The sequence below is a fragment of the Rhizobiales bacterium NRL2 genome (assembly GCA_001664005.1).
Classification (GTDB): Bacteria; Pseudomonadota; Alphaproteobacteria; order Minwuiales; family Minwuiaceae; genus Minwuia.
Genome location: CP016093.1, coordinates 4,391,901 through 4,449,571 on the forward strand (window position 1 = coordinate 4,391,901; position 57,671 = coordinate 4,449,571).

Annotated in this window: 51 protein-coding genes (2 of these 51 cut by a window edge); 22 read left to right on the forward strand and 29 right to left on the reverse strand. The window is 68.4% G+C overall.

Annotation, left to right across the window (positions count from 1 at the left end):
• The 17 genes from TEF_20550 to TEF_20630 form a co-directional block, all read right to left on the reverse strand.
• On the reverse strand, positions 1–11 hold the start of the coding sequence (locus tag TEF_20550) for a DUF2783 domain-containing protein (protein ID ANK82926.1). 184 nt of this gene lie to the left of the window's left edge; 11 of the gene's 195 nt are visible here — the first part of the coding sequence; it begins with the start codon at positions 9–11; the stop codon falls past the left edge of the window.
• Positions 8–1,618 carry a hypothetical protein gene (locus TEF_20555; protein ID ANK82927.1) on the reverse strand — a complete coding sequence of 537 codons (1,611 nt, stop codon included), beginning with the start codon at positions 1,616–1,618 and terminating at the stop codon, positions 8–10. Before TEF_20555 ends, TEF_20550 begins: the two co-directional genes overlap by 4 nt.
• A 13-nt stretch (positions 1,619–1,631) precedes the next feature.
• Positions 1,632–2,939 (reverse strand): phenylacetate-CoA ligase, encoded by a 1,308-nt coding sequence (locus TEF_20560; protein ID ANK82928.1) that lies wholly within the window; start codon positions 2,937–2,939, stop codon positions 1,632–1,634.
• 10 nt (positions 2,940–2,949) lie between these two features.
• Positions 2,950–3,402 carry a phenylacetic acid degradation protein PaaD gene (locus TEF_20565; GenBank protein ID ANK82929.1) on the reverse strand — a complete coding sequence of 151 codons (453 nt, stop codon included), beginning with the start codon at positions 3,400–3,402 and terminating at the stop codon, positions 2,950–2,952.
• 3 nt (positions 3,403–3,405) lie between these two features.
• Entirely contained in the window at positions 3,406–4,203 is a 798-nt protein-coding gene (locus tag TEF_20570) for a 2-(1,2-epoxy-1,2-dihydrophenyl)acetyl-CoA isomerase (GenBank protein ID ANK82930.1), read from the reverse strand.
• Between the two features lie 9 nt (positions 4,204–4,212).
• Positions 4,213–5,016: a hypothetical protein gene (locus TEF_20575; protein ID ANK82931.1), complete on the reverse strand. Its 804-nt coding sequence runs from the start codon at positions 5,014–5,016 to the stop codon at positions 4,213–4,215.
• An 83-nt stretch (positions 5,017–5,099) separates the two neighbouring features.
• Positions 5,100–6,152 carry a hypothetical protein gene (locus tag TEF_20580; GenBank protein ANK82932.1) on the reverse strand — a complete coding sequence of 351 codons (1,053 nt, stop codon included), beginning with the start codon at positions 6,150–6,152 and terminating at the stop codon, positions 5,100–5,102.
• A gap of 107 nt (positions 6,153–6,259) precedes the next feature.
• Complete coding sequence (locus tag TEF_20585) at positions 6,260–6,961, reverse strand: ABC transporter ATP-binding protein (protein ID ANK82933.1); 702 nt, start codon at positions 6,959–6,961, stop codon at positions 6,260–6,262.
• Positions 6,954–7,709, reverse strand: coding sequence for an ABC transporter ATP-binding protein (locus tag TEF_20590; protein ID ANK82934.1), 756 nt, complete (start codon positions 7,707–7,709; stop codon positions 6,954–6,956). Before TEF_20590 ends, TEF_20585 begins: the two co-directional genes overlap by 8 nt.
• On the reverse strand, positions 7,702–8,667 hold the full coding sequence (locus tag TEF_20595; protein ID ANK82935.1) for an ABC transporter permease: 966 nt from the start codon (positions 8,665–8,667) through the stop codon (positions 7,702–7,704). Before TEF_20595 ends, TEF_20590 begins: the two co-directional genes overlap by 8 nt.
• Complete coding sequence (locus TEF_20600) at positions 8,667–9,590, reverse strand: ABC transporter permease (GenBank protein ANK82936.1); 924 nt, start codon at positions 9,588–9,590, stop codon at positions 8,667–8,669. The genes TEF_20595 and TEF_20600 overlap by 1 nt, the downstream gene beginning before the upstream one ends.
• A gap of 78 nt (positions 9,591–9,668) precedes the next feature.
• The gene (locus TEF_20605; GenBank protein ANK82937.1) at positions 9,669–10,838 is read right to left on the reverse strand and encodes an ABC transporter substrate-binding protein; all 1,170 of its coding nucleotides are present in this window, start codon (positions 10,836–10,838) and stop codon (positions 9,669–9,671) included.
• Between the two features lie 184 nt (positions 10,839–11,022).
• Positions 11,023–11,418 carry a hypothetical protein gene (locus TEF_20610; GenBank protein ANK82938.1) on the reverse strand — a complete coding sequence of 132 codons (396 nt, stop codon included), beginning with the start codon at positions 11,416–11,418 and terminating at the stop codon, positions 11,023–11,025.
• Positions 11,418–13,073, reverse strand: coding sequence for a 2-aminobenzoate-CoA ligase (locus tag TEF_20615; protein ID ANK82939.1), 1,656 nt, complete (start codon positions 13,071–13,073; stop codon positions 11,418–11,420). The genes TEF_20610 and TEF_20615 overlap by 1 nt, the downstream gene beginning before the upstream one ends.
• A complete protein-coding gene (locus tag TEF_20620) occupies positions 13,063–14,517 on the reverse strand; it encodes a hypothetical protein (GenBank protein ANK82940.1) in 1,455 nt (484 codons plus the stop codon). The genes TEF_20615 and TEF_20620 overlap by 11 nt, the downstream gene beginning before the upstream one ends.
• Positions 14,514–14,984 (reverse strand): hypothetical protein, encoded by a 471-nt coding sequence (locus TEF_20625; protein ANK82941.1) that lies wholly within the window; start codon positions 14,982–14,984, stop codon positions 14,514–14,516. The genes TEF_20620 and TEF_20625 overlap by 4 nt, the downstream gene beginning before the upstream one ends.
• Positions 14,984–15,751 (reverse strand): 3-hydroxyacyl-CoA dehydrogenase, encoded by a 768-nt coding sequence (locus TEF_20630; GenBank protein ANK82942.1) that lies wholly within the window; start codon positions 15,749–15,751, stop codon positions 14,984–14,986. The genes TEF_20625 and TEF_20630 overlap by 1 nt, the downstream gene beginning before the upstream one ends.
• Positions 15,752–15,887: 136 nt before the next feature.
• Here TEF_20630 and TEF_20635 point away from each other — a divergent pair, with 136 nt between their 5' ends.
• The 3 genes from TEF_20635 to TEF_20645 are packed head-to-tail and all read left to right on the forward strand — an operon-like array spanning position 15,888 to position 19,723.
• Positions 15,888–17,480 (forward strand): hypothetical protein, encoded by a 1,593-nt coding sequence (locus TEF_20635; GenBank protein ID ANK82943.1) that lies wholly within the window; start codon positions 15,888–15,890, stop codon positions 17,478–17,480.
• 33 nt (positions 17,481–17,513) lie between these two features.
• Positions 17,514–18,929: an exodeoxyribonuclease VII large subunit gene (locus TEF_20640; GenBank protein ID ANK82944.1), complete on the forward strand. Its 1,416-nt coding sequence runs from the start codon at positions 17,514–17,516 to the stop codon at positions 18,927–18,929.
• Positions 18,929–19,723, forward strand: coding sequence for a peptidase (locus TEF_20645; protein ANK82945.1), 795 nt, complete (start codon positions 18,929–18,931; stop codon positions 19,721–19,723). The genes TEF_20640 and TEF_20645 overlap by 1 nt, the downstream gene beginning before the upstream one ends.
• Before the next feature lie 168 nt (positions 19,724–19,891).
• On the opposite strand, the gene TEF_20650 is transcribed toward TEF_20645, so the two are convergent.
• Positions 19,892–21,064, reverse strand: a complete 1,173-nt coding sequence (locus TEF_20650; protein ID ANK82946.1) for an aspartate aminotransferase — start codon at positions 21,062–21,064, stop codon at positions 19,892–19,894.
• 102 nt (positions 21,065–21,166) lie between these two features.
• Here TEF_20650 and TEF_20655 point away from each other — a divergent pair, with 102 nt between their 5' ends.
• The 3 genes from TEF_20655 to TEF_20665 all read left to right on the forward strand — a co-directional run bounded on the left by TEF_20655 (position 21,167) and on the right by TEF_20665 (position 25,525).
• Entirely contained in the window at positions 21,167–22,027 is an 861-nt protein-coding gene (locus tag TEF_20655; protein ANK82947.1) for a hypothetical protein, read from the forward strand.
• A gap of 120 nt (positions 22,028–22,147) precedes the next feature.
• Positions 22,148–23,335: a hypothetical protein gene (locus TEF_20660; protein ANK83635.1), complete on the forward strand. Its 1,188-nt coding sequence runs from the start codon at positions 22,148–22,150 to the stop codon at positions 23,333–23,335.
• Positions 23,336–23,425: 90 nt separating this feature from the next.
• Positions 23,426–25,525 carry a 3-hydroxyacyl-CoA dehydrogenase gene (locus TEF_20665; GenBank protein ID ANK82948.1) on the forward strand — a complete coding sequence of 700 codons (2,100 nt, stop codon included), beginning with the start codon at positions 23,426–23,428 and terminating at the stop codon, positions 25,523–25,525.
• A 202-nt stretch (positions 25,526–25,727) separates the two neighbouring features.
• On the opposite strand, the gene TEF_20670 is transcribed toward TEF_20665, so the two are convergent.
• Positions 25,728–28,370 (reverse strand): hypothetical protein, encoded by a 2,643-nt coding sequence (locus TEF_20670; GenBank protein ID ANK82949.1) that lies wholly within the window; start codon positions 28,368–28,370, stop codon positions 25,728–25,730.
• 499 nt (positions 28,371–28,869) lie between these two features.
• Here TEF_20670 and TEF_20675 point away from each other — a divergent pair, with 499 nt between their 5' ends.
• The 3 genes from TEF_20675 to TEF_20685 all read left to right on the forward strand — a co-directional run bounded on the left by TEF_20675 (position 28,870) and on the right by TEF_20685 (position 33,977).
• A complete protein-coding gene (locus TEF_20675) occupies positions 28,870–30,102 on the forward strand; it encodes a hypothetical protein (GenBank protein ANK82950.1) in 1,233 nt (410 codons plus the stop codon).
• 118 nt (positions 30,103–30,220) lie between these two features.
• Entirely contained in the window at positions 30,221–32,743 is a 2,523-nt protein-coding gene (locus TEF_20680; protein ID ANK82951.1) for a penicillin-binding protein, read from the forward strand.
• Between the two features lie 277 nt (positions 32,744–33,020).
• Positions 33,021–33,977: a peptide chain release factor 2 gene (locus TEF_20685; GenBank protein ID ANK82952.1), complete on the forward strand. Its 957-nt coding sequence runs from the start codon at positions 33,021–33,023 to the stop codon at positions 33,975–33,977.
• Between the two features lie 19 nt (positions 33,978–33,996).
• Here the strand turns inward: TEF_20685 and TEF_20690 are convergent, their stop codons facing one another.
• From TEF_20690 to TEF_20705, 4 genes are all read right to left on the reverse strand, one after another.
• Positions 33,997–35,550 carry a hypothetical protein gene (locus tag TEF_20690; GenBank protein ANK82953.1) on the reverse strand — a complete coding sequence of 518 codons (1,554 nt, stop codon included), beginning with the start codon at positions 35,548–35,550 and terminating at the stop codon, positions 33,997–33,999.
• A gap of 11 nt (positions 35,551–35,561) precedes the next feature.
• Positions 35,562–35,783, reverse strand: coding sequence for an acetyl-CoA carboxylase biotin carboxyl carrier protein subunit (locus TEF_20695; GenBank protein ID ANK82954.1), 222 nt, complete (start codon positions 35,781–35,783; stop codon positions 35,562–35,564).
• Between the two features lie 92 nt (positions 35,784–35,875).
• Positions 35,876–36,352, reverse strand: a complete 477-nt coding sequence (locus tag TEF_20700) for a hypothetical protein (protein ANK83636.1) — start codon at positions 36,350–36,352, stop codon at positions 35,876–35,878.
• A 91-nt stretch (positions 36,353–36,443) separates the two neighbouring features.
• Positions 36,444–37,292 carry a transcriptional regulator gene (locus TEF_20705; protein ANK82955.1) on the reverse strand — a complete coding sequence of 283 codons (849 nt, stop codon included), beginning with the start codon at positions 37,290–37,292 and terminating at the stop codon, positions 36,444–36,446.
• 115 nt (positions 37,293–37,407) lie between these two features.
• Between TEF_20705 and TEF_20710 the strand changes: the two genes are divergently transcribed.
• Together TEF_20710 and TEF_20715 are read left to right on the forward strand one after the other, a co-directional pair.
• Complete coding sequence (locus tag TEF_20710; protein ID ANK82956.1) at positions 37,408–38,313, forward strand: hypothetical protein; 906 nt, start codon at positions 37,408–37,410, stop codon at positions 38,311–38,313.
• The gene (locus TEF_20715) at positions 38,310–39,086 is read left to right on the forward strand and encodes a hypothetical protein (protein ID ANK82957.1); all 777 of its coding nucleotides are present in this window, start codon (positions 38,310–38,312) and stop codon (positions 39,084–39,086) included. Before TEF_20710 ends, TEF_20715 begins: the two co-directional genes overlap by 4 nt.
• On the opposite strand, the gene TEF_20720 is transcribed toward TEF_20715, so the two are convergent.
• A complete protein-coding gene (locus tag TEF_20720) occupies positions 39,076–39,390 on the reverse strand; it encodes an NIPSNAP family containing protein (protein ID ANK82958.1) in 315 nt (104 codons plus the stop codon). The genes TEF_20715 and TEF_20720 overlap by 11 nt on opposite strands.
• 63 nt (positions 39,391–39,453) lie before the next feature.
• Here TEF_20720 and TEF_20725 point away from each other — a divergent pair, with 63 nt between their 5' ends.
• The gene (locus tag TEF_20725; protein ANK82959.1) at positions 39,454–40,629 is read left to right on the forward strand and encodes an acyl-CoA dehydrogenase; all 1,176 of its coding nucleotides are present in this window, start codon (positions 39,454–39,456) and stop codon (positions 40,627–40,629) included.
• Between the two features lie 236 nt (positions 40,630–40,865).
• Here TEF_20725 and TEF_20730 read toward each other — a convergent pair whose 3' ends face one another.
• The 3 genes from TEF_20730 to TEF_20740 form a co-directional block, all read right to left on the reverse strand.
• Positions 40,866–41,249, reverse strand: coding sequence for a hypothetical protein (locus TEF_20730; protein ID ANK82960.1), 384 nt, complete (start codon positions 41,247–41,249; stop codon positions 40,866–40,868).
• The gene (locus TEF_20735) at positions 41,246–41,887 is read right to left on the reverse strand and encodes a hypothetical protein (protein ANK83637.1); all 642 of its coding nucleotides are present in this window, start codon (positions 41,885–41,887) and stop codon (positions 41,246–41,248) included. The genes TEF_20730 and TEF_20735 overlap by 4 nt, the downstream gene beginning before the upstream one ends.
• 82 nt (positions 41,888–41,969) lie before the next feature.
• Positions 41,970–43,331 carry a hypothetical protein gene (locus tag TEF_20740; protein ID ANK82961.1) on the reverse strand — a complete coding sequence of 454 codons (1,362 nt, stop codon included), beginning with the start codon at positions 43,329–43,331 and terminating at the stop codon, positions 41,970–41,972.
• 158 nt (positions 43,332–43,489) lie between these two features.
• On the opposite strand from TEF_20740, the gene TEF_20745 reads away from it, so the two are divergent.
• The 10 genes from TEF_20745 to TEF_20790 all read left to right on the forward strand — a co-directional run bounded on the left by TEF_20745 (position 43,490) and on the right by TEF_20790 (position 54,793).
• Positions 43,490–45,133, forward strand: a complete 1,644-nt coding sequence (locus TEF_20745; protein ID ANK82962.1) for a long-chain fatty acid--CoA ligase — start codon at positions 43,490–43,492, stop codon at positions 45,131–45,133.
• Positions 45,134–45,316: 183 nt separating this feature from the next.
• Positions 45,317–45,706: a hypothetical protein gene (locus TEF_20750; protein ID ANK83638.1), complete on the forward strand. Its 390-nt coding sequence runs from the start codon at positions 45,317–45,319 to the stop codon at positions 45,704–45,706.
• Positions 45,707–45,875: 169 nt separating this feature from the next.
• Entirely contained in the window at positions 45,876–46,931 is a 1,056-nt protein-coding gene (locus tag TEF_20755; protein ID ANK83639.1) for a hypothetical protein, read from the forward strand.
• Positions 46,931–47,725 (forward strand): enoyl-CoA hydratase, encoded by a 795-nt coding sequence (locus tag TEF_20760; protein ANK82963.1) that lies wholly within the window; start codon positions 46,931–46,933, stop codon positions 47,723–47,725. Before TEF_20755 ends, TEF_20760 begins: the two co-directional genes overlap by 1 nt.
• Positions 47,726–47,874: 149 nt before the next feature.
• On the forward strand, positions 47,875–48,822 hold the full coding sequence (locus TEF_20765; GenBank protein ANK82964.1) for a hydroxymethylglutaryl-CoA lyase: 948 nt from the start codon (positions 47,875–47,877) through the stop codon (positions 48,820–48,822).
• Positions 48,823–48,850: 28 nt separating this feature from the next.
• Positions 48,851–50,050 (forward strand): acyl-CoA dehydrogenase, encoded by a 1,200-nt coding sequence (locus TEF_20770; GenBank protein ANK82965.1) that lies wholly within the window; start codon positions 48,851–48,853, stop codon positions 50,048–50,050.
• Between the two features lie 26 nt (positions 50,051–50,076).
• The gene (locus tag TEF_20775; protein ID ANK82966.1) at positions 50,077–50,535 is read left to right on the forward strand and encodes an enoyl-CoA hydratase; all 459 of its coding nucleotides are present in this window, start codon (positions 50,077–50,079) and stop codon (positions 50,533–50,535) included.
• A 2-nt stretch (positions 50,536–50,537) separates the two neighbouring features.
• Entirely contained in the window at positions 50,538–51,320 is a 783-nt protein-coding gene (locus TEF_20780; protein ID ANK82967.1) for an enoyl-CoA hydratase, read from the forward strand.
• A 16-nt stretch (positions 51,321–51,336) separates the two neighbouring features.
• Positions 51,337–52,683 carry a hypothetical protein gene (locus TEF_20785; GenBank protein ANK82968.1) on the forward strand — a complete coding sequence of 449 codons (1,347 nt, stop codon included), beginning with the start codon at positions 51,337–51,339 and terminating at the stop codon, positions 52,681–52,683.
• 16 nt (positions 52,684–52,699) lie between these two features.
• Complete coding sequence (locus TEF_20790) at positions 52,700–54,793, forward strand: hypothetical protein (GenBank protein ID ANK82969.1); 2,094 nt, start codon at positions 52,700–52,702, stop codon at positions 54,791–54,793.
• 38 nt (positions 54,794–54,831) lie between these two features.
• Here the strand turns inward: TEF_20790 and TEF_20795 are convergent, their stop codons facing one another.
• On the reverse strand, positions 54,832–55,386 hold the full coding sequence (locus tag TEF_20795) for a hypothetical protein (GenBank protein ID ANK82970.1): 555 nt from the start codon (positions 55,384–55,386) through the stop codon (positions 54,832–54,834).
• Positions 55,387–55,503: 117 nt separating this feature from the next.
• On the reverse strand, positions 55,504–57,671 hold the 3' portion of the coding sequence (locus TEF_20800; GenBank protein ID ANK83641.1) for a hypothetical protein. It continues 142 nt past the right edge of the window; 2,168 of the gene's 2,310 nt are visible here — the last part of the coding sequence; its start codon lies off the right edge, out of view; it ends in the stop codon at positions 55,504–55,506.

Here is a 57,671-nt window from a genome sequence, read left to right on the forward strand (position 1 = left end):
AGTCTGCTCATGCCGCCTTCGCCTCCGGGTCGAGCACAGGTTCGAGGGCCGCGCGCACGTCCGCCGGCGATGCCCGGCGCCAGGTCGCCAGCACGTGCTGGTCGGGGCGGACGAGCACACAGCCGCCGGTTTCGGCCCCGAAGAGGGCCGCCAGCTCGCCATCGGCGTCCGCGAGGTCGCCGGGCACGCGCAGGACCTCGACCGGCGCCGGCATCCCGTCCAGCGCCGGCGCCTCGCCGAATGCCAGCAGCACGAAGCCGCCGCCCAGCAGATCGATCAGATGCGTGGCCCCGGGCCGGGCGGCCGCGCACACCGGCAGGGCGGGAACCGGATCGCCGGGGCGGATCGCCCCGTCCAGTTCCGCCCGGCCGTTCAGCGGGCTGTCGAGCAGCCGCTTCGGCAGCGAGAGGCGGCCGGAATTGACCAGGGTCCGGGCGAAGGGGAATGCGCCGGCGAGTTGCAGCACCGCGTCCCGGTAGACCTTCGAGGCGGGCGATTTCGGCGTGATGAAGTCCGTCGCCCGGGTGGAATTCAGGATGTTCTCGGCGGCCGCCGCGCGGCGCTCGGCGTCATAGCTGTCGAGCAGCGCCGGGCCCGCCGCGCCGGCGATCACCAGCGCCAGCTTCCAGCCGAGATTGTCGGCGTCCTGCACCCCGCCGTTCCCCCCGCGCGCGCCGAAGGGGCTGACCTGATGCGCGGCGTCGCCGATGAACAGCACCCGGCCGTGGCGGTAACGCTCCAGGCTGCGGCACTGGAAGGTGTAGATCGACTTCCACTCGATCTCGAAGGGCGTGTCGGGGCCGATCATGCGCTTGACGCGGGGAATGACGTTCTCGTCCTTCAGTTCCTCGTCGCGGTCGATGTCGGGACCGAGCTGGAAGTCCAGCCGCCAGACATTGTCGGCCTGCTTGTGCATCAGCGCCGAATCCTCCGGGCCCCAGGGCGGGTCGAAGTAGAAGCGGCGGATCGCCGGCCAGTCGCGCTCCATGACGATGTCGGCGATCAGGAAGTGGTCGGCGAAGACCTGGCCTTCGAAGTCCAGTCCCATCAGCTGCCGCACCGTCGAGCGCACGCCGTCGGCGGCGATGAGCCAGTCGCAGGGCTGGACGAAGGTTCCGTCGGGCGTCTCCACGGTCAGTTGCGCGCCGCCCCCGTCCTGTTCCAGCGCGGTGACGCGGTGACGCCAGCGCAGGTCGATCATCGGCTCGGCCGCGGCCCGGCGGACCATGAACTCCTCGCAGTAGTACTGCTGCAGATTGATGAAGGCGGGGAACCTGGCGGCCGGATGGTCCTGCAGGTTGAAGGTGTAGATGCGCTCCTCGCCGTAGAAGACATGGCCCTCGTTCCAGGTCACGCCCTTTTCCATCATCGGCGCCGCGACGCCGAGGCGGTCCCAGATCTCGAGCGTGCGCTTGGCCTGGCAGACCGAGCGGCTGCCGTAGGAGACGGTGTCGTCCTCGTCGAACAGGATCACCGGCACGCCCCGCTGCGCCAGGTCCAGCGCCATGGTCAGCCCCACCAGCCCGCCGCCGGCGATGGCCACGGGCCGACGCGGCGCCTCGCCGCCCAGTTCCGCCGGGCGGGCGTAGTCGAAGACGGGATTGGTGTAGGTGCGCATGGCGCCGATCCTACTACTTCGGACGGTTGTCCACTATGCGCTGCGCCTTGCCCATGGAGCGGTCGACGCCGCCGACGTCGCGCATGTCGATCTTCGCCGAGACGCCGCACATGGTCTTGATGCGGTGCTGCAGATCCTTCGCCGCCGCCTGGACGGCATCCGCGTCGCCGGCGGTCTCGTCGGCGGGCTCGATGCGGACCGTCAGCTCGTCCATGTGGCCCGGCCGCGCGATCACCAGCTGATAATGGGGGCTGAGGCGGCGGTCCTGCAGCAGCAGTTCCTCGATCTGGGTCGGGAACAGGTTGACGCCGCGGATGATCAGCATGTCGTCGGAGCGCCCGGTGATCTTCTCGATCCGCCGGTGCGTGCGCGCCGTGCCGGGCTTCAGCCGCGTCAGGTCGCGCGTGCGGTAGCGGACCATGGGCAGGGCTTCCTTGGTCAGCGTGGTGATGACCAGTTCGCCCAATTCGCCCTCGGGCAGGACCTCGCCGGTCTGCGGGTCGATGACCTCTGGGTAGAAGTGATCCTCCCAGATGTGCAGGCCGTCCTTGGTCTCGATGCATTCCTGGGCGACGCCGGGCCCGATGATCTCCGAAATGCCGAAGATGTCGATCGCCTGCATGTCCAGCGTGCCCTCGACCGCGCGGCGCATTTCGTCGGTCCAGGGCTCGGCGCCGAAGATGCCGATTTCCAGCGGCGACTTCCTGGGATCCAGGCCCTGGCGCTTCATCTCGTCGGCGATGGCCAGCATGTAGCTGGGCGTGACCATGATGATGCGCGCGCCGAAGTCGTGGATCAGCTGGACCTGCTTCTCGGTCTGGCCCCCGGACATGGGGACGACGGTGCAGCCCAGCCGCTCTGCACCGTAGTGGGCGCCGAGCCCGCCGGTGAACAGGCCGTAGCCATAGGCCACGTGAACGATGTCGCCGGGCCGGCCGCCGGCCGCGCGGATGGAGCGCGCCATCACGTTCGACCAGGTGTCGATGTCCTTTTCCGTGTAACCGACCACGGTCGGTTTCCCCGTGGTGCCGGAGGAGGCGTGGATGCGCACCACCTGCTCCCGGGGTACGGCGAACATGCCGAAGGGGTAGTTGTCGCGGAGGTCCGTCTTGGTGGTGAAAGGGAATTTCGCCAGGTCGGCGAGATCCTTCAGATCGTCGGGGTGGACGCCCGCAGCCTCGAAGGCGCGGCGGTAGTGGGGGACGTTCTGCCAGGCGCGCGAGAGCGACCAGCGCATCCGCTCCAGCTGGAGGGCGTGAAGCTCGTCGCGGCTCGCGGTCTCGATGGGCTCCAGTTCGCCGCGGGGATCGCTGCTCAAGATCGGCCTCCTCTCAGATCTCGCGGGTGACGGGCAGGTCTTCGACCAGCTTGCCCTTGATGGTCTGGGTCTGGCCGCGGAAGACGGCCACCGTCTCGCCCTTCGGGTTCTCGACCCGGACGTCGTAGATGCCCGAACGTCCGCGCACCGCCGTCTCGGTCGCCGTCGCGGTCAGCACGTCGCCGGCGAAGGTGGGCGCCATGAAGGTGATCTGGGTGGTGTGCGCCACGGTCCGCTGGTTGTAGGAGCTGGAGGCGTAGGCCATGGCCGTGTCGGCCAGGGTGAAGGTCAGGCCGCCATGGCCGATGTTGTGGCCGTTGACCAGGGTCTCCCGCACCGTCATGCGCAGCACCGAGCGGCCCGCGCCGATCTCCACGATGTGGATGCCCAGCGTCCGGGCGGCGTGATCGGTGGCATACATCCGCCGGGCCGCCTCCCGGGCGACCTGGTCGAGATCACGGCTCATGGCTCAGCCGCCGGTGAAGCGCGGCGGGCGCTTCTCCAGGAAGGCGGTCACGCCTTCGGCGAAATCCTTCGTGGAGCCGGCGATGCGCTGGCTGTCGCGTTCCAGGTCGAGCTGCCGGTCGAGGCCCTGTTCGAAGGATTCGTGCACCGCGCGGCGGATCAGGCCCAGCCCCCGGGTCGGCCCATTGGCCAGCTTGCGCAGCACTTCGCCGCCCTCGCTCATCAGCGCGTCGTCATCGACCGCACGCCAGATCATGCCCCAGTCGGCGGCCTCCTCGGCCGTGACCTTGTCGCCCAGCAGCGCCATGCCCAACGCCCGCGCCCGGCCGGCCGAGCGCGGCAGGTACCAGGTGCTGCCGGCGTCGGGGACCAGGCCGATATTGCAGAACGCCTGCAGGAAGACCGCCGATTTCGCGGCGATGACGATGTCGCAGGCGAGCGCGAGGCTCATCCCTGCGCCGGCGCAGGGACCGTTGACCAGCGCCACGATGGGCTTGGGACAGTCGCGCATGGCCTTGATCATCGGGTTGTAGGCGATCTCCAGCACGCGGCCCGCGTCCCGGTCGTCCTCGGCCGGCTTCGTCCCGCCGCCGGCCAGGTCGGCGCCCGCGCAGAAGCCGCGCCCGGCGCCGGTGATGGCGAGCGCCCGGACGGCGGCGTCGCCGCCGGCGGCCCGCACGGCGGCCAGGATTTCCAGCGGCATGGAAGGCGTGAACGCGTTCAGCCTGTCGGGCCGGTTCAGCGTGATCCAGCCCACGCCGTCCTTCACTTCGTAGAGAATGTGTTCGAAGTCGAGATCCATTCCGTGCCCCTAGCGGCCCCGATAGGCCGGTTGGCGTCCTTCCAGGAAGGCGCTTACGCCCTCGGCGAAATCCCCGGTGCCGCCTGCCCGGCGCTGCAGCCGGGCCTCCAGGGCAAGCTGCTCGTCCAGATCCGCGGTAGGCGAGCGGCGGAAGGCCTCCTTGATCAGGCCATAGGCCACCGTCGGCCCTTTGGCGAACCGCCCGGCCAGTTCGCCGGCCTTGTCAGCCAGCAGGTCATCGGGCACGCAGAGCCAGATCAGGCCGCCGGCGGCGGCGTCCGGGGCGGAAATGCGGTCCGCGGTCAGCGCCGCGCCTAGTCCCCTTGCCCGGCCTGCGGTATTCGGGAACAGCCACGAGCCGCCGATATCGGGCACGATGCCCAGGTTCGGACCGAAGGTGAGCTGGAAATAGGCCGAGCGCGCGGCCACGACGATATCGCAGGCCAGCGCGATCGAGGCCCCGCCCCCCGCCGCCGGGCCGTTCACCGCGGCGATCACCGGCTTGGAGATGGCGAACAGCGCCCGCATCATCGGATTGAACGAGGTTTCCATCGCCGTCGCGACACGCCCGCCGGGATCGTCGGCCCCGGCGATGCCGTCGAGCAGGGACATGTCCGCGCCGGCGTTGAAGGCCCGGCCCGCGCCGGTGAGCACGACCGCGCGCACCGCCGGATCGCGCTCCACGTCCAGAAAGGCGCCGTGCATGGCGTCGACGAGCGACCGATCGAGCGCGTTCAGCGCCTTCGGCCGGTTCATGGTCAGCCAGGCAACGCCGTCCCGGTCTTCGCGCAGCAGCGGGATGTCTTCAGTCATGCGCACCCTCCCCATCCCCTTATGATACAAAGGCGGAGCGGGATAAAGCCCCAAGAGGGGACGCCAGGGCAGGCTTCGGCCGGTTACTCGGCGGCGATGGCGGCGGCCGGGGCCTCCTCGCGGCAGACCCGGTTGCGGCCCTCGGACTTGGCGCGGTAGAGGGCGGCGTCCGCGCGGCCCACCAGCGCCGCTGGCGCTTCGCCCAGACGGTACTCGGCGACGCCGAAGGACATGGTCACGCGGGAGATCGTCTCACCCGTGCTCTTGCGCACGATGCGCTTGGCGGCAATCGTGTTGCGGATGTTGTCGGCTACCTTCTGCGCCCCGTCCACCGGCGTTTCGGGCAGAATCAGCGCGAATTCCTCGCCGCCATAGCGGCAGGGCACGTCGCGGCCCTTGAGGCTGCCGTGCAGCACGCCGCCGACGAGCTTCAGCACCTGGTCGCCGAGTTGATGGCCGTAGGTGTCGTTGAAGTTCTTGAAGTGGTCAATGTCGCACATCACCAGAGAGAGATGCGAGCCCTCTTCCGTCGCCCACTCGGTCTGGCGGCGCAGCGCCCGGTCGAATCCGGCCCGGTTGGTGATGCCGGTCAGCAGATCGGTCAGGGCCTCGCGCCGCGATTCCTCCAGCCGGTCCTGCAGGTTCCGGATCTCGTTCGCCGACTGCTTCAGATCCTGTTCCAGCTGGTCCGACTTCGCCCGCATGCGGCGGGTCACCATGATCATCTGGGAGACCAGGGTCTTCATGGTGCCGCTGCCGTCCAGATTGCCGAGATTGTCGGCCAGGCCGTCCAGGGCGTCGCCGAAGTCGTGGACGTCGTCGCCGGCGTCGTTGACCTGGCGGACGACCTCGCGGATCTGGTCCTGCATGGCGTCGCCGGTTTCGGTCACCAGGCGCACGCTGCGGTCGACGCCATAGTGGCTGGTGACCAGGTCTTCGGCCGCTCTGCGGAAGACTTCGGGCGTCTCGTCGCTGACGTCGCGCAGCTTCTTCGCGACCACGGGATCGCGTTCGGAGGCATAGTCGTAGAGGAGGCGGAAATAGTCCGGCGTGGCGTGGATGTCGTAGCTCTCGATCAGTTGCATCGCCGTTTCGGAATACCGCCGGGCGTCCTGCGGATTATCGAGTTCGTACATCATGGCGTCTTTCGGCCTTGCGGAATGCCGGCGCTTCCGCGCCCCCCGCCGACTATCCGGGCCAGCCATTGAAAATCCGTTAAGCCGATCTTAAGCCGGCCGGAGCGTCAGACGCCGATATAGCGCTGGACGATCCCGGGATCGGCCCGGAGTTCCGCCGATCCGCCGGACCAGGCGACGGCGCCCTTCTCGATGATGGTATGGCGGTCGGCCAGGCGCGTCAGAGCGGCGATGTTCTTGTCGATCACCAGGATGGCCTGCCCCTCGGCCTTGAGCCGGGCGAGAATGTCCCAGATCTCCGCGCGGATCAGCGGCGCCAGCCCCTCGGTGGCCTCGTCGAGCAGCAACAGCTTCGGATTGGTCATCAGCGCCCGCGCGATGGCCAGCATCTGCTGTTCGCCGCCCGAGAGCTGGTTGCCCATGTTGCGTTTGCGCTCGGCGAGACGGGGGAAGGCTTCGAGCACGTTCTCCAGGGTCCAGCGCCGCGGTCCCTCCGACCTGTTGCCAGCGGTGGCCACCAGATTCTCGCGCACCGACAGGTTGGGAAAGATCTGGCGTCCCTCCGGCACTAGGCCGAGACCCAGCTTGGCCACGGCGTAGGACGGCAGCCCGCGGATCTCGCGGCCCTCGAAACGGATCGAGCCGGCATGCGCCTTCGTCATGCCCATGATGGAGCGGATGGTCGTGGTCTTGCCCATGCCGTTGCGGCCCATCAGGGTCACGACCTCGCCCGCGCCGACCTTCAGCGCCATGCCGAAGAGCACCTGGCTGCGGCCATAGGCGGTTTCCAGCCCCTCGACCTCAAGCATCCTGGTCCTCCCCCAGATAGGCGGCGCGGACTTCCGGGTTGCTGCGGATCGCTTCCGGCGCGTCCGTGGCGATGGCGCGGCCGTAGACCAGCACGGTGATGCGATTCGCCAGGGCGAAGACGGCGTCCATGTCATGCTCGATGAGCAGTATGGTGACGTCGCCCTTCAGGCCGGCGAGAATCCCGACCATGCGCTGGCTGTCCTCCGGTCCCATGCCGGCCATGGGCTCGTCCAGCAGCAGCACCCTGGGCTCGGTGGCCAGCGCCATGGCGATCTCGAGCTGGCGCTGTTCGCCATGGGCGAGGCTGGCGGCGGGAATATCGGCGCGCGGGCCCAGACCCACCTTCTCCAGGACCGCGCGGGCGGGTTCCGTCAGCCGCTCGTCGCGCGCCGCCGGTTTCCAGAAGCGGAAGCTGTGGCCCGCATGGGCCTGCACCGCCAGGGCCACGTTCTCCAGCGCAGTGAAATCCGCCAGGATATTGGTGATCTGGAATGATCGCGCGAGGCCGATGGCGGAGCGGCGGTGCACCGGCAGGCTGGTGATGTCGCGGCCGTCGAAGAGGACGCGCCCGCCGTCGGGCCGGATCTCGCCGGTCAGCTGTCCGATCAGCGTGGTCTTGCCCGCCCCGTTCGGGCCGATGACCGCGTGCACCTCGCCGGCGCTGATGTCCATGGAGACATGGTCGGTCGCGGTCAGCCCGCCGAAGCGCTTGACCAGATTCTCGATCTTCAGCACAGGCTCAGCCATTGGGTCCCACCCGGCCCTTCAGCAGGCCCACGATGCCGCCGCGCGCGAACAGCACCACCAGGATCAGCAACGGCCCGAACCACAGCCGCCAGAGCTGGAAGAAGGCCGACAGCAGTTCCTCCACCAGCAGGAACGCCAGCGCCCCGTAGACCGGGCCGAACAGTGTCCCCATGCCGCCTAGGACGACCATGATGATGAGGTCGCCGGAGCGGGTCCAGTGCATCATGTCGGGGCTGACGAACTCGGTCAGGTTGGCCGTCAGAAAGCCAGACAGCCCGCAGATCATGCCCGAAAGGGCGAAGGCCGTGAGCCGGTAGCGGTAGGTCGGAAAGCCGATCGCCTTCATGCGGCGGTCGTTGGACTTCGCCCCCCGGATCACCAGGCCGAAGCGGGCGTTGATCAGGCGGTGCACCAGGAAGAGCGAACCGGCCATGGCGACCCAGGCCACGTAGTAGAGATCGCGGTCGTCGCCCAGCGTCGCGCCGCCGCCGAAGGTCGGCATCTCGTAGAGCGAGAGCCCGTCGTCACCGCCGTAGATGTCGAGGCCGACGAAGACGAAATAGACCATCTGCGCGAAGGCCAGCGTGATCATGATGAAGTAGACGCCGCGGGTGCGCAGACAGATGGCGCCGATCACCAGGGCCGCCAGACCCGAAATGCCGAGCGCGGCGACCAGCTGGATCCAGCCATTGTTCATCCACGCGTAACCGTCTTCGAAATAGTGGTGGAAGCCTATGCCCACCACATAGGCGCCGATGCCGACATAGGCGGCGTGGCCGAAGCTGACCATGCCGCCATAGCCCAGCACCAGATTGAGCCCGATGGCGCCGACGCCGACCACCAGCGTGCGCGCCACCAGGGTCACCCAGAAGGGCTCGTCCGCCATGTCGGCGATGCTCGGCAGGGCCAGCAGCACCGCCATCACGGCGAAGCCGACGATCCATTCGTAGCGGCTCATCAGCCGCTCCTCGGCGGGAACAGGCCCTCGGGCCGGAAGGCGAGAATCACCGCCATCAGCAGATAACTCATCATCGACGAGATCGACGGCGCGGCGGTGTCGGCGGCCAGCTGGCCGACGAACAGGCCCAGTATCTCGGGCAGGAAGGCGCGGCCGACGGTGTCGATCAGGCCGACGATCAGCGCCGCCACGAAGGCGCCGCGGATCGAGCCGATGCCGCCGATGACGATGACGACGAAGGCCAGGATCAGGATGTCGTTGCCCATGCCGATCTGCACCGTCAGGATCGGCCCGGCCATCAGTCCGGCCAGGCCCGCCATCATCGCGCCGAGACCGAAGATCAGGGTGAACAGCAGGCGGATGTTGACGCCGAGCGCGCCGACCATCTCGCGGTTCGAGGCGCCGGCCCGGATCAGCATGCCGATGCGGGTCCTGGCGACGAGGAAGTAGAGGAATGCGGCCACGGCGAGGCCGACGACGATGATCGCCACGCGGTAGGTCGGATAGACCACCCCGGGCAGGATCTCGAAGCTGGTGCGCAGGAACTCGGGCAGACGGATGTCCATGCCCGCCGGCCCCCAGACGAGCTGGACGAAGTCGTCGGCGAACAGGATCAGGCCGAAGGTGGCCAGCACCTGATCCAGGTGGTCGCGGTCATAGAGCGTGCGCAGGCAGAGCATTTCCACCGCCATGCCGACCAGCATGGTGGCCGGCAGGGTCAGGATCGCCGCCGCCACGAAGGAGCCCGTCAGCTGGGTCAGCGACGCCGCGATGAAGGCGCCGATCATGTACAGCGAGCCATGGGCCAGGTTGACCAGGTCCATGATTCCGAAGACCAGGGTCAGGCCGGCGGCCAGCAGGAACAGCAGCAGCCCGAGCTGTACGCCGTTCAGCACCTGCTCGACGAGTAGGATCCAGTTCATCGTCCGAATTCGCCTGTGAACACAGACGGCCCCGGGCAGGCGCCCGGAGCCGCGCGTGTCGTGTTCAGGACCGGAATGCTACATGCCGCACTCGGACGCGTAGGAGTCCTGGTGGTTCTCGAAGACGGTCTGCACCGTCTTCACGGTGTATTCGCCGGCCTCGTTCTTGTAGGCCTCCCGCAGGTAAAAGTTCTGGATCGGGAAGTGGTTGTTGCCGTAGCTGTAGCGGCCGCGGGTCGATTCGAAGTCCGCCTTCTTCATCGCCGCGCGCATGCCCGCCTTGTCGGAGAGGTCGCCGTTCACCGCCTCGACCGCCGAATTGATCAGCAGGATCGTGTCGTAGGACTGCGCGGCGTAGAAGGACGGGAAGCGGCCGGTCTTCGCCTTGTAGTCGGCGACGAACTTCTTGTTGGTGGCGTTGTCCAGATCCGGGCTCCAGCTCTGGGTGTTCAGGCTGCCGACCGCCAGGTCCTTGAGCAGAGGCAGGCTGATGGCGTCCACGGTGAACGCCGAGTAGAGCGGGATCTCGCTTTTCAGGCCGGCCTGTTCGTACTGCTTGAAGAACTGCACGCCCGCCTTGCCCGGATAGAAGACGAACACGGCCTCGGCGCCCGAGGCGCGTGCCTTGGCGAGCTCGGCGGAGAAGTCGAGCTGGCCCGGCCATTTGGTCATGTCCTTGCCGACGATCTCGCCCTTGTAGGTCCGCTCCACGCCCTCGACCATATTCTTGCCGGCGGCGTAGTTCGGCGCCATGATGTAGACTGACTTCACGCCCCGCTGGTTCAGCACCTCGCCCATGGCCATCGGCGTCTGGTCGTTCTGCCAGGACGTCGAGAAGAAATCCTCGTGGCAGAGCTTGCCGGCGATCTGGGACGGCCCGGCGTTCGACGAGATCAGGAACGGGCCGTTGCCGACAACCGACTTGTAAGACGCCAGCAGCACGTTCGACCAGATGTAGCCGGCGACGAAATCGACATTGTCGGAGTTGACCAGCTTCTCGGTCTTCTGCTTGCCGATCTCCGGCTTGAAGCCGTCATCCTCGTAGATGACGTTGATCTTCTTGCCGGCCATGGTGCCGCCGAGATGTTCGACGGCGAGATCGACCGCATCGGTCATGTCACGGCCGATGACCGCCGGCCCCACGGTCAGCGTGGTGACGAAGCCGATGTCGACCGACTGGTCGTCGGCCTGCACGGCCGATCCCAGCATGGCGAGCCCGGCCGCCATGGTCAGTGTCTTCTTCAGCATTTGCGAAGCCTCCCTGATTGCTTTCGCCTCAACCTGTCACGGGGGAGATTAGACCGGATCGCAAACGAATGCGACGCCGGCCTGCCCCTCTCGTCTCTTGCCGGACCCGCGCAGCGGACCCGGATAACTGCATTATGATGCATCCGATGCGCCCGGAATGCCAGCGGCTGCAGAATAATTCCGTCTAGTCCTCCTCCATTCTCGGATCGGCGGCGCTGGAGTGGTCCGTCGGCAGAGGTGTCGCCGTCATCACGGTGACCCCGTCCGGCGTCTCGAAGCGGTGCCAGCACCCGGCCGGCACGACGACGAACTGTCCGCCCGTCAGTTCATGGCGCTCCGCGCCCTCGGCCGTCAGGATCGTGATGGTGGTGACGCCATCCAGCACCTGCACCAGTTCGTCGCCATTGCGGTGGCGCTCCCAGGGCGTGGCTCCCGAGTAGCTGCCGGCGAATATCTCGCCGTTGTTGATCCGGCCCAGCCTGGCGAAGGCCGCGCCAGCTTCCGCCTCGTTGTCCGGCGCCCGGCCCCTGAAGAACGGCCTGTCCGCCAGCGCCGCCCTGATATCGACCTTCTCGACCATCAGCCTTCCTCTCCCTCGCGCAGCACGAAGCGCTGCACCTTGCCGGTCTGCGTCTTCGGCAGTTCGCCGACGAACGCGACCTGCCGCGGATACTTGTAGGGTGCGATCTCCGCCTTGACGTGATCCTGCAGCGCCTTCGCGGTCGCCGGCCCGTTCGCCACGCCCCGGCGCAGCACGACGAACGCTTTCACCACCTGCCCACGGTCCTCGTCGGGCGCGCCGACCACGGCGCACTCGGCGACATCCGGATGGGTCAGCAGCGCCCCCTCCACCTCCGGTCCGGCGATGTTGTAGCCCGAGGAAATGATCATGTCGTCGGAGCGCGCCGCGTAGCGGAACCAGCCGTCGGCCTCCATGGCGTAGCTGTCGCCGGTGAAGTTCCAGCCCTCCCGGGCGTAGTCCGCCTGCCGCTCCGGATTGTCCAGATAGCGCACGCCCGTCGGCCCGCGCACCGCCAGAAGGCCGACCTCGCCGGGCGCGCAGTCGCGGCCATCCTCGCCCACAACCCGCGCCTCGTAGCCCGGAATGGCGCGGCCCGTCAGCCCGGCGCGCATGTTCTCCGGCCGCTCGGCGATGAAGATGTGCAGCATCTCCGTCGAGCCGAGGCCGTCGATGATCCGCACCCCGGTGGCCTTGCGCCAGCCCTCCCAGACCGGGCCGGGCAGCGTCTCGCCGGCGCTGATGCACCTGGTCAGCGAGGAAAGGTCGTAGTCCGCAGCCAGGGCCGTCATGGCGCGGAAGGCCGTGGGTGCGGTGAACAGCGTCGTCACCCGGTAATCCTGGATCGCCTGCAGCGTGGTCTCCGGGGTGAACTGTTCGCTGAGCAGGGTCGCCGCGCCGACCGAGACGGGGAAGGTCACCAGGGCGCCCAGGCCGAAGGTGAAGGCGATCGGCGGACTGCCGGTGAAGACGTCGGTCTCGTCGGGCCGGAGCACATGACGGCAGAAGGTGTCGTTGATCGCCATGACGTCGCGGTGGAAGTGCATGCAGCCCTTGGGCTGGCCCGTGGTGCCGGAGGTGAAGGCGATCAGGCAGACGTCGTCGGCCGCGGTGTCCGCCGCAGCGAAGCTCTCCGGCTTCCCGGCCATGGCCCGCTCCAGCTCGTCCTCGGAGGCGAGATCCCCGGCGAAATGAACCACGCGCTGCAGATGATCGCTGGCCGCCACGGCCTTTGCCATGTCCTCCTCCAGCCGCCGGTCGCAGAGCGCCAGCGCCACCTCCGCCTTCCCGGCGATGTAGACCAGTTCCCTGGCGCGCAGCAGCGGCATGGTCGCCACCGCGATGGCGCCGGCCTTCATGACCGCGAACCAGATGGCCACGAACATCGGCGTGTTGGCGCCCCGGATCATCACCCGGTTGCCGGGCCGGACGCCGCAGTCGTCGACGAGAACGTGGGCGATGCGGTCCGTGCGCGCCTTCAGTTCGGCGTAGCTCCAGACATGGTCGCGGTAGAGATAGGCCGGCCGGTCGGGAAACCATTCTGCCGCGCGGTCGAGCAGCGCCGCGCCGCAATTGATCTGGCCCGGATAGGCGCGGAGTTCCGGCAGGCCGTCGAAGGAGATCGCCGGCCACTGGTCCTTCGGCGGCAGCCGGTCGCGCGCGAAGCTGTCGACATGGGCCGAGCGGCCCGTGGGCTGGAAGGGCTCAGCGGACATCGGCCGCCTCCCGGAACGGCAGCCCCTCCGGCAGGGGCATCTCCACGGTCACGGCCTCCGAAGGCGGCCCGGCATTGCCATGGGCGTCGAAGGCGCGGACGTAATAGGTGTAGGTCAGACCGCCCAGGACGGTGCGGTCGACATGCTTGGTGGACTTCACCGCCTCGGCGACCGTCGCCGGCCCGCCGTCCTCGGAGCGGTAGACGTCGTAGCCGATGACGTCGTCGACGGACTTCCAGGCGAGCCGCACCTGGCCGCCGTCGACCGCGGCGGTCAGCCCCGCGCCGTCTTCCGGCCATTGCGGCGCGGCGCCATCCGGATCGTCGGCCGGCGCCTGGCGCGCGCCCTTGGGCCAGAGGAAGCAGTGCACCTCCTTGAAGTTCTCGTCGAGCTGCTTGCAGACATTGCAGTAGATGCAGCGCACGATCCGGTCGGCGCGGTCCTGGCGCACCTTCTTCGGCCAGTCCGGATCGGCCAGCAGCTGACGCGCCATGCCGATGATGTCGGCCTTGCCTTCCTGAAGCAGGCGCTCGGCGTCCACGGGGTCGGCGATCTTGCCCACCGAAATGACCGGGGGATGATAGCCCTTGGCGTTGATGAAGCCCTTGATCTCGGCGGCAAGGTGGGCGTGCGGGAGGCCGGGATACCAGTTCCCCGGCATGCAGCGGTCGCCCGAATAGCCGGTATAGGGATAGAGCGGCTGGCCCTCGCGGTGGACCGCGTCCTCGAACTTGCCGCCGACCGACAGCGAGATGTAGTCGACGCCCGCCTGGGCCATGCGCAGCGCGATGCGCTTCGCCTCGTCGACCGTGTAGCCGTCCTTGATCGCTTCCTCGGCCAGAAAGCGGATGCCGACGGGGAAGTCGTCGCCGACGCGGCGGCGCACCTCCGCCATGACCCGCCCGAACATGGCCAGCCGGCCCTCCAGCGTGCGGCCCGAATAGGCGTCCTTGCGCCGGTTGCGGCGGCTGAGGAACGACGACAGCGTATAGGCGTGCGCCGAGTGCAGCTCGACCCCGTCATAGCCCGCTTCCCGGGCGCGCAGCGCGGCGAGGCCGAAGTCCTCGATGATGCTCTCGATGTCGCCGGCGCTCAGATCCTCGATCCGCTGCCGCCAGCCGGAGCGCGCCACCTTCATGAAGTGGATGATCTGCGGCACCACCTTCGAATCCGAGGCCTCGTGGACGGCGGCGGCCAGCCTGCGGTGGCCCTCGATGAAGTCATCATGGGAAATGCGCAGCAGCGGACCGGACTTGGAGCGATGGATCGCCATCGCCTCGACCACGATCAGGCCGACCTCGCCCTCGGCATAGCGGCGGTAGCGGTCGACGATGTCGTCATTGACATAGCCGTCCTCGCCCGACAGCCGCGTGACCATGGCCGGCACGGCGATCCGGTTGGGCAGGACCATGCCGTTGATGTCGAGGGGTTCGAGCAGTTTCACCGCGCGGTCTCCTGTTGCAGGCCGGTGCGCACCTTGCCCAGCAGGCCATAGAGCGCCTCCGCCTCGCCCGGCGTCAGGGCCGAAAGCATCGAATCGATCCAGCTTTCATGGGCCGGGGTCATGCGGTCGAAGGCCGTCTTGCCGGCCTCGGTCAGGCGGACGACCTGGGTGCGGCGGTCCTCCGGCAGGCGCGCCGTCTCCACCAGCCCCTCCTCGGCCAGGCGGTTGACCAGCCCGGTGACGTTTCCGGCCGAGACCATCAGCCGCCCCGAAAGCGCGCCCATGGTCAGGCCGTCGGCGGCGCGGTCGAGCTGGGCCAGCACGTCGAAGCGCGGCAGGGTGGTGTCGAATTCCTCGCGCAGGCGGCTGCGGATGGTCCGCTCGATCTGGCCCGTGCAGGCCAGCATGCGCAGCCAGAGCCGAAGCTCCAGCTTGGGATCGGGACGGAGCTTGCCGGCCGCGGACATCAGGCGCTCTCGCCGCCGTCGATGGCAATGACCTGACCGTTGACCGAGCGCGCGCCCGGCCCCGCCAGCCAGAGCGCCAGATCGGCGATCTCGTCGGTCTCGATCAGGCGCTTCTGCGGGTTGAACTTGACCAACTCCGCGCGGGCCTCCTCTTCGGAGCGGCCGGTCTTCTCGACGATGTTGGCGATGGTCTGCACCGTCATCGGCGTCTCGACGAAGCCCGGGCAGATGGCGTTGACGGTGATGTTCTTGCCCGCCAGTTCCAGCGCCAGCGCGCGGGTGAGCCCCACCGCGGCGTGCTTGGAGGCGACATAGCCGGCCACATAGGCATAGCCCTTCAGGCCGGCGGTCGAGGCGACGGTGATGATCCGCCCGCCGCCCACGTCCGCCATGGGCTTCGCGGCCGCGCGGCAGCAGAGGAAGACGCCGCGGGCGTTCGCCGCCATCATCCGGTCGAAGTGATCGACCGACATGCGCGACAGCGGCGCCGAACCCGACATGCCGGCATTGTTGACCAGCACGCCGACGGGGCCGGCCGCTTCCGCCGCCTGCTCGAACAGGCGGGCCACATCGTCCTCGACCGAGACATCCGCCGCGATTGCGTGGACCGCGCCGCCCATCTCGCCGGCCGCCTTCTCCAGCGCCTCGGCCTTGCGGCCGGTGATGGTGACCGGGTGGCCGGCCGCCAGGAACCGCTCCGCCACTGCCCGGCCGACGCCCTGCGCGCCGCCGGTCACCAGGACATGGGCCTTCCCGCTCTCGCTCATCTTTCCGCCGCCTCCCCGAAATTACTTTAAGCTTAAAATAATCCGGTCCGCCCCGACGCGCAAGCGCGGCGCAATATTGACCGACGGTCATTTATGCGTTGCAGTCCGGCGAAAGAGACAGAGGGAGGGGGACGCGGTGGCGTCATTCGACTACGTGATCGTCGGCGGCGGTTCCGCCGGCTGCGTGCTGGCCAGCCGGCTCTCCGAAGACCCGGACGTGACGGTCTGCCTGCTGGAGGCGGGGCCGGCGAAGCAGGACTGGTCGGTGCGCGTGCCCGCCGGGCTCATCAAGACGATGAAGGACCCGAACAGCAACTGGCTGCTCAGGACCGCGCCGCAGAAGAACCTGGACAACCGCGAACTGTTCTGGCCCCGCGGCAAGGTGATGGGCGGCTCCAGCGCCATCAACGGCATGGTCTATATCCGCGGCCACCGCGACGACTACGACCGCTGGGCCAGCGACGAAGGCTGCGCGGGCTGGGACTGGCAGACGGTGCTGCCCTATTTCCGCCGCTCCGAGCACAACGAGCGGCTGACCGACGACCTGCACGGCATCGGCGGGCCGCTCAATGTCGCCGACCCGCGCTCGCCCAATCCCATGTCGCGGATGTATGTCGAGAGCTGCGCCGCCCAGCAGATCGCCGAGAACGCGGACTTCAACGGCGACCGGCAGGAGGGCGCCGGCCTCTACCAGCTCACCCAGAAGGACGGCAGCCGCTGCAGCGCCTATCACGCCTATCTGGAGGGCGTGGAACGGCCCAATCTGGAGATCGTCGACCTGGCCCATGCCAACCGGGTGCTGATCGAGGAGGGCCGCGCCGTCGGCGTCGCCTACAACCGCGGCAACGAGGTCGTCGAGGTCAGGGCGAACCGGGAGGTGCTGCTGGCCGGCGGCGCGGCGCACAGTCCGCAATTGCTCATGCTGTCGGGCGTCGGGCCGGGCGAGGAACTGAAGGCCTTCGAGATTCCGGTGAAGGCCGACCGGCCGTCGGTGGGGCAGAACCTGCAGGACCATCTCGACGTCTCGGTGGTCGCCCGCACCACGACGGCGCTGGGCTTCGCCTTCACCATGAAGGGGCTGTGGATGGGCCTCCGGGCGCTGCGCGAATACCGCAGGGGCCGCACCGGCATGCTGACCAGCAACTTCGCCGAGGCCGGCGCCTTCGTGCGGTCGGCGCCGGAGAAGCAACTGCCAGACCTGCAGTATCACTTCCTGCCGGTGGTCAGCGACAGCCACGGCCAGAACCGCATCAAGGCGCACGGCGTCACCCTGCACTGCTGCGACCTGCGCCCGAAGAGCCGCGGGCGGGTCGGGCTGCAATCGCCGGACCCGCTGGCGCCGCCGCTGATCGATCCGAACTATCTGGACCACGAGGACGACCTGGCGGCGCAGAGGCGCGGCGTCGCGATCGGCCGGCGGATGCTGTCGGCCGCGCCGCTCGGCGAGCATGTGGGCAAGGAGATCTATCCCGGCCCCGGCGTCGAATCGGAGGCGGACATCGACGCCTTTATCCGCCGCAAGGCGGAGACGATCTATCATCCTGTCGGCACCTGCCGAATGGGCTCCGACCCGGAATCGGTGGTCGACCCGGAATGCCGCGTCCGCGGCGTCGAGGGACTGAGGGTGATCGACGCCTCGGTGATGCCCAGCCTGATCGGCGGCAACACCAACGCGCCGACCATCATGATCGCCGAGCGCATGTCGGACCTGATGCGCGGACGGGCCTGACAGCCGCCCCCCTTGTCGGTGTATGGTCGGGCCATGTCAGGCGCACCGAACGATTCCGGCTCCAACGTCCCCGCCTTCACGGTCAGCGAGCTGTCCCAGAAGCTGAAGCGGACGCTGGAGGACGCCTTCGGCCATGTCGTCCTGCGCGGCGAGATTTCAGGCTTCAAGCGCGCCGCCTCCGGTCATCTCTATTTCGGCCTGAAGGATGACAAGGCGGTCATCGACGGGATCGTCTGGCGCGGCCAGGCGGCGAAGCTGAACTTCCGCCCGGAGGACGGGCTGGAGGTGCTCTGCCGGGGCCGCGTCACCAGCTATCCCGCGCGGTCCAAGTACCAGATCGTCGTCGAGAGCATGGAGCCCGCCGGTGAGGGCGCGCTGATGGCGTTGCTGGAGCAGCGCCGGCGCAAGCTGCAGGCGGAGGGCCTGTTCGCGGCCGAGCGCAAGCGCCCCCTGCCCTGGCTGCCGGAGATCATCGGCGTGGTCACCAGCCCGACGGGCGCAGTGATCCGCGACATCCTGCATCGCCTGCAGGACCGCTTCCCGCGCCGTGTGATTGTCTGGCCGGTGCTGGTGCAGGGGGAAACGGCGGCCGAGCAGGTCGCCCGCGCCGTCGAGGGCTTCAACCGCTTCACCGCGCCGGACCGGCCGGATCTGCTGATCGTCGCCCGCGGCGGCGGCTCGATCGAAGATCTCTGGGCCTTCAACGAGGAAGTCGCCGTCCGCGCCGTCGCCGAAAGCGAAATCCCCGTGATCTCGGCGGTCGGGCACGAGACCGACACCACGCTGATCGACCATGCCGCCGACCGCCGCGCGCCGACGCCCACCGCCGCCGCGGAGATGGCCGTACCGGTTCGCGCCGAGATCGCCATGCAGGTCGGCGATCTGTCGCGCCGCAGCCTGGGCGCGCTCCGGCGGCTGCAGGCGGAACGGCGCAACGCGCTCACCGGTCTGGCGCGGGGGATCGTCGATCCGCGCCGGCTGCTGCAGCAGCATGGCCAGCGCCTCGACGACCTCGGCGATGCGCTGGGCCGCGCGCTCCGCATCGGCACCGCCCGGGGCCGCCAGCGCCTGACCGAGAGCGCCGGAGGCTTGCGCCCGCAACTGCTTCGCCAGCCTATCCGCGACGGCCGCGAAGGGCTGGGCCGCGCGGCGCTGGCGCTGGAGCGCGACTTCGGCCGACTGCAGCGCGACCGCCGCCAGCGCCTCGACGGGACGGCGCGGCTGCTGGAAGTCTTTTCCTACAAGGCAACGCTGCAGCGTGGTTTCGCCGTCATTCGCGACGATGCCGGCCAGCCGCTGACCCGCGCCGCGGCGGTGCAGGCGGGTGCCGCGCTCGAGATCGAGTTCGCCGACGGCCGCCGCAACGCGGTCGCCGCGGGCGACGGCAAACCCGCCGCGCGCCGGGCGAAGGAAGCGCCGAAGAAGCCCGAGCAAGGAGACCTGTTCTGATGCGTAGCGTTCTCGCGTTCTTCCTCCTCTGCCTTTCCCTGCCAGCCGCCGCCTACGAGATTTCCGGCAACGCCGTGCAGGGCGGGATGCTGACCGGTCGCACCGAACCGGGGACCGAAGTGCTGTTGAACGGGGAGCCGATCCGGGTCTCGCCCGACGGGCGGTTCGTGCTGGGCTTCGGCCGCGACCACGACGGGACCGCCGAACTCAGGGTCGGCGACAGCGTCGCGACGCTGGTGGTCGGCAAGCGCGACTACGACATCCAGCGCATCGACGGCCTGCCGGAGAAGATGGTGACACCCGACGCGGAGGCGCTGAAGCGCATCCGCCGCGAGGCTGCAGAAATCGCCGAGGTCCGCGCGATCGACACGTCCGAGACTTTCTTCACACAAGCCTGGCGCTGGCCGACGGTGGGTATCGTCTCCGGCGTCTTCGGCAGCCAGCGGGTTCTCAACGGGGAACCCCGCCGGCCGCATTTCGGCATCGATATCGCCGCCGACACGGGAACGGCGGTTCACGCGCCCACCGACGCCATCGTGCGCCTGGCCGCGCCCGACCTCTATTTCACCGGCGGCACGGTGATGCTGGACCACGGCCACGGCGTAACCAGCGTCTACTCCCACCTCTCTTCGATCGGCGTCGAGGTCGGTCAGCGCGTGGCGCAAGGCGAGAAGATCGCCGAGGTCGGCTCTACCGGCCGCTCCACGGGGCCGCATCTGGACTGGCGCGTGAACTGGTTTGCCGAACGCCTCGATCCGGCGCTCCTGGCCGGCCCGATGCCGGAGAAGCCGTAAGGCGCTCCACGGCCTGACCGGATCAACCGCCCAACCCACCGTCACCCCCGCCTTGTGCGGGGGTCCGGTGCGGCTTCGCCGCAGGTCCATGAACGACCGGATGCCCGCACAAGGCGGGCATGACCCTATGAGGCAATGGCCACGTCCGGATCGAACAAAAGTTCGTTGCTACAGGTTCGCCTTCAGCCAGCCGGCGATGCGGTCCATGGCTTCCTCGATGTTCTCGATCGAACTGGCGTAGGAGAACCTGAGATAGCCCTCGCCCAGCACGCCGAAGCTGGTGCCGGCGATGGCGGCGACGCCGGTTTCCTGCAGCAGGCGGTCCTGCAACGTGCCGGAATCCAGCCCCGTCGCGGTGATGTTGGGGAAGGCGTAGAACGCCCCCTTCGGCGTCACGCAGGAGACGCCGGGCAGTTCGTTCAGCCGTTCGACGATCCGCTTCCGGCGCCGGTCGAAGGCCGCGACCATCTCCGCCACCGCGTCCTGGGGACCCTGCAGCGCCTCGATGCCGGCATACTGGGTGGCGGCGTTGACGCAGGAATGGGTATTGACCGCCAGCTTCGCCGCCAGAGGGGCAAGCTGCTCCGGCCAGAGCCCCCAGCCCAGCCGCCAGCCGGTCATGGCATAGGTTTTCGACCAGCCGTCGAGCACGATCAGCCGGTCGCGGATCGACGGATAGTCCATCAGCGTGACATGATCGAGACCGTCATAGGTCATGCAGGAATAGATCTCGTCCGACATGACGGCGACGTCGGGATGCTTCTCCAGCCCCGCGACCAGCTTCTCGATCTCGGCGCGCGGAACGACGCCGCCCGTCGGATTGGCCGGCGAGTTCAGGATGATCAGCCGCGTGCGCTCGTTGATCTGGCCCAGCACCTCGTCGGCGGAGAAGGAAAATCCGGTCTTCTCATAGAGGCGGATCGGCACCGCCTTCGCCCCGGAAAACTGGATCATGGAGCGGTAGATCGGAAATCCCGGATCGGGATAGAGGATCTCGGTCCCCGGCTGGCCGAAGATCAGCATCGCGAAGGCCATGGTCACCTTGCCGCCCGGCACGCAGACGATCAGGTCCGGATCCACCTCGTGGCCGTAGCGGCGGTGGATGTCGCCGGCCACTGCCTCGCGCAGCGCCGGGATGCCGTTGGCGGGCGTGTAGCCGTGATGGCCGTCGGCCAGCGCCTTGCGTCCGGCCTCGACCACGTTCGCCGGGGTGGGGAAGTCGGGCTGGCCGATGCCGAGATTGATCACCGAGCGGCCCTGCGCGGCCAGGGCGTTGGCCCGGGCCAGCACCTCGAAGGCTGTCTCCGTGCCCAGATGGCTCATCCGTTCGGCCAGGATCATCTTTCCGTCCCCCCCAAGGCTCCCGCCTTCGGTTTAGTGCCTTCCCAACGCGGCTGCAATTGTGGTCATTGGCGGCAGACGTGAACACGGAGGCGGATCGGCATGAGGGAAATTGAGGACAGGATCGCGTTCGTCACCGGCGGCGCCAGCGGCATCGGCCTGGCGGTGGCGAAGGCGCTGGTGAACCGGGGTGCGCGGGTCATGCTGGCGGACATCGACGAAGACGCGCTGGCGCTGGCGAAGGCGGAGATCGGCCAGGCCGCGGAGGGCATCGTCTGCGACGTGGCCAGCGCCCGGAGCGTCGAAGAGGCCGCGCAGGCCACCATCGACGCCTTCGGCAAGGTCCACATGGTCTTCAACAATGCCGGCGTCGGCCTGGGCGGCAAGCCCGGCGAGGTCAGCCTGAAGGACTGGCGCTGGATCGTGGACATCAACCTGATGGGCGTGGTCCACGGCGTCGAGACCTTCCTTCCGCTGATCCGCGGGCACGGCGAGGGCGGCCACATCGTCAACACCGCTTCCATGGCCGGCCACTGGGCGAACCCGATGATGGGCCCCTATTGCGCCACCAAGTTCGCCGTCGTCGGCTATTCGGAATGCCTCCGCCAGGCGCTTGCGCCCGAAGGCATCGGCGTCTCGGTCCTCTGCCCCGGCTGGGTGAAGACGGCGATCACCGACAGCGGCAAGCGCCGCCCGTCCGGCCCGTCCGAGGGCGCGAGCGTCCTGTCGGAAGCCGAAGCGGTCGGCGGCAACGACGCCGCGACGGTCACCGACCTGATCGCCCACGGCATGCCGCCGGAAGTGTTGGCCGACTGGGTAACGCAGTGCATCGTCGAAGACCGGCTCTACATCTTCAGCCACGCGATGATGGAGCCGGCGATCGACATGCGCCACGAAGCGATCAAGGCCGACTACGCCGCCGCCATCACCAACGAGACGCTGACGAAGAACCAGACGAGTTGACGTGCTCCACCATCAGACGGCGTCCTCGAGCCTGACCCGAGGACCCAGCCAGAAGCAGCATCTGCTCCGGGGCCCCGGATCAAATCCGAGGGCGCCGTCATGTTATCGCGGGCCATGTCCATGACCGCCCCCGACCTGTCGCGCGCCGGCGGCGGGCCGACGGGCTGGTCGGTCCGGCTGTCGCTGTTCTACGGCTGTTTCTTCCTGACCGCCGGCGTGATGATGCCCTGGTTCCCGGTCTATCTCGACGCGCGCGGGCTGACCTCGGACCAGATCGGCCTGCTGCTCGCCGTCGGCTTCTGGATCAAGCCGCTGGCGAATCCGCTCGGCAGCCGTTGGGCGGACCTGAGCGGAGAGCGCCGACGCCCCGTTGTTCTGCTGGTCATCTGCGCCGGCGCGGCCTTCGCGCTCTATTCCCAGGCGGAGCATTTCGCCGTCTTCCTCGCCATCGCCCTGCTGATGCAGGCATTCAATTCGCCGGTGCTGCCGCTGGCCGACAACGTCACCATGACGGCGGCGGCCGAGCGCGGCATCGACTATGGCCGCGTACGGCTCTGGGGCTCGATCACCTTCATCGGCGCGGCCTATGGCGCGGGCTGGCTGCTGGAGGGCCGCGACGCGGACGTCATCCTCTGGCTGGTCGTCGGCGGCTTCGTGCTGACGGCGCTGGCTTCCGCGGGCCTGCCCGACATACGCTTTCCCCGGCCCGAACAGCGCCGGCGCAATCCCTTCGCCCTGCTCGGCCATCCGGTGTTCGCGATCTTCCTGCTGGCGACCGGCTTCAACTCGGCGGCGCACGCGGTCCTCTACGGCTTCGGCTCGCTGCACTGGAAGAGCATCGGCCTTTCGGAAGCCGAGATCGGCGTGCTCTGGGCCGTGGGCGTGGTCGCCGAGATCGTCCTCTTCGCCCTGTCGCGGCGGCTGATCGGCCGGATCGGACCGCTCGCGCTTCTGCTGATCGGCTGCGCCTCGGGCCTGGTGCGCTGGACGCTCACCGCGTGGGCCGAGACGTTCTGGCCGCTTCTCGGGCTGCAGGTGCTGCACGCCTTCACCTTCGGCGCGGCCCATCTGGGCGCCATGCACTTCATCCAGCGCGCCGCGCCCGACGGCATGTCGGCCACGGCCCAGGGGCTCTTCGCCGCCTTCGGCATGGGGCTGTTCATGGGCTTCGGCGCCATCGCCGCGGGCCAGCTCTACGGCGTCTTCGGCGGCCAGGCCTATCTGGCCATGACCGCGCTGTCGGCGGCCTCGACCGTCGCCGCGCTGATCCTGCTCCGGCGCTGGGACGGGCGGCGGCTTAGTCTTTGACGCCCTCCGCCGCCTCGTCTAATCCATGCGGCAAGGGCGGTCCCGCCAGGGGCTGCAGCCGCAAATCGGATCGAGAGGGAGGGAGCCGCCATGTCGTCACCGGTGGTGCTTGAAAAACACGGGTCGATCGGGGTCATCCTGGTGCAGAACCCGCCGGTCAACGCGCTGAGCCAGGCCGTGCGCCAGGGGCTCGCCGACCGGCTGGCCGAGGCCAACGCCGACGACGACATCAAGGGCGTGGTGCTGGCCGGCGACGGCCGCACCTTCATCGCCGGCGCGGACATCCGCGAATTCGGCAAGCCCATGCAGGCCCCGGACCTGAACAGCGTCATCCGCGCCTACGAGGAAAGCCCCAAGCCGGTCGTCGCCGCGATCCACGGCACGGCGCTGGGCGGCGGCCTGGAGACGGCCTTCGCCGCCCACTACCGCGTCGCCGTGCCGAAATCCTTCGTCGGCCTGCCCGAAGTCAAGCTGGGCCTGCTGCCGGGCGCGGGCGGCACGCAGCGCCTGCCGCGCGTCGCCGGCGTGAAGACCGCCCTCGACATGATCACCTCGGGCGACATGGTCCCCGCGCCGAAGGCCAGGGAAGCCGGCATCGTCGACGAGATCGTCGACGACCTGATCCCCGGTGCGGTCGCATTCGCCGAGAAGCTGGTCGCCGAAGGCGCGCCGCTCAAGGTGATCTCCGCCGACCGCGGCAAGCTGGACGAGGCCGACCCGGCCATCTTCGACGAATACCGCGCCCAGCTGGCAAAGAAGGCGCGCGACGTGCTGGCGCCGCAGAACTGCGTCGCCGCGGTCGAGGCCGCGGTGAAGGCCTCGAGTTTCGAAGACGGGCTGAAGCGCGAGCGGGAGCTGTTCGGCGAGCTGATGGAGAGCCCCCAGCGCGCGGCCCAGATCCACATCTTCTTCGGCGAGCGCGAGGTCGCGAAGATCCCGGACCTGCCCAGGGGCACCGAGGCGAAGAAGATCGGCAAGGTCGCCATCATCGGCTGCGGCACCATGGGCGGCGGCATTGCCATGAACTTCGCCAATGCCGGCATCCCCGTTACGCTGGTCGAGAACGAGCAGGCGGCGCTGGACCGTGGCTTCGGCATCATCCGGAAGAACTACGAGAACTCGGCGAAGCGCGGACGCTTCCCCCTGGAGGAAGTCGAGACGCGCATGGGCCGGCTAACGCCCACCACCAGCTATGACGACATCGCCGACGCCGACATCGTCATCGAGGCGGTCTTCGAGGAGATGGGCCTGAAGAAGGAGATCTTCGCGAAGCTGGACCAGGTGATGAAGCCCGGCGCAGTGCTGGCCACCAACACCTCGACGCTGGACATCGACGAGATCGCATCCGCCACGAAGCGGCCGGAGGATGTCATCGGCACCCATTTCTTCAGCCCGGCCAACGTCATGCGCCTGCTGGAGAATGTCCGCGGCGAGAAATCGAGCCCGGAGACCATCCAGACGGTCATGGACATGGGCAAGAAGATCGGCAAGGTCGCCGTGCTGGCCGGCAACTGCCACGGCTTCATCGGCAACCGCATGCTGCATCCCTATCGCCGCCAGGCCGAGTTCCTGGTCGAGGAAGGGGCGCAGCCCGAGGACATCGACCGCGTCATCTACGACTTCGGCTTCGCCATGGGGCCGTTCGCCATGGGCGACCTGGCCGGTCTCGACGTCGGCTACCGCGTGCGCCAGCACCAGCTCAAGACCTGGCCGCAGGGCAAGCGCTATTCCTCGCTCGGCGACAAGATCGTCGAGATGGGCCGCCACGGCCAGAAGACCGGCGCCGGCTGGTTCCTCTACGAAGAGGGCAACCGTACACCGAAGCCGGATCCGGTCATCAAGGAACTGATCGAGAAGCATGCGGCCGAAGCCGGGCTCAAGCGCCGCGAGGTCAGCGACGAGGAAATCCTGGAACGCTGCATCTACGCGCTGGTCAACGAGGGCGCGAAGATCCTGGAGGAAGGCATCGCCATCCGGCCGGTCGACATCGACATCACCTATGTCTACGGCTACGCGTTTCCGAAGCACCGGGGCGGGCCGATGCACTACGCCGACCATGTCGGCCTGGACAAGGTGCTGGCGCGGATCCGCCATTTCCACGAGATCTCCGGCGAGGACGAGTGGAAGCCGGCGAAGCTGATCGAGGATCTCGTCGCCCAGGGCAAGGGCTTCCGCGACTTCACGCGTTGAGCTGCCTCAACCGGCGTTACGGCCGATCACGGTTTTGCGCCGATTGATCCCCCTCCCGTCCCGCTGACGCGGGCCACCCTCCCCCTTCGGGAAGGGGGACGGCCGGGGTGGGGGATCGGCCTGCGCGCCGCGGACTGACTGCCCGGAAAGAAAAAGGCCCCGGCGACGACGCCGGGGCCTTTCTTCGTTCTGCTTCTGCCGTTCAGTTCCGCGGGCGCCGCCGCCACCAGCCGCGCTTGGGCGGTCCGGCGTCGGCCACTTCTTCGGCCGGCTCCGGCTCGTCCTCGTTGGCGGGTTGCGCCACTTCCACGGGCTGGGCGGCATCGACGCTTTCTTCGGTCTTCTCTTCCGCAGCCTGCGCCGGTTCCGGTTCGGCCTCGGTAACAGGCTCGGCGCCGGCTGTCTCGCCGGCTCCGGCCGGGGTCTCGTCCGCCGGCGCGGCGGGTTCCTGGTCCGCGTCCGCTTGGGCGTCGGTCTGAACGGCTTCGGGCTCGGACCCGGTGGCCGGACGCGGCGCCGGTTCGGCAGCCTCGGCGGCGGCCGGAACGTCCTCGTTCACCGACTCTTCTGCCGCCGACGGAGTTTCCTGCGTCACCGACTCCTCGGCAGTCGCGGCCGGCTCCGTCTCGCTGTCGCCGGCGACCGGTTCCTCACCGCCCGTGGGCTGGATTTCCTCGGCGTCCTCGTCATTCGGCACCGCGGCGGCCATCACGAAGGGCGAATCCTCGCCATCGCTCCGGCGGCCCCGCCGGCGGCGGCCGCCACGGCGGCCCCGGCGACGGCGCTTGCCATCCTCATCCTCGTCATCGTCGGAAGCGCCGCCTTCATCCGTTTCGGACTTCGGCTGCGGATCCTCGGCGCGGTCGCTCTCGCCGTCCTTGTCTCCGCTCTCGTCGGGCTGCTGCCCGCCGCCGCGGCGGCGCCGGCGGGAGGACCGGCGGCGGCGTCCGCCGCGCTCCTCTTCGCCATCCTGCGCGTCGTCCCTGTCGCGCTCCTCCGCCTCATCGGCCTCGTCAGCCTCTTCGGCCTCGTCCGCTTCTTCGGCCTCGTCGGGCTCGATCGGCTGACGCCAGCTTTCGTCCAGCGCTTCCGCGCCGGGCTCCTTGACGGTCAGCCGCTCGATGCGGAAGTCGGGCGCCAGCAGTTCCTCGTCGGCGGCGATCTCGACGCGGAAGCCATAGCGCTGCTCGATCTCCGCCAGCGCGTGGCGCTTGTTGTTGATCACGTAGATCGCGATCGCCGTCGGCATGTTCACCCGGATCTCGGCGGAGCGGTCGCGGATGCCCTCCTCCTCGATGGCCCGCAGGATGTGCAGCGAGGCCGAATCGATCGAGCGCACGCGCCCGCTGCCGCCGCAATGGGGGCAGGCCTCCATGTTGACGTCCTGCACGCCCGGGCGGAGCCGCTGGCGCGACATCTCGAGCAGGCCGAAATGACTGATGCGGCCGACCTGGATGCGCGCCCGGTCGACCTTCAGGCATTCCTTGAGCTTGCGCTCGACCGAGCGGTTGTTGCGCTGGTCTTCCATGTCGATGAAGTCGATGACGATCAGCCCGGCCAGATCGCGCAGACGGAGCTGACGGGCGACTTCCTCGGCCGCCTCCAGGTTCGTCTTGTAGGCGGTCTCCTCGACGGAGCGGCCGCGCGTGGACTTGCCGGAGTTGACGTCGACGGCCACCAGCGCCTCGGCGGAATCGATCACGATGTAGCCGCCCGAGGGCAGGGTGACTTCCTTGGAGTACATGGTGTCGAGCTGCGGCTCGACCTGGTAGCGGTGCAGCAGCGGGATACGATCGCGATAGGGCTGCACCCGCTTGGCGTGCGACGGCATGATACGCTTCATGAAGTCCTTGGCGACGCGGTAGCCCTCTTCGCCCGCCACCAGCACTTCCTCGATCTCCTTGGAATAGAAGTCGCGGATGGCGCGCGTGATCAGCGAGGCTTCCTCGTAGACCAGCGCCGGCGCCGTCGACTGCAGCGTCAGATCCCGGATATCGTCCCACAGCTTGAGCAGAAACTCGAAGTCGCGCCGGATCTCGGATTTCGTGCGCGCGGCGCCGGCGGTGCGCACGATGACGCCCGTACCCTCCGGCACCTCCAGCTCGCCGACGACGCTCTTCAGCTTGCGCCGGTCCTGGGCGTTGGTGATCTTGCGGCTGATGCCGCCGCCGCGGGCGGTGTTGGGCATCAGGACGCAGTAGCGACCCGCCAGCGAGAGATAGGTGGTAAGCGCGGCGCCCTTGTTGCCGCGTTCCTCCTTGACGACCTGCACCAGGATGATCTGGCGGCGCTTGATCACCTCCTGGATCTTGTAGGGGCGGGAGGAGGAAATGCGCCTGGGCGAGACTTCCTCGTCGACCTCGTCGCCGCCGACGCTCTCGACCGGACCCTCGGCGTCATCGTCGCCATTGCCGTTCTCGGATGCAGGGGCGCGTCCGCCACGGCGGCGGCCCCGGCCGCGGCCACGGCCGCGGCGCTTCGGCTGATCGCCGCCGTCATCCTCGTCGTCGTCGGTTTCGGCGATCTCCGCCTCTTCCTGCTCGGCGACGCGGGCGACCTCCTTGCGCTGCTCGGCCAGCAGGGCTTCGCGGTCGGCGATCGGAATCTGGTAGTAGTCGGGATGGATCTCGTTGAACGCCAGGAAACCATGGCGATTGCCGCCGAACTCCACGAACGCCGCCTGCAGGGACGGTTCGACGCGGGTAACCTTGGCGAGATAGATATTGCCCTTCAGGGGCTTGCGGCTGCCGACTTCGAAATCGAATTCCTCGAGTCGGTTGCCCTTGACGATGACGACCCTGGTTTCCTCAGGATGGGCCGCATCGATCAGCATGCGCGTGGCCATAAGCCAAATCTCCTAGGCGGCGCGCGTCCGGGCGAGCAACGGAACGGCGACCGTCATATGTTGTCGCGGAGCTTGCAGGGCCGGGCGCCATTCACCGAACGGTCGCGCCGCATGAATCGGCTGCGCCAGGGCGTGGTCCCTTGCCGTGCGACCCGCCGCCATTTGGCGGCCGGGAAGCCTCGCAGTTTCACTTAAGATTCAATCGCCGACCGGTGGCTGTCGAAGAAACGCCTCGACAGGAAGAGCCCTTGCGCGTCTGGACCTTGGGCAGCGAACGACCGTATTCACGCTATCCGAATCAGGCGTTTCGATCGTGGAAATCTCTCCGGCCACCCGAGCTGACTATCCGTAGGGGTTCATCCTTCACCAACGTCCCGCCCCGCCAAACCGGCGGCTGCAGTACGGGCGATTGAAACTCGCGGATGGGACACTAGCAAATTGCGAGTCCGTTCAGCAAGCCTCCTCGACACCGCTTGTGACAATTGCCGCACCCTTCACGATGCGGCCGCGATTCGCCGCTATATTGGCCCCGATGATTCGCCTGCTCGCGATCCTCGCCGCCGTCGTGCTCACGGCTGCGCCAGCCGGCGCCGCCAGCCTCATCAAGGGTGTCCGCACCGGTGAGCATGTCGGTCTGACGCGCGTTGTCGTCGACCTTTCCGGGAAGGCCGAGTGGAACCTGTTCGTGCTCGATGACCCGTTCCGCGTGGTGATCGACATCGAGGACGCGGCCTGGCAGCTGGAGGCCCGGCCCGATCCGCCGCGTGGCCTGATCCGCGACATGCGCTACGGCCGCTTCGCCGCAAATACCGGACGGCTGGTGCTGGAAACCGAGCTGCCGGTCCTGGCCGAACGCCAGTTCATGCTGGCGCCCGCCGCCGGCCAGGGGCACCGGCTGGTGATCGACCTTCGTCCCGCCAGCGACACCGAGTTCCGGAGCGCCCGGAATGCGGCGGTGGCCCGCCTCACCAGCCCGCCGCCGTCGAGGCCCGCCGTCCGCGATCTTGGCGCCGGCGTCCCGCCACTGCCGCCCCCCCGGCCGGTCACCCGGATGACCGTCGTCGTCGACCCGGGCCATGGCGGCGTCGACCCCGGAGCGCTGGGCGTTCGCGGCACGCACGAGAAGCAGGTCGTGCTGGAGGTGGGCCGCCGGCTGCGGGACGTCCTGATCGCCACGGGACGCTATCGCGTGGTGATGACGCGGGAGGACGACCGGTTCATTTCGCTGCGCGATCGCGTCGAGATCGCCCGGCGCGCGCGGGCCGACCTGTTCGTCTCGCTGCACGCCGACGCGGCGCCGCGGCAGTCCGTCGGCGGCGCCGGCGTCTACACGCTTTCGGAAACCGCTTCGGACAAGGAAACGGAGGCGCTGGCGCGGCGCGAGAACCAGTCCGACCTGCTGGCCGGCATGGACATCGCCGGCAGCGCGGACGAGGTCACCAATCTGATCCTGATCGATCTGGTCCAGCGCGAGACGATGAACAACTCGGCGCGCTTCGCCCGCGTGGCCGTGGACGAGATCGGCCGCACCATAAAACTGCGCAGCAACCCGCACCGTTTCGCCGGCTTCCGGGTGTTGAAGGCGCCTGACGTGCCGTCCGTGCTGGTGGAGCTGGGCTTCCTTTCCAACCCCGACGAGGAGCGCAAGCTGATCTCCCACGACTGGCAGGACCGCGTCGCCCGGGCACTGACGGAAGCGATCGACGCGTATTTCCGCCTGCGACAAAAGTAGTGTTGCCCTTGCCTACCCGGCACCACATTTCAGGGTTAGAACCTGACCGGAACCGGTCGCGGACGGACCGGGGAACCGAGAAAGCGTCGGGACCGAACAACGGAGTTGGACCGCGAACATGAGAATCCTGTTCAGGATCCTGGCCTGGCTGTCGGTCCTCGGGGTGATCGGACTGATCACGGCGGCGGGGGCCGGCTACTACGTCTATTGGCATTTCGGCCGCGACCTGCCCGAACACGACCAACTCGCCAGCTACGAGCCGCCGGTGGCGACGCGCGTCTATGCCGGCGATGGCCGGCTGATGGCGGAATATGCACGCGAACATCGCCTGTTCGTGCCGATCGAGGCGGTGCCGCCGCGGGTCATCCACGCCTTCCTGGCCGCCGAAGACGCGGAATTCTACCAGCATCCCGGCGTCGACCTGAAGGCGATCGCCCGCGCCGTGGTCCAGAACATCCGCAACTACGGCAAGGACCGCCGGCCGGTCGGCGCCTCCACGATCACCCAGCAGGTAGCCAAGAATTTCCTGCTGACCAACGAGGTCTCGATCACGCGCAAGATCAAGGAAGCGATCCTGGCGCTGCGCATCGAGCAGGCCTATTCCAAGGACCACATCCTCGAACTCTACCTGAACGAGATCTACCTCGGTCAGGGCGCCTATGGCGTGGCCTCGGCATCGCTGACCTATTTCGACAAGCCGCTGGTCGAGCTGACGGTCGACGAGGCGGCCTTCCTCGCGGCCCTGCCCAAGGCGCCGAACAACTACAATCCGTTCCGCCACAACGAACGGGCACGGGCCCGGCGCGACTGGGTGATCGACCGGATGGCGGTCGAGAACATGATCGATCCGCGCACCGCCGACGAGGCCAGGGCGCAGCCGCTGCAGGCCACCCGCCAGCGCGAGGTGGAACTGGTGGAGGCAAGCTGGTTCGCCGAGGAGGTGCGCCGCGAACTGAAGAACCGCTACGGCGATTCCGGGCTCTACGCCGGCGGCCTGTCGGTACAGGCCACCGTCGAGCCGGCGCTGCAACGCATCGCCCGGCACGCCCTGCGCGAAGGCCTGGTCGCCTATGACCGCCGCCACGGCTATCGCGGCCCCTTCGGCCGGCTGAGCGAAACGGAGATGGCCGACTGGGCCGGATCGCTGGCCGCCACGGAACGGCCGGTCGGCGCGCCGGACCACTGGGAGACGGCGGTCGTGCTGGAAGCGGGGGCGAACGAAGCGCGCCTCGGCCTCATGGGCGGCGAAAGCATCGTCATGCCGCTGGAGCGGCTGCAATGGGCGCGCGAGCCTCTGTCCGAGGGCAAGACGGGTCCGACGCCGTCGCGGACCTCCGACATTTTCGGCCGCGGCGACCTGGTGCTCATCGGTCCCGATACCGAGGATCCCGACAAGCCGCAGCTCCGCCAGATCCCGAAGATCAACGGCGCGGTCGTGGCGATGGATCCGCACACCGGCCGCGTGCTGGCGCTGGTCGGCGGCTTTTCCAGCGAACGCTCCGAGTTCAACCGCGCCACCCAGGCGGCGCGCCAGCCCGGCTCCGCCTTCAAGCCCTTCGTCTACGCCGCGGCGCTGGAGAGCGGCTTCACGCCGGCCAGCATCATTCTCGACGCGCCCTTCGTCATCGACCAGGGTGCGGGACAGGGCAAGTGGAAGCCGTCGAACTACTCCAACCGCTTCTACGGTCCGTCGACGCTCAGGCTGGGCATCGAGAAATCGCGCAACCTGATGACCGTGCGCCTGGCCCAGACCCTCGGCATGGCGACGGTGGCGGACTATGCCGAGCGCTTCGAGATCTACGACGACATGCCGGAGGCGCTGTCCTACGCGCTGGGCGCCGGTGAGACCACGCTGCTCAGGCTGACCACAGCCTACGCCATGCTGGTCAATGGCGGACGGCAGATCGAGCCGACCCTGATCGACCGCGTGCAGGACCGCCGCGGCGCCACGGTCTACAGCCACGACGCGCTGAACTGCGGCGATTGCGGCATCGACAACTGGACCGACGAGGCGGAGCCGCAGCTCGTCGACCGGCGCGAACAGGTGATCCGCCGCAGCACCGCCTACCAGATGGTCTCCCTGCTGGAGGGCGTCGTGAAGCGCGGCACGGGCGTGCGCGTTTCGGCCGTCGGCAAGCCGCTCGCCGGCAAGACCGGCACCACCAACGAGAGCCGCGACACCTGGTTCGTCGGTTTCTCCCCGGACCTGGCTCTCGGCGTCTTCGCCGGCTTCGACGAACCGTCGCCGCTGGGTGACGGCGAAACCGGCTCCAGCGTGGCCGCACCGATCTTCCGCGACATCATGGATGCCTGGCTGAAGGACAAGCCGTCGACGCCGTTCCGGGTGCCGCCGGACATCCGTCTGGTGCGGATCGACGCCCGCTCCGGCACGCCGGTGTCCGGTTCCGGCAGCGACGTGATCCTGGAAGCCTTCAAGACGGAGGCGGAACAGCGCGCCGTCGCCACCGTGCGCGCCGACACCGGCATGGAGGCCCGCGGCGAGGGCGTGCTGGATGGCATCGGCGCCGATGGCGCGGTCCAGCCTGCCGCCGACCGTGCGCCGAACCGGGCGGATCCGACGCCGGACAAGCTGCCGGTCAAGCGCGACAAGGCCAAGGACCTGGTCGACGGCGTCTACTGACGCGCCGTCGGACGCCGGCGAATCTGCCGCGCAAACGGGTGGTTTTCATCCACCGTGCTTTTGCTCTAGTTTGCGCCTCCTTCCGATCCAACGGCAACGAATCGCGGGACGAACATGCGCGCCGAAACCGAAAATCTCATCCAGGAAATCAAGCAGTCGCTGGAACTGCTGAGGAGGCGTCTTTGACTGGGAAGACGCCCTTCGCCGACTGGATGAACTGAACGCCCTTTCCGAGGATCCCGACCTCTGGAACGACCCCGACCGCGCCCAGAAGCTGATGCGCGAACGCACGGCGCTGGAACAGGGCATCACGTCCCAGCGCGGCATGGAGCAGGAACTGGAGGATACCTCCGAACTGATCCTGCTGGGCGAGGAAGAGGATGACGCCGCCACGGTGGAAGAAGGCGAAGCTGCGCTCCAGCGGCTGAAGGAGAAGGTCGACAAGAGCGAATTGGAGGCCCTTCTCTCGGGCGAGGCCGACGCCAATGACAGCTATCTGGAAGTCCATGCCGGCGCCGGCGGCACGGAAAGCCAGGACTGGGCGGAAATGCTGCTGCGCATGTATGTCCGCTGGGCCGAGGCGCATGGCTACAAGGTCGAGTGGATCGAGGAGAGCGGCGGCGAGGAGGCCGGCATCAAGTCGGCCACGGTCCGGGTTTCGGGCCACAACGCCTATGGCTGGCTGAAATCGGAGAGCGGCGTGCACCGCCTGGTGCGCATCTCCCCCTTCGACAGCCAGAGCCGCCGCCACACCAGCTTCGCCTCGGTCGGCGCCTTTCCGGTGATCGACGACGAGATCGAGATCGAGATCGAGGACAAGGACCTGCGGGTCGACACCTACCGCGCCTCAGGCGCCGGCGGTCAGCACGTCAACCGAACGGACTCGGCGGTGCGCATCACCCACGAGCCGACCGGCATCGTGGTGCAGTGCCAGAGCGACCGCAGCCAGCACAAGAACCGCGATGCGGCGATGAAGATGCTCAAGGCCAGGCTCTACGAGCGGGAGCTGCAGATGCGCGAGGCCGAAGAGCAGGCGATGCGCGACGCCCAGTCCGATATCGGCTGGGGCCACCAGATCCGGTCCTACGTCCTGCACCCCTACCAGATGGTCAAGGACCTCCGGACGGGCGAGGAGACGGGCGACACCCAGGGCGTGCTCAACGGCAAGCTCGACCGCTTCATGGAGGCCGCCCTGGCCCACCGCGTGGGCGGCAGCGAGGAAGCCGGCGCCTGAGCGGAGACGGCCGCGTTCTTCAGGAGCCTTCCTCGCCACGCCAGTCGCCCGGCGTGAAACCCAGCGCGGCGACGTCGTCGGCCGGCTGTGTCGCGCCGACAAAGGCCAGGCCGTCGGGCGCAACCATGGCCACCCTCCCGTCGTCCAGCCGGTAGACGTCGTAACAGTAGCGATTGGCGTTCAGCCGGGGCGAGCCGATGATGCAGAAGCCGTCATCCTCGACGCGCCATTCGGAGCGGATCGTGTTGCCTGTCAGGTAGCTGCCCGGGAACCATTGCAGCAGGCCGCCGCCGGGTTCTGCCAACAGACCCCACCAGCCGCGCGGGCCAGCGGCGGGAAAGGCGGCGCGGCCGTCGAAGAACCGCCGCAGTTCGGCGTCCTCCATGCGCTCGCCACCGCGGGCCATGACGTGCTCACGGGTGGCGACCATGCCATCGTTCTCGAGCGACAGCGGATCGGTGCAGCTTTCGAAGGCGACCGGGACGCCCTCCAGAAAGTCCCGCACGCAGCGCGCATAGAGACCGTCGAAAGCGCGGTGCCAGGTGGCGCCGTGGCCGGCCAGGTCGGGCGGTCGGTCGAGCACGAAGATGCTCTCTCCGACCCGGTCGCCATGCAGTTCGCCGATCGCCTCGGCTCGGCCGCCGGGATCGTACTGATCGCCCCGGAAGAAGCCGAAGAACAGACGGTAGCGGCCGAGCGGCGCGATCAGTTCCCTGAAGTCGGCGTCGCTGTCCGCGTAGCGAGGATTGGTTCGGCCGTCCCAGGTCTCGGCGCGGCCGTGGGCCGCCGGCACCATGATGAAGGCGCCATCGATGGCGAGATCGCTGGCCTGGGCCGCGCCCAGGATCTGCCAGGCGCCTCGGGACTGGCCGTTGAGATAGACCCGGGCGTAGCCGCGGCGGCGCATCTCGCGGACCGTCTCGGCGATCCGGGCGTTGATCTCGGCCTCGTTGTCGATGCCGTAGTCGTAGTGGGCGATGTTGAGACGATAGGTGTCCCAGCCCTCCTTGTTCGCCTGGCGCAGGAAAAAGGGTGCGCGCTCATGGTCGAGGGAGGGGGGATAACGGTCGCCGCCGAAGCCGGGGATGTGGACGATCACGCCTCTGGCGCGTTCCGGTCCGATGTTGTCGTGCTTCCACGGCACGATCAGGCGGGAACGGACTCCGGTCTCGAAGACCTCCGGCCCCGGCCAGACCTTGCGGTCGCGGATCGAGTGCACCAGGCAGTCGCCCTGATGGCCGAAGCGGCGGCAGACCTCCTGCACCTGGGCGACGTATTCGCGGTCCGCGCCGTCGCAGCCGGGTCCGCTGCAGCGCCAGTAGGTGGCGTAGCCCCCGTCGGGGGCGACCACGAAGGCCAGCGGCCAGGGTTCCTCCCGGTATCGCGCCAGCTTGCGCTTGACGCCGAGCGAAAGCGTCGGCGGGTAGCCATCGGCAAGCGCCGGTCTGGCGCGCGAGACCAGGGTCTGGCTGACGTCCTGCTGGGCCGCGGACTGTTCGGCGGCGCAGGCATGAGCGACAGTGAGAAGCGCCAGCGCGGCAAGCGCCCGCAGCGTCAGACGAATGCTATGCAAGTGGCTCCTCGTCAGGTTTCCATCCTGGCGATGGTCTGTCCTTCGGCGACGGCTTCGTCCTTGGCGACCAGGATCTCGGTGACCTTGCCGGCCGCCGGCGCACCCACCGGGATCTCCATCTTCATGGATTCCAGGATCACCACAGGATCGTCCTCGTCGACCGACTGGCCCACTTCGGCCTCAATCTGCCAGACCTTGCCCGCGATTTCCGATTTGATCTCGATTTCAGCCATCCGGCTCCCTCCCCTAGCGAATTCCAGCGGCGCAAACTAGTGCCTCGCAAAGCGTTCCGCCAGCCCGTTCGAACTACCGCGAATTGGTTAATTCAATCCTTAGAGGGCGGCGGAAAGCGAAAGCGGAAATCGCAATGGCCGGCGCCGGAAAGGATTGTCTGGCTGCGCGTCAGGCTCGCTTCGGCGTTGAAACCCTCGGCGAAAGCGAAGTCGCGGTTGCAAGACAGGATCGCGCCGAGTTCGGGGATGCCCAGGGCGCGGTAGAGTTCGGCGTAGCGGCAGCGCGTGACGTTGAAGTCGAGCTTCTCCGGCGTCTGTTCCAGGACTTCGATCTCCAGCGCGCCGTCCTGGCGCCAGTACTTCATCGATTCCAGGAAGGTCGCCGGATCGTCGCCGCCCATGGCCTCGGCCAGATCGCCGCCCTGCGCCTTCGCCAGCCGCACCACCGTGTCGCGAACCACGTCCAGCACCCGCTCGCGGCCGAATTCCTCGGCCAGCGCCTCGATCAGCGGCGCGACGATGCGGGCCTCGGTCTCGCGCCGCGTCAGCACGCCGATGCGCTGGGTCAGGGTGTCGGCGGGGGCTTCGGGCTGTTCCTCGCTCACGGTCTCTCTCCGATCCTGGGCATGGGCTGGTCCCATGATAGGCGGCGGAGGGCGCTCAGGCCACCCGCGGCGCCAGCGCCGCGACCCAGGCGGCGGCCTCGTGCGGATTGACGGTGGCGCGGCGGATCAGGCGGTCGAAATGCTGGGTCAGGGCCTGAATCTGGTCGGTGCCGTAGAGCACCAGGTACATGTCGCCGACATAGACCGCCGCGCGCTGCGGGCCGAACACCGTGTAGGGGGCGGAGAAGGCCTGCTGCTCGTCATAGAGGAACAGCCGGAAGGTCGGGTAGAGTTCGGCCAGCAGTTCCGCCATCTGCCGCACCTGCTCCAGACGCTGTGCCGGCGGCAGCTGCCGCCAGCGCCCCTCCCCCAGGGCGAAGGATTCCAGCCGCTGCAGCGGCATGCACGCTTCCATGTCGGTCTCCGGCAGGCGGCTGTAGGCGAGCCGGCGCCCCGCCTCCCGGATCAGCGTCGACGGCCGCGGTCCGCCGTCGCGGCCATGTTCGAAGCGAATCACGTCGTCGGTACGCAGCAGGTCCGGCAGGGAAGCGGGCACATAGCGGATCTTGTAGCCGGCGGCCTCCCGGTGCCATTCCGCCAGCCGCGTGTCGTCGGCGCTGGCGGCCCGTTCCTCGATCTCCAGCGTCGGCGCCACCTCCGCGGCCGTCCGGTCGTCCTGGCTCAGGCCCAGCAGCCAGTCGAGACTGACATGATGGTGCTGGGCGATGCTGGTCAGCGTCTCCGCCCGCGGCAGGCGCGTCGAACGGCCCGACAGCAGCTGGCTCAGCGCCGAGCGGTCGAGCCCCACCGACTGGGCGAACCTGGCGTTCGAGCCTTGGAAGCGGCTCAGCACCTGCTCCAGCCGTTCGCGGAATATCGCACCCAGTTCCCGCTTGTCGCGCACTCGACGCCTCCATTTGATGACAACGCACAACAAAAATGGATTTGCAGCGCAGAATCAACATTTGTGATGCATAGGCGCGCTTTTCACCGCACACGCGCCGGTGTTCCATCGCGCCATGACGACATCGAGATGGACGACGCTCCGACCGGAATGGCCCACGGTCGGACTGATCATTCTGTGCACGTCGGCCTGGGCGGCCGGCGTCTGGGCCATCGGACATTGGGAGACCTGGTGGCTGCTGCCCTTGCTGGCGCTCCCGGTCGCGCTGCATTCCTCACTGCAGCACGAGGCGATTCACGGTCACCCGACACGGAGCCGCGCGGCCAACGAAGCGCTGGTCTTTCCCGCCGTCGGGCTGTTCCTGCCCTATCGGCGGTTCCGCGCCCTACATCTGCGCCACCATCGCTCGCCGGACCTGACCGAACCGCTGGGCGATCCCGAAAGCCCCTATGTGACGCCCGCCGCCTGGGCCGCCATGCCCCGCTGGCGGCGCGCGCTGCTGACCGTCAACAACACGCTGGCGGGCCGGCTCGTGCTGGGGCCGGCGCTGTCGCTCGTCCGGCTCGTGGCCGACGACCTCGCTGCCTGGCGTACCGGCCGCGGCGACATCGCCCGCGACTGGATGCTGCACCTGCCGGCGCTGGCGCCGGTGCTGATCTGGCTCTGGTTCAGCGGCGTGCCGCTCTGGCTCTACGCCCTGCTGGCGGCCTGGCCGGGCATGGCGGTGCTGTCGGTGCGCACCTTCGCCGAGCACCGCCGGGTGGCGGAACGGGCCGGGCGCACTGCTGTGGTTGAACGCGGCGGTTGGCTCGGGCTGATCTTTCTCAACAACCACCTGCACGCGGCGCATCACCGCTTTCCCTTCGCCCCCTGGTACCGCTTGCCGGCGCTCTGCCGGCGGATGCAGGATCACGGCATGATCACGGGCGACCGATTCCGCAGCTATGGCGAGATCTTCCGGCGCTACGCCTTCCGCGTGCGCGAGCCCGTGGCGGACCCGCTGGCGCGGCCGGGCCGGTGATCGCCGCGCTGCCCATGTACGACTGGCCGGTGCTGCAGCCGGCCAATGACCGGTTCTGGCGCGCCCTCGCGGAGCGCCTTCGGGACGCCGGCATCACTGCGCCCTGGGAACTGACCCGGCAGGACGATCATGCGGCGCTCTGGGAGCGGGACGACCTGCTGCTCGCCCAGACCTGCGGCCTGCCCTTCAATACTGGGCTGAAGGACCGCGTGCGCTATGTCGCGACGCCGGTTCACACGATGGAAGGCTGCCGCGAGGCGCGCTATTCGAGCGCCGTCGTCGCCCGCCGGGACGTCGATCCGGTCCTGCGAACGCCCGACGCGCTCCGCGGCCTGCGGCTCGCCATCAACGGCACGGATTCCTGGTCCGGCTACGAGGTCGTGAAGCGCTGGTTCGCCGCCGGCGGCACACCGATGCCGGCGCCCCATCTGGTCAGCGGCGGACATCTCCCATCGATGCAGGCGGTCGCCGAGAGACGGGCGGACTTCGCCGCGATCGACGCCATCGCCCTCGGCCTGGCGTGGCGGCATCTGCCTGAACTCGCCGGCCATATGCAGGTCATCGGCTGGACCGAGTCGCGGCCTGCGCCTCCGTTCGTCACCGCCGGATCGGCTGGCGACGAGTCCGTCGCCACGCTCCGGACGGCACTGCACGACGCCCTCGCGTCCGAACCCGGGATCCGCGAGGCGCTCGGGCTTCGCGGCGTCGCCGTACTGGCGGACGACGCCTACGAGGCCATGATCCCCGCCGAGGCCCAGGCGGCTATTTCATAAAGGGCGCGGCCACCATCACCTGATTGCGCTGGGCGACGAGGTTGCCGGCCTCGCGCGACTTCTTGAGGAAGGCATGCCAGTCCGGGTCGGCCTGCATGGCGGCCCGCTTCTTCTCCCGGTCGGCCTGGCTCTCATAGGCCCAGACATGGGTGTAGGTGTTCAGCTCGCCGACCTCGGAGAAGCCGTACATCACCGGCTGACCCAGATGCTTCGTCTGCGGCGCGAGACCGTACTCCTCATAGAGCTTGAGCTGCGCCGGCACGGTGCCCGGTTTGCAGGTATAGACGCGAACGTCGTAGATCATGGTGGCCCCCCTGATTATGTTGGCCGCCGCATTTGACCGGATATGCGCGGGGGAGGAAAGCACATGATCGATTTCGAGCCGACGGCCGAGCAACAGGAACTCAAGGCGCGGGTGGAGTCCTTCGTCCGCGACAAGGTGATTCCCTTCGAAAGCGACCCGCGGCGCACCGCGCACGGACCGACCGACGAACTGCGCGACGAACTGGTGGCGCTGGCGAAGGCGGAAGGGCTGCTGAGCCCGCACGTCTCCGAGGGCTGGGGCGGCATGGGGGCCGACCACATGACCAAGGCGGTGATGTTCGAGGCCTCGGGCTATTCCATGCTGGGCCCGATCGCCATGAACATCGCCGCGCCCGACGAGGGCAACATGCACCTGCTCGACGAAGTGGCGACCGAGGCGCAGAAGGAACGTTATCTGAAGCCCTTGGCCGCCGGCGAGGCGCGCTCGATATTCCTGATGACGGAGCCCTCCCCCGGCGCCGGCTCCGACCCCGGCGCGATGCTGACCGAGGCCCGGCCCGACGGCAACGGCTGGACGATCTCGGGCCGCAAGTGGCTGATCACCGGCGCCGAGGGCGCGAAGATCGGCATCGTCATGGCGCGCACGTTCGACGAGGCGGGCGAGGACATCGGCGCGTCCATGTTCATGACGCCGCTGCCGGCCGAAGGCCTTCGGGTCAGCCGGGTGCTCGACACCATGGATTCCAGCTTCACCGGCGGCCATGCCGAGGTCGAACTGGATGGTCTGAAGGTGGACGGCGACGCGGTTCTGGGCGAGGTCGGCAAGGGCTTCCGCTACGCCCAGGTGCGCCTCGCGCCGGCCCGTCTGACCCACTGCATGCGCTGGCTGGGCGCGGCGCAGCGCGCCCACGACATCGCCTGCGACTACGCCCGGGAGCGCGAGAGCTTCGGCACGAAGCTGATCGACCATGAAGGCGTCGGCTTCATGCTGGCCGACAACGAGATGGACATCCACATGTCGCGGCTGGCCGTCTGGCACTGCGCCTGGGTGCTCGACCAGGGCGAGCGCGGCGGCCGGGAAAGCTCCATGGCCAAGGTGATCTGTTCGGAGGCGCTCTACCGCGTCGCCGACCGCTGCCTGCAGGTGCTGGGCGGCATGGGCATGACCCGCGACACCGAGGTCGAACGCATCTTCCGCGAATTGCGCGGCTTCCGCATCTATGACGGGCCTTCGGAAGTGCACCGCTGGTCGCTGGCCAAGCAGATCAAGCGGCGCTGAGGTCGCGGGAGGCCGGATGACCGGCCTCCCTTCGCACGGCTTTCTAGAGCAGTCCTCGGTGAGATTGAATCGCCAGTGAAGCTTCGGTGTCATGCCCGCCTCCGAACAGCGTCATGCCCGCCTTGTGCGGGCATCCGGCCAGGATCATCGACTTGCGGCGAAGCCGCTCCGGACCCCCGCACAGAGGCGGGGTGACACGCTGAGTGAGTGGCGCTTCAATCCAAATGCGGAACGGTCTAAGGCGCCATGCGCCGGGGCTCGGCGGGACCGCGGGCGAAGGCGAGACAGCCGGCCAGCGTGCGGCCCGCGCCCACGTCGCGGAAGACCCAGTCCGCGCCCAGTTCCCGGCGCAGGCGGCCGACCGCACCCGGTTCGCGGGCCTCGGCCACCCAGCCTTCGGCGGCGCTCATCAGCCGGAGCGGTTCCGCGCCGCTGGCGGCGAGCCGGGCATAGGCCTCCCGGTCGGTCAGCGGCTCCTGGAAGAAGACCAGGATACGGCCTTCGTGATCGTCGGGCGCGCGGGCGACGCCGTACATGAACAGGCCCGCCAGCACGGTCAGCACCAGCGCCGCCGCCAGTGCGGGCCAGAGCATGCGGCGCTCCGCAGTCCGTCCGTTCATTCCTGTGCCTCCGACAGCGCGCCGATCAGCAATTCGCCCTCGATCTCCCGTAGCAGCTTCTCCCGCATGGCGCGGGCGAAATCGTCGTAGTTCCTCGCCGCGATCATGAAGGCGCCGGGACCGCCCACCACATTCTCCAGGAAATAGCGCTCCAGGTCCGGATCGTCTGTCAGGATCGGCAGGCCGTTCACGGTGACGCCCAGCGCCACGGCCTCCCGCCGGCCGGCGTCCGTCGCCGCCAGCGCGTCCAGGACATTGTTCTCCCGGCCGTCACCGGACAGGTCGACGACACGCCGGTCAGCGTCGAAGCCGCTGGCTTCCAGCATGGCGACGGCGCTGCGGATGGCGAAGTTGATCGCCGTCGCGCCGGGCCGGACGGGGCGCTGCAGGCGGCGCGCCGCCTCGGAGAATCGAGTGGCGGACGCGGCGTCTTCGACCACGTGCCAGCCGACGCCGCCCACGGGGTTGTCGAGCCCCGACCAGACCATCAGCGCCACGGCGATGCGGCCTCTGGGACCGCCGGCGACCGCCGCAACGACCGCGGGATCGCGGAAGGCGGCCGCGATGCCGTTCATCTGCAGCACGAACTCCTGGAAGTCGACGCTGGCGGAGCCATCCACTGCCAGCACCAGCGCCATGTCGACGTCGGCGCGCTGCGCTGTCGCGGGCGGCGCCCAGAGGGCGAGCAGCAACGCCAGCGCCGCAATTGCGGCGCGGCGCTCAGTAGGTGAACTCGATCCAGCCCACATGGCCGTCGGTGGCCCAGCTGCGGGCGGTGATCCGCTCTCCGTTGAACTCGGCCACCACCTTCTCGCCGCCCTTCTGGGCCTCATGCCAGCTCTTCCAGACATTGGGCACCGGGTTGTCGCCGATGCCCGGGGCCGGGGCGCCGTTGACCGTGACCGTATCGTCGGCGCCGAAATAGCCGCGCGGCCGCATGATGTTGACGCCCGCGGCCTTGGCCTTCAGCGCTTCATCCTGCGGAAAGAGCCGGAGGTTCACGTAATCCGAAGAGCGCGGAAAGGCCGAACGGTAGATGTGGTGGACCGGATAGCCCTCGGCGCGGATGACGAACTCGTAGGGCGTGTTCTTCTTCGCCGCGAAGGGTCCCCACTTGCCGCGCCGCCCGGCCGTCGCCTCATGGACCGGCGTATCGCCGATGCGGGCGCCGGTCTTCGTGTCCAGCTCCCAGACGCGGACCTTCGCGCCGTTCAGCGGCAGGTTGGTCGGCCGGTCGTTGGCCCAGCCGCTGACCTCGCCGTTGAGCGCGACATTGCCTTCCAGATTGATCTCGGCCGTCTTCGGCTTCTCGCCGGTGATGGCCTGGTACATCAGCGCGAAGGCCTCGGGAGAATAGGCGGTCTCGCGGTGATCGACGCCCGCCAGCACCAGGTTCTCGGCGCCCTTCAGCGCCGGGCCGTCGAAACTCGCGCCGGTGGGCTGGCCCGGGCGGCCGATGAAGTCGCCCATGGGCTGGTTGTAGAGATCGAACCTGTCGGAGCGGATGGTCACGGTCTTCACGCCCTCGACCACCTCGCCATCGGCGTTGAGCTGCGTCAGGAAGTGGCCCGCGCCGTTGTACTCGCTGTTCATGGCGACGCCCGGCGCGACGTAGACGCCGTGATGGACGCAGCCGGTCAGCACCAGCGTCTCGGCATGGGACGCGCCGCCGCCGTTCTCGACATAGTTGCGGATGGTCTGGCAGCCGCGCGAATTGCCCACCAGGGCCACTTTCTGCGCGCCCGTGGTGATCAGCACGCGGGTGACGAAGCCGCCCAATTGCGCGGCGACGTCGGTCGTCGACGAGCGGTTGGGCTCCTGCTTGGTGTTGTCGGCGCGGGCGCCCGGATTGTCGAGATCGATCGCGAACAGTCGGTCGCGTGGAAAGCCGTTGCTCTCGAAGCGCCAGATGGTGCTGATCCACAGCCCCGCCGTGTCGCTGTCGCCATGGACAAAGACCACCGGCGTCGGCGGTTTCGCTTCCTGCGCCAGGGCGGGTCCGCCGGCCAGCAGGACCAGCCCTGCACCGGCCGCCGCCGCGGCCCTGAGTAATGGAGTCGCGCGCATCGGTCGTCTCCTCATTTCGCTGTCGGTTGCGCCAAGGGTAGCCCCCATGGGCGGGAAGCGGGATCAAAACTTCGCGGGGGCCCGGGAGACGGCGCGCCCGGCTTGCCCCGGAGAGGCGGAAAACATAATGTCCGCGCCCATCAAGACACCGCCAAGACCTGGGGAGACCTCCGATGCAAGGGCTGATGCAGAACCAGCAGCTTCTGATCCACACCCTGATCGACTACGCCGCGCAATATCACGGCAAGACCGAGATCGTGACGCGCACGGTCGAAGGCCCGATCCACCGCTATACCTACCGCGACGCACAGGCCCGCTCCAAACAGGTGGCCAACGCGCTGAAGCGCCTCGGCGTCGAGCTGGGCGACCGCATCGGCACGCTGGCCTGGAACACGCACCGCCACTTCGAATGCTATTACGGCGTCTCCGGCCTGGGCGCGGTGCTGCACACCATCAATCCGCGGCTGTTTCCGGAACAGATCGTCTACATCGCCAACCACGCCGAGGACCGGGTCATCTTCACCGACCTGACCTTCGTGCCGCTGCTGGAAAAGGTGCAGGACGAGCTGAAGACGGTCGAGAAGATCATCGTCATGACCGACGCCGCGCACATGCCCGAGACCAGCCTGAAGAACGTCCTGTGCTACGAGGACCTGCTGGCCGCCGAGTCGAGCGACTTCGAATGGCCGGAATTCGACGAGACCACCGCCTCCAGCCTCTGCTACACCTCCGGCACCACGGGCAACCCGAAGGGCGTGCTCTACCAGCACCGCACCACGGTGCTGCACAGCTTCGCCGCCTGCATGGGCGACTGCCTGGCGCTGTCGTCGAAGGACACCATCCTGCCCGTCGTGCCCATGTTCCACGCCAACGCCTGGGGCCTGGCCTACTCGGCGCCCATGTGCGGCGCCAAGCTGGTGCTGCCCGGCAAGGACCTGGACGGTCAGTCCGTCTACGAGCTGATGGACCAGGAGGAAGTGACCATGTCGGCCGGCGTGCCGACGGTGTGGCTGATGCTTCTCAACCACATGGAGGAGAAGGGCCTGAAGCTGCCGCACATGAACCGCACGGTGATCGGCGGCTCGGCGGCCCCGGCCTCCATGATCCGCAAGTTCGAGACCGAATACGGCGTCACTGTCATTCACGCCTGGGGCATGACCGAGATGAGCCCGCTGGGCACCACCGGCGTCATGACGAAGGAGATCGAGAAGCTGCCCTTCGAGGAGCAGCTGCCCTACAAGGCCAAGCAGGGCCGCGTGATCTACGGCGTCGAGCTGAAGATCACCGACGACGAGGGCAACGAACTGCCGCGCGACGGCGTCGCCTACGGCAATCTCAAGACCCGCGGCTACTGGATCACCGCCGGCTACTTCAAGGGCGAGGGCGGCCAGGTGCTGGACGAGGACGACTGGTTCGACACCGGCGACGTCGCCACCCTGGACGAGGACGGCTTCATGACCATCACCGACCGGGCCAAGGACGTGATCAAGTCCGGCGGCGAGTGGATCAGCTCGATCGACCTGGAGAATGCGGCGATGGCCCATCCGGACGTCGCCGAGGCCGCGGTGATCGGCATCGTCCATCCCAAGTGGGACGAGCGCCCGCTGCTCTGCATCGTGAAGAAGCAGGGCCGCGATCCTTCGAAGGAGGACATCCTGCAGTCGCTGGAGGGCAAGATCGCCAAGTGGTGGATGCCCGACGACGTCGCCTTCGTCGACGAGATCCCGCATACCGCGACCGGCAAGATCCAGAAGGTGACGTTGCGCGAACAGTTCAAGGACTACGTGCTGCCGACCGCGCAGTCCGCCGCGGAGTAGACGCAGCCGATCCACCCCCTCCCCGCCCCTCCCCCTGGCCAGGGGGAGGGTGATCGAGCGCCGAGCGCGAGATCGGGAGGGGTATGCGCCGCCCCGGCATCCTTCCGATACTGCTATTCTTTCGCCTCCGTTTCGGTCAGGATACCGGTTGTCAATGACCGGGAGGGAATGGCCATGACCGAGATGTCCTACGAGCTTCAGGCCCTGGGCTGGGCGGCCCTGATCTGGGTGCTGCATTTCCTTGTTACGTCCATGGCCGCCAGCGGCCAGGTCGGCATGGGCTATCTGCTGGGCCCGCGCGACGAGCAGAAGGAGCTCACCGGCGCGGCCGCGCGGCTGAAGCGCGCGATGGCCAACTACAACGAGGGGCTGCTGCTTTTCGCCGTCGCCGTGGTTCTCGTCGTGCTCGGTCAGGCCTCGAGCGAACTGACGCAGTACTGCGCCGGCGTCTTCCTGGCCTCGCGGCTGCTCTACATCCCGGCCTACGCGCTGGGCTGGTCGCCCTGGCGGACGCTGATCTGGTTCATCGGCTTCGCGGCGACGCTGGTCATGGTGCTCGCGGCGCTGTTCTGAGCGGGGTCGATTGACCGGACGGCGCGCGCGCGCCTAGTCTGCCGCCACGGTTTCAGACGGGGGAGGAATGGCCGTGGCGCTACCGCTGGACGGGCTTGTGGCCTATGAATTCGGCTCCAACGTGGCCGGGCCGTTCGCCGGCTCGATCCTGGCCGAACTGGGCGCGACGCTGATCAAGATCGAACGGCCCGAGGGCGACGACGCCCGGGCCTGGGGGCCGCCCTTCGCGGAGGACGGCACGGCGACCATCTTCCATGCGCTGAACCGCAACAAGAAGTCGGTCACCGTCGACCTGAAGGATGCGGAGCGCGTCGAGGCGCTGCGCCGCAAGATCGCGGCCGAAGCCGATATCGTGGTGCAGAACATGCGGCCCGGCGCCATGAAGCGCCTCGGTCTCGACGCCGAGACGCTCTGCGCGCTGAACCCGAAGCTGGTCTACTGCAACCTCAACGCCTTCGGCGCCGACGGTCCGCTGAAGGACCGGCCGGGCTACGATGCGCTGATGCAGGCCTTCGGCGGCATCATGTCGGTAACCGGCGACGAGGGCCAGGCACCGGTGCGCTGCGGCATCTCCGTGATCGACATGGGCACCGGCATGTGGTGCGCCATCGGCATCCTGGCGGCGCTGTTCCGCCGCGGCGTCACCGGCAAGGGCGGGCTGGTGGACGCGGCGCTGTTCGAGACCGCGGTGCAGTGGATGACCTTCTACTCGGCCGACTACCAGACCACCGGCAACCTGCCGAAGCGTCACGGCTCGGGCGTGCGCGGCATCGCGCCCTATGAGGCCTTCCAGTGCGAGGACGGCTATCTGATCGTCGCCGCCTCCAACGACCGACTGTTCCTGAAGCTGGCCGACGCGCTGGGGCGCCCGGACTGGAAGGAGGACCCGCGCTTCTCCACCAACCCGCAGCGCGACGCCAACCGCGTGGAACTGAAGCGTCAGCTTTCCAACCAGCTGATCCAGAAACCCCGGGCGCACTGGCAGAACATCCTCGACATGGCCGGTGTGCCCAATGCGCCGACCCAGTCCATCGACGAGGTCCTGGACCATCCCCAGACCATCGCCGCCGGCATGGTGCAGCAGATCGCCGGCGCGCCCTTCGGCCTGGTGGGCATGCCGCTCAGCTTCGACCGGGAGCGGCCGGGCCTGCGCTCTAAGGCGCCCGACCTCGGCGCCGACACCGACGAGATCCTGCCGCCCGGCGAGAACAAGGAGAGCGCCTGATGGAGGCGGAGTTCGAGACGCTGAAGCTGGAGAACCCGGCGAAGCACGTCCTGGTCGTGAAGTTCAACCGCCCCGAAGCCCGCAACGCGATGAACACGCAGATGGGCGCGGACATCAAGCAGGTCTGGGAGCAGATGTACGTCAATCCCGGCGACACGCGCTGCATCGTGCTGACGGGCGAGGGCGACAAGGCGTTCTGCGCCGGCGGCGACCTGAAGCAGCGCAACAACATGACCGACGCGCAGTGGCAGCAGCAGCACGCGCTGTTCGAACGCGGCATGATGGCGATGATGGACTGCCCCGTGCCGGTGATCGCGGCGGTCAACGGCGCGGCCTTCGGCGGCGGCTGCGAGTTCGTCTGCGCCGCCGATTTCGCCTACGCCTCGCCCAACGCCCGCTTCGCGCTGACCGAGACCTCGCTGGGGATCATGCCCGGCGCCATGGGCACGCAAAACCTGCCGCGTGCGGTGGGCGTGCGCCGCGCCAAGGAAATCATCCTGACCGCCACGCCCTTCACGGCGGAAGAAGCCTTCGAATGGGGCCTGGTGAACAGGGTCTGTCCGGCCGTCGAACTGATGGATCAGGCGATCGCCACCGCCGAGCGCATCGCCTCCAACGGACCGATCGCCGTCCGCCAGGCCAAGAAGTCGATCGCGATGTCGACCCAGCTCGGCTACCACACCGGTTACCTCTACGAGATCGAGGCCTATAATCGGATGGTGCCGACCGAGGACCGCCTGGAGGGCGTGCGCGCCTTCAACGAGAAGCGGAAGGCGGATTTCAAGGGCCGGTAGCGGCCGCGCATGGTTGTCATCCCCGATCGAGCCTTGGCGAGACTCGGGGACCGCGGCCAGAATAGTATGCGACCTCCACCCGATCCCCGCATTTCGCCGCGCGAAAGCGGGGATGACAGGCGGTGGGGTCTTTCCGGGGAGGAAATGCCATGGAACGTGACGTCATCCTGCGCGAGGTCGGACTTCGCGACGGCCTGCAGATGGTCAAGTCGATCTTTCCGACGGAAGCCAAGAAGAAGTGGATCTCCGACGCGGTCTCGGCCGGCATGCCGGAGATCGAGGTCTGCTCCTTCGTGCCGGCCCACGTCGTGCCGCAGTTCCAGGATCATCAGGACATCGTCGAGCACGCGCTGGCGCAGAAGGATCTCACCGTCTCCGCGCTGATCCCGAATGCGAAGGGCGCCGAGCGCGGCTTCGGACTGGGCGTGCACAAGCTGAACTTCGTGCTCTCGGCCTCCGAGACCCACAACCAGAAGAACGTGAAGTGCTCCACCGAGGAATCGCTCGCGCGCTTCGACCAGGTGATGGAGGTACAGCGCTCGAACCCGGACTACGCGAAGACGGCGGTCTGCGGCGGCGTCTCCACCGCGCTGGGCTGCACCATGGAGGGCGAGATCGCGCCGGCCCGCGTGATGTGGCTGATCGAGGAGTATCTCAAGCGCGGCGCCACCGAGGTCGCCATCGCCGACACCGTCGGCTACGCCAACCCGGCGCAGGTGAAGAACGTCTTCCGCCAGGCCATCGACCGGTTCGGCAAGGACACGACCATCGTCGCCCATTTCCATGACACGCGCGGCCTCGGGCTCGCCAACGCGCTGGCCGCCTACGAGGCCGGCTGCCGCGCCTTCGACGCCTCGCTGGCCGGACTGGGCGGCTGCCCCTTCGCGCCGATGGCGACAGGCAACGTGGTCATGGACGACCTGGTGTTCATGTTCGAAGCCATGGGCGTGAAAACCGGCATCGATCTCGACCGCCTGCTGGAAATCCGGGGCCTGCTCTCGGAGAACCTGCCCGACGAGCCCCTGCACGGCATGGTCGCGAAGGCCGGCCAGCCCAAGGGCTTCAGGCCGGCCTCCCACGCTGTGGCCGCCGAGTAGGCGCGGGGAACCTGGGGGAGGAGAATTCATGAACGCCGATACGACGATGACGACCAATGACGGCGCCTGGATGGAGCTGGGTCCGGACTGGCCCGACCTGCGCGACCAGGTGCGCCGGATCTGCGAGAAGTTCCCGCAGGAGTACTGGCACGAACTGGACGAGAAATCCGAATACCCGGACGCCTTCGTCAACGCGCTGACCGAGAGCGGTTATCTCGCCGCGCTGATTCCGGAGGAATATGGCGGCTCCGGCCTGCCGCTCCGCGCCGCCTCCGTGATCCTGGAGACGATCCACGCCAGCGGCTGTTCGGCCGCCGCCTGCCATGCGCAGATGTACATCATGGGCACGCTGCTCCGGCACGGTTCCGAGGCGCAGAAGCAGCAGTACCTGCCAAAGATCGCGACCGGGGAACTGCGCCTGCAGGCCTTCGGCGTCACCGAGCCGACGACCGGCTCCGACACCACGCAGCTCAAGACACGCGCCGTGCGCGAGGGCGACGAGTACGTGATCAACGGCCAGAAGATCTGGACCAGCCGCGCGCGCCAGTCGGACCTGATGCTGCTGCTGGCGCGCACCACATCGCCCGACGAGGTGAAGAAGCGCACCGACGGCCTCTCGGTCTTCCTGGTCGATCTGCGCGAGGTCGTCGGCAAGGGCTGCGAGATCCGGCCGATCAAGACCATGGTGAACCACAACACCAACGAGGTCTTCTTCGACAACATGCGCATTCCGGCCTCCGCGCTGATCGGCGACGAGGGCCGTGGCTTCAAGTACATCCTCTCCGGCATGAACGCCGAGCGCGTGCTTGTGGCTTCCGAGGCCATCGGCGACGGCAAGTGGTTCATCGAGAAGGGCGTCGCCTATTCCAACGAGCGTGTGGTCTTCGGCAACGCCATCGGCTCCAACCAGGCGGTCCAGCACCCGATCGCCCGGGCCTATGCGGAAATCCAGGCCGCCGACATGATGGTGCGTCAGGGGGCGGCGCTGTTCCAGGCGGGCCTCGACTGCGGCGAGGCGGCGAACATCGCCAAGATGCTGGCCTCCGAAGCGGCCTGGCACGCGGCGGAAGCCTGCTTCACCGCCCATGGCGGCTTCGCCTTCGCCCGCGAGTATCACATCGAGCGCAAATGGCGCGAATGCCGCCTGTTCCAGACGGCGCCGATCTCCACCAACATGATTCTCAACTACGTCGCGCAGAACGTGCTCGGTCTGCCGCGATCCTACTGACAACGAAGTACCGGAGGGGAAACGAGATGCTGACCGTCGAAACGCCGCAGGACCTGAAGCAGCACGTGGGCGAGGACTGCGGGGTCTCCGAATGGGTGACCGTGGACCAGGAGATGATCGACAAGTTCGCCGACGCCACCGGCGACCACCAGTGGATCCACGTCGACGTGGAGCGGGCAAAGAAGGAGATGCCGGGCGGCAAGACCATCGCCCATGGCTTCCTGACCCTGTCACTGGTGCCGATGCTTTCGTCGCAGACCCTGGAAATCAGGAAGCGCAGCCGCGGCCTGAATTACGGCACCAACAAGATCCGCTTCACCAACATGGTGCCGGCGGGCAGCCGGGTGCGCATGCGCCAGAAGATCAAGGAAGTGAACGACGTGGCCGGCGACGGCGTGCAGCTCATCGCCGAGGTCTCCATGGAGATCGAGGGTCAGGAACGCCCGGCCATGGTGGCCGAGTTCATCAGCCTGTCCTACGCCTGATCATGGATTACGGCACAGAACTCATCCGTTGCGAGATCGGCGACGATCACGTGGCCACCGTGACCATGGCCGCCGGTCCGGTCAACGCGCAGTCGCAGCCCTTCCACGACCAGATGATGCTGGTCTTCGACCGGCTCGCCGACGCCCCTGAAGCCCGCGCGATACTGCTCTGCTCGGCCTTCAAGCACTTCTCCGCCGGCGCCGAGATCAAGGACCGGGCGAAGTCGAAGCGCGGTCCGGGCGATCACTGGCAGCACAGCCGCCGCGCCCGGGAATGCTTCCACTCGATCATGGAATGCCGCATTCCGGTCGTCGCCGCCGTCGGCGGCGCGGCGCTGGGCGCGGGCCTCGCCCTGGTCGCCTCCGCCGACATCATCGTCTGCGCCGACGACGCTTCGATCGGTCTGCCCGAAATCAATGTCGGCCTCGCCGGGGGCGGGCGTCACTGCATGCGGCTGTTCGGCCACAGCCGCACGCGGCGGATGATGTTCACCGGCATGCGCGTCTCGGGCGAGGAATGCTACCGGCTGGGGGTCGCCGAGGCCTGCGTGCCCCGCGACGAGCTGATCCCCGCCGCCCACGCCATCGCCGCCGAGATCGCCTCCAAGAGCCCGGTCGCGGTGGAAATCGCCAAGCATTCCGCCAACACCTTCGAGGAAATGAGCCTGCGCGACGGCTACCGCTTCGAGCAGACCATGACATGGGAGCTGGGGAAGACGGAGGATTCGAAGGAAGCTATGCTTGCCTTCGCCGAAAAACGCGAACCCCGTTTCAAGGGGCGCTGAGGGAGGATGCTGGCTGATGGCCGATACGGAGGTGACACGCACCCTGGCGCGGATGGCGTCGGGGCTGGCGATCGATGACATAGACGACGACGCCCGGGCGGTCGCCCGCCAGTGCCTGCTGGACTGGTTCGGCGTCACCATCGCCGGGGCGTCCGAGCCCTGCACGCGCCTGGTCGCCGAGGAGGCCGAGGATCAGGGCGGCCATCCGCAGGCGACACTGGTCGGTCTGGGACGCAAGCTGGCCAGCCGTCAGGCGGCGCTGGTCAACGGCACCGCCAGCCACGCTCACGACTATGACGACGTCAACATGACCCTGTCCGGCCATGCGACGGTGGCAGTCGCCGGCGGCCTGCTGGCCTTGGCGGAGAAGACCGGAGCCTCCGGCGCCGAGGTGCTGACCGCCTTCGTCGCCGGCTACGAGACCGCCTGCCGGGTCGGCGCGCTGGTCATGCCCGGCCATTACGCCATGGGCTTCCATTCGACGGCGACGGCGGGAACCTTCGGGGCGGCGGCGGCCTGCGGGCGGCTGCTGGGGCTGGACGAGGAGCGGATGGCCCGCGCCTTCGGCATCGCCGGCACCATGGCGGCGGGCCTGAAGAGCCAGTTCGGCACCGACTGCAAGCCCTTCCACGCGGGCCGGGCGACCGAGGCGGGCCTGCTGGCCGCGACCATGGCCCGCCGCGGGTTCTCCTCCCGCGGCGACATCCTGGACTGCGCCCAGGGCTTCGCCGACACCCATTCGAAGCACTTCAATCCGGAGGCCGCGACCGGCCCCGCGCCGGGTGGCGGCTTCCACGTGCGCAACAATCTCTTCAAGTACCACGCCGCCTGCTACCTCACCCACGCAGGCATCGAGTGCGGGGCCAAGCTCAGGACCGGCGAGACGCTGGACCCGGCCGACATCGTCTCCGCGACGCTTCGGGTCGAGAAGGGCGCCGACCGCGTTTGCAACATCCCCGCCCCGAAGACGGGTCTGGAGACCAAGTTCTCGCTGCGCATGACCGCAGCCTTCGCGCTGGCCGGCATCGATACGGCGGGCATGGCCAGCTACACCGAAGCCAATGCCACCGACGCCGGGCTCAACGCCATCCGCGAGAAGGTCGACGTCGACCTCGTCTCCGGCGTGCCGTCCACCTGGTCCGAAATCGTCATCGAGACCCGGGACGGAAGGCGGCTTTCTGTAGAGCACGATTCCGGGATTCCGGCGGATGACGTCGCAGCCCAGGGCGAACGCATCGCCCACAAGTTCGACATGCTGGCCGAGCCCGTCATCGGCGGCAACCGCGCCGGCGCGCTCAAGGCGGCCGTGATGGCGATCGAGGACCAGCCCTCCGTCGCCGACCTGATGCAGCTTGCCGCCTGACGCCGGAAGGACATCCATGAACGAGCCCCGTGACCTCACGGCGCTGATCACACCGCGGTCCATTGCGGTGATCGGCGCTTCGAACGAGCCCTACAAGTTCGGCGGCCGGCCGATCCGCTACATGCTCCAGGCGCCCTTCGAGGGGCCGATCTACCCGATCAATACCCGCGAGAAGGAGATCCAGGGCCTGAAGGCCTATGCCGACATCCGCGATGTGGGACAGCCGATCGACATGGCGATCGTCACCGTGCCCGCGCCGGCAGTCGTCGGCGTCGTCGAGGCGGCGGCCGAAGCGGGCGTGAAGTCCTGCGTCATCTTCTCCTCCTCCTTCGCCGAGGTCGGCGGCGAGGGCGCGGTCTGGCAGGAGCGCCTGCGCGAGATCAGCGCGCAGTCGGGCATGCTGATCTGCGGGCCGAACTGCCTCGGCACGCTGACGCCGGCGACCTGGGCCATCGGCACCTTCTCGTCCATGTTCGACCATGGCTGGCCGAAGCCCGGCGGCCTGACGATCATGACCCAGTCGGGCGCGGTCGGCGCGCACATCCTGGTACAGGCGCGGGAACTGGGCCTCGGCATCCGCACCTGGGTCGCCACCGGCAACGAGGTTGACGTCGACGTCGCCGACTGCATCGCCTTCGGCGCGCGCGATCCGGAAACGAAGGTCATCACCGCCTACATGGAGGGCTGCAAGAACGCCGACCGGCTGATTGCGGCGCTGAAGCTGGCGCGGGCGGCGCGCAAGCCCGTGATCGCGATGAAGGTCGGCGCATCCGCGGTCGGCGCGGCGGCGGCCGCGACCCACACGGCTTCGCTGGCTGGCGCGGACGCGGTCTTCGACGCCGTCTTCCGCCAGTACGGCGTCTACCGCGCCCACAGCCTGGAGGAGATGATGGACGTCGCCGCGGCGGCGCTGACCAGTCCGCTGCCGAAGGGCCGGCGGCTCGGCATCGTCACGGTCTCCGGCGGCGCGGGCGTCATGGCATCCGACGAAGCGGAGAAGATCGGACTGGAAGTGCCGGAGCTGCCCAAGGTGGCGCAGGACGGCGTCAAGGCGGCCATGCCCTACGCTTCTGCGCGCAACCCCGTCGACGTCACCGCCATGGCCACCAACCAGTTCGACCTGCTCGGCAAGGGCCTGGAAGCGATGCTGGAGCACGGCAAGGTCGACATGACCATGGTCTTCCTCTCGGCCGTCGGCTTCTCTGACCGGATCATGGTCGGCATGAACGAGATCTTTCCTGCGATCCGGAAGAAGTATCCGGACGCGATCATGGCCGTCTCCATGCTCTGCAACGATGAGAACCGCCGCAAGTTCGAGGCGAGCCAGTATCTCGTCATGGACGACATGAACCGCGGCCTGCGCATCCTCGAGGCGCTGGCGCGCATCCGGGAGGGCTTCGACCGTGGCGGCGACGACGATCCCCTGCCCGATGCGGCCGCCACCGCCGCGATCCCGGCAAAGACGCCGAACGAGTACGAGGCGGCTCAGCTTCTGGCCGCCGCCGGCGTGCCCTATCCGGAAATGAAGGTCGCGACCTCCGCCACCCAAGCCAGGGCCGCAGTCGAGGAGCTCGGCACGCAGACGGTGATGAAGATCCTGTCGGCCGACATCCAGCACAAGTCCGACATCGGTGGCGTCAAGCTCAACATCGGGCCGGAGGAGGCCGAAGCCGCCTTCGAGGCGATCATGGCCGGCGCGCGGGAGCATGCGCCGAAGGCCGTGATCGACGGCGTGCTGGTCGCGCCCATGGCGAAGGGCGGCGTCGAATGCATCATCGGGGTGCAGAACGACCCCGTTTTCGGACCGACGGTGATGTTCGGCCTGGGCGGCGTCTTCGTCGAGGTGCTGAAGGATGTCACCTTCCGCGTCGCGCCGTTCGGCCGGGGCGAGGCGCGGCGGATGATCGGGGAACTGAAGGGGCTGCCGCTTCTGCAGGGCGCGCGCGGCGCCGAGCCGGCGGACCTGGATGTTCTGGCGGATATCCTTTCCAGGCTGTCCGTCTTCGCCGCGGCCAATGCCGACCGCTTCGAGTCGATCGACGTCAACCCGATCCTGGCGGGACCGGACGGCGCAATCGCCCTCGACGCGGTGATCGCCCCGAAAGGCTGAGCGCGGGGACGGCGTTCAGCCCCCGTCCAGGGCGACGTTCAACCCTCGTCCGGGGCGGCGTTGACCGGCGCCGCCGAGGACCAGATGTCGGCCACGATGAAGACGTGATCCAGACCGCCCGCCTCCGACAGCAGCGGCGCGTAGAAGCCCTCGCCATTGAGCCACTCCCGGTTCTCGTAGCCCGAAACCGACGCCAGCCGCACGGGCCGGCCATGTCGGGCGACGTGGTCGATCGCGCCGCGAATGCGGTAGAGGGGTTTGCCGCTCAGATGACTGGAAACCAGCATCCCGGTGCCGTCGCCGTGGTTCGCCGCTGCGACCGTGCCCATCAGCCGGACCCGGTAGTCGCGCGCTCCGTTCGCGTCCCGGATGATGTCGATCAGCACGACATAGGGCAGCAGAGGCACGATGCTGGCGGGATCGAGATCGGATTTGCGCGGACCCGCGGCGTCTCCGCGGAGGTCGCGCCAGTAATCGTAGCCGCGTCGCGTCAGGCTGCGCTGGAACGCCAGTGTCCCGTCGAGGATAAAGCCGCCGCCTTCCTCATATGCATGCCAGACATCGGGCTCGATCGGCGCCCCTTCGAAGGACATTGGCTACTCCATCCTCCGCCCGTTCAGGGCGTTCGGCGCCGAAAGGCGCCTTCTGCCATAGATAGGTAGCCGGTTGCCTCACGAAATACTGTCGCCGCCGACACATTGTCTCGGGGGTCAGCGGCCGCGCGCCGCCCCCCAAACCTTCTCCGGGGTCAGCGGCATGTCGATGTGGCGCAGACCGAGCGCGTTGCAGACCGCCGAAACGATGGCCGGCGGGCCGGCGATGGTGCCCGCCTCGCCGCAGCCCTTGACGCCCATCGGCGAGGTCTCGGTCGGCGCGTCCTCGTAGAAGTCGATCCGGGTCGCGGGCAGATGATCCGCCCGCGGCATGGCGTAGTCCATGAACGTGCCGGAGACGAGCTGCGCCGTTTCCGCATCGTAGACCGTGTGCTCCAGCACCGCCTGGCCGAGCCCCTGGACGATGCCGCCCATTACCTGCCCGCGGACCACCAGCGGATTGACGATGCGGCCGAAATCGTCGACCGCCGTGTAGGTGACGACGTCGATCAGGCCCGTCTCCGGGTCGATCTCCACCTCGGCGATGTGGCAGCCATTGGGATAGGCGTTGCCGGCGCGGGTGTACTCGTCGTCGCCGGAAAGGCCCTGGCCGCTCTCCGGGCGGTCGGCTGCGAACGCCGCCACCGCCACCGCGTCCCAGCCGACGCTGCGGTCGGTGCCGACGACGCGGAACGCGCCGTCATGCAGTTCGATGTCGGCGGCCGCCGCCTCCAGAAGTTCGCCGGCCAGCGCCTTCGCCTTTTCGATCACCTTGTCCGAGGCGCCGAGAATGGCGCTGCCGGCGAGCTGCAGCGAACGCGAGCCGCCATGACCGTTTCCGAGCGGCGTCGCCGCCGTGTCCGACTGGCGGAAGCGGATCCTGTGGAAATCCACGCCCAGCTTCTCGTGCACGATCTGCGCGAAGGTGGTTTCGTGGCTCTGGCCGTTGGACTGGGTGCCGACCGAGAGCGTAACCCCGCCATCGGCGTCGAAGTCGATCCGGGCGTATTCATTCGGCACGCCCAGCGTCGCCTCCAGGTAACAGGCCAGCCCCCGCCCCCGGATGCGGCCTCGGGCGGCAGATTGCGCCTTGCGCGCCTCGAACCCGTCCCAGTCGGCGTTGGCGATGGCGCGGTCCATCAGGTCCTCGAAGCCGCCGGAATCGATCAGGTGCCCCAGCGACGCCTTGTAGGGCAGCTTCTCCGGCCGGATCAGGTTGCGGCGCCTGAGATCGATCGCGTCGACGCCCAGATCGGCCGCGGCAATCTCCACCACCCGCTCCAGCAGATAGCAGGCCTCGGGGCGCCCGGCGCCGCGATAGGCGTCGGTGGGCACGGTGTTGGTGAAGGCGCCGCGCACCTCGGTGAAGACGGAAGGGATGTCATAGGCCCCGCCCAGTACCGAGGCGGTGGCACCCGTCGGCACGACGGGGCCGTTGGTGGAGAGATAGGCGCCCAGATTGGCCGTGGTTTCGACATGGAGCCCGGTGAAGCGATGATCCTTGTCGAGCGCGAGACGGACGCGGGTCTGCTGGTCGCGGCCCTGGCCATCGGTCAGAAATCCTTCGGCCCGGTCGGAGACCCACTTCACCGGCGCTGCGAGATCGCGCGCGGCATGCATCACCAGGGCGTGCTCGGGCTGGATCTGGTTCTTGCCGCCGAAGCCGCCGCCGACGTCATAGGCGACCACCCTCAGCTTCGCCGGATCGATGCCGAAGATCTGCTCGGCGAGCAGGGTGCGGAACATGAAGACGTTCTGGATCGAGCCCGAGAGCGTGAACGCGCCGCTGTCGGCGTCGTAGAGGCAGAGCGCGCCACGCGGCTCCATCGGGTTGATGACGATGCGGTTGTTGACCAGCCGGAGCTCTGCGACGTGGGCGGCATCCGCCAGCGCCTTCTCCACCGGCGCCCGCTCGCCCTTCGACCAGTGGAAGGCGCGGTTGCCGGGCGCTTCCTCGTGCAGCAGCGGCGCGCCGTCGCCCAGCGCCGCCACCGAATCCGTCACCACGTCGAGTTCGTCATAGTCGGCCTCGACCAGATCGGCCGCGTCCTCGGCGGCGCGCCGGCTCTCGGCGACAATGAAGGCGACGCCCTCGCCGGCGTGGCGCACGCGGTCGATCGCCAGCGGCCAGCGCGGCGGCACGGTCAGCGGGCTGCCGTCCACATTTTCCAGCGCGGCGCGGATCGGGATCGGCTTCAGCCCGGCGTCGGGCCAGTCCTGTCCCACATAGATCGCGCGGACGCCGGGCGCCGCGCGGGCGGCCTCGACGTCGATCGAGCGGATGC

Bases quoted from the DNA above. Each gene is read 5' to 3' on its own strand.
- TEF_20720 (ANK82958.1), bottom strand. From the start codon at position 39,390: ATGATCTACGACGTTCGCGTCTATACCTGCAAACCGGGCACCGTGCCG.
- TEF_20750 (ANK83638.1), top strand. From the start codon at position 45,317: ATGTCCTACGAGCTTCAGGCCCTGGGCTGGGCGGCCCTGATCTGGGTG.
- TEF_20565 (ANK82929.1), bottom strand. From the start codon at position 3,402: ATGAGCCGTGATCTCGACCAGGTCGCCCGGGAGGCGGCCCGGCGGATG.
- TEF_20740 (ANK82961.1), bottom strand. From the start codon at position 43,331: ATGAGGAGACGACCGATGCGCGCGACTCCATTACTCAGGGCCGCGGCG.
- TEF_20645 (ANK82945.1), top strand. From the start codon at position 18,929: ATGCGTAGCGTTCTCGCGTTCTTCCTCCTCTGCCTTTCCCTGCCAGCC.
- TEF_20795 (ANK82970.1), bottom strand. From the start codon at position 55,386: ATGTCCTTCGAAGGGGCGCCGATCGAGCCCGATGTCTGGCATGCATAT.
- TEF_20595 (ANK82935.1), bottom strand. From the start codon at position 8,667: ATGAGCCGCTACGAATGGATCGTCGGCTTCGCCGTGATGGCGGTGCTG.
- TEF_20625 (ANK82941.1), bottom strand. From the start codon at position 14,984: ATGTCCGCGGCCGGCAAGCTCCGTCCCGATCCCAAGCTGGAGCTTCGG.
- TEF_20600 (ANK82936.1), bottom strand. From the start codon at position 9,590: ATGAACTGGATCCTACTCGTCGAGCAGGTGCTGAACGGCGTACAGCTC.
- TEF_20585 (ANK82933.1), bottom strand. From the start codon at position 6,961: ATGCTTGAGGTCGAGGGGCTGGAAACCGCCTATGGCCGCAGCCAGGTG.
- TEF_20575 (ANK82931.1), bottom strand. From the start codon at position 5,016: ATGACTGAAGACATCCCGCTGCTGCGCGAAGACCGGGACGGCGTTGCC.
- TEF_20710 (ANK82956.1), top strand. From the start codon at position 37,408: ATGACGACATCGAGATGGACGACGCTCCGACCGGAATGGCCCACGGTC.
- TEF_20665 (ANK82948.1), top strand. From the start codon at position 23,426: ATGTCGTCACCGGTGGTGCTTGAAAAACACGGGTCGATCGGGGTCATC.
- TEF_20580 (ANK82932.1), bottom strand. From the start codon at position 6,152: ATGTACGAACTCGATAATCCGCAGGACGCCCGGCGGTATTCCGAAACG.
- TEF_20770 (ANK82965.1), top strand. From the start codon at position 48,851: ATGAACGCCGATACGACGATGACGACCAATGACGGCGCCTGGATGGAG.
- TEF_20685 (ANK82952.1), top strand. From the start codon at position 33,021: ATGCGCGAACGCACGGCGCTGGAACAGGGCATCACGTCCCAGCGCGGC.
- TEF_20695 (ANK82954.1), bottom strand. From the start codon at position 35,783: ATGGCTGAAATCGAGATCAAATCGGAAATCGCGGGCAAGGTCTGGCAG.
- TEF_20765 (ANK82964.1), top strand. From the start codon at position 47,875: ATGGAACGTGACGTCATCCTGCGCGAGGTCGGACTTCGCGACGGCCTG.
- TEF_20670 (ANK82949.1), bottom strand. From the start codon at position 28,370: ATGGCCACGCGCATGCTGATCGATGCGGCCCATCCTGAGGAAACCAGG.
- TEF_20610 (ANK82938.1), bottom strand. From the start codon at position 11,418: ATGGTCGAGAAGGTCGATATCAGGGCGGCGCTGGCGGACAGGCCGTTC.
- TEF_20660 (ANK83635.1), top strand. From the start codon at position 22,148: ATGACCGCCCCCGACCTGTCGCGCGCCGGCGGCGGGCCGACGGGCTGG.
- TEF_20570 (ANK82930.1), bottom strand. From the start codon at position 4,203: ATGGATCTCGACTTCGAACACATTCTCTACGAAGTGAAGGACGGCGTG.
- TEF_20730 (ANK82960.1), bottom strand. From the start codon at position 41,249: ATGAACGGACGGACTGCGGAGCGCCGCATGCTCTGGCCCGCACTGGCG.
- TEF_20760 (ANK82963.1), top strand. From the start codon at position 46,931: ATGGAGGCGGAGTTCGAGACGCTGAAGCTGGAGAACCCGGCGAAGCAC.
- TEF_20780 (ANK82967.1), top strand. From the start codon at position 50,538: ATGGATTACGGCACAGAACTCATCCGTTGCGAGATCGGCGACGATCAC.
- TEF_20650 (ANK82946.1), bottom strand. From the start codon at position 21,064: ATGATCCTGGCCGAACGGATGAGCCATCTGGGCACGGAGACAGCCTTC.
- TEF_20640 (ANK82944.1), top strand. From the start codon at position 17,514: ATGTCAGGCGCACCGAACGATTCCGGCTCCAACGTCCCCGCCTTCACG.
- TEF_20615 (ANK82939.1), bottom strand. From the start codon at position 13,073: ATGTCCGCTGAGCCCTTCCAGCCCACGGGCCGCTCGGCCCATGTCGAC.
- TEF_20655 (ANK82947.1), top strand. From the start codon at position 21,167: ATGAGGGAAATTGAGGACAGGATCGCGTTCGTCACCGGCGGCGCCAGC.
- TEF_20735 (ANK83637.1), bottom strand. From the start codon at position 41,887: ATGGCGCTGGTGCTGGCAGTGGATGGCTCCGCCAGCGTCGACTTCCAG.
- TEF_20745 (ANK82962.1), top strand. From the start codon at position 43,490: ATGCAAGGGCTGATGCAGAACCAGCAGCTTCTGATCCACACCCTGATC.
- TEF_20590 (ANK82934.1), bottom strand. From the start codon at position 7,709: ATGGCTGAGCCTGTGCTGAAGATCGAGAATCTGGTCAAGCGCTTCGGC.
- TEF_20725 (ANK82959.1), top strand. From the start codon at position 39,454: ATGATCGATTTCGAGCCGACGGCCGAGCAACAGGAACTCAAGGCGCGG.
- TEF_20775 (ANK82966.1), top strand. From the start codon at position 50,077: ATGCTGACCGTCGAAACGCCGCAGGACCTGAAGCAGCACGTGGGCGAG.
- TEF_20630 (ANK82942.1), bottom strand. From the start codon at position 15,751: ATGAGCGAGAGCGGGAAGGCCCATGTCCTGGTGACCGGCGGCGCGCAG.
- TEF_20680 (ANK82951.1), top strand. From the start codon at position 30,221: ATGAGAATCCTGTTCAGGATCCTGGCCTGGCTGTCGGTCCTCGGGGTG.
- TEF_20790 (ANK82969.1), top strand. From the start codon at position 52,700: ATGAACGAGCCCCGTGACCTCACGGCGCTGATCACACCGCGGTCCATT.
- TEF_20785 (ANK82968.1), top strand. From the start codon at position 51,337: ATGGCCGATACGGAGGTGACACGCACCCTGGCGCGGATGGCGTCGGGG.
- TEF_20555 (ANK82927.1), bottom strand. From the start codon at position 1,618: ATGCGCACCTACACCAATCCCGTCTTCGACTACGCCCGCCCGGCGGAA.
- TEF_20605 (ANK82937.1), bottom strand. From the start codon at position 10,838: ATGCTGAAGAAGACACTGACCATGGCGGCCGGGCTCGCCATGCTGGGA.
- TEF_20675 (ANK82950.1), top strand. From the start codon at position 28,870: ATGCGGCCGCGATTCGCCGCTATATTGGCCCCGATGATTCGCCTGCTC.